53 protein-coding genes (2 of these 53 running past the window's edge) are annotated in these 56,365 nt (G+C 61.1%); 36 read left to right on the top strand and 17 right to left on the bottom strand.

The window, feature by feature from the left end:
- Positions 1–437 carry the 5' end (the start) of a hypothetical protein gene (locus CXF97_RS10265; RefSeq protein WP_101158405.1) on the bottom strand. It extends 1,762 nt beyond the left edge of the window, so 437 of the gene's 2,199 nt are visible here — the first part of the coding sequence; the start codon lies at positions 435–437; the stop codon falls past the left edge of the window.
- A gap of 191 nt (positions 438–628) precedes the next feature.
- Here CXF97_RS10265 and CXF97_RS10270 point away from each other — a divergent pair, with 191 nt between their 5' ends.
- Positions 629–1,525: an NAD(P)-dependent oxidoreductase gene (locus CXF97_RS10270; protein WP_178081174.1), complete on the top strand. Its 897-nt coding sequence runs from the start codon at positions 629–631 to the stop codon at positions 1,523–1,525.
- Here the strand turns inward: CXF97_RS10270 and CXF97_RS10275 are convergent.
- Together CXF97_RS10275 and CXF97_RS10280 are read right to left on the bottom strand one after the other, a co-directional pair.
- Positions 1,416–3,698, bottom strand: a complete 2,283-nt coding sequence (locus CXF97_RS10275; RefSeq protein ID WP_101158406.1) for a bifunctional diguanylate cyclase/phosphodiesterase — start codon at positions 3,696–3,698, stop codon at positions 1,416–1,418. The genes CXF97_RS10270 and CXF97_RS10275 overlap by 110 nt on opposite strands.
- A gap of 150 nt (positions 3,699–3,848) precedes the next feature.
- The gene (locus tag CXF97_RS10280) at positions 3,849–4,217 is read right to left on the bottom strand and encodes a YkgJ family cysteine cluster protein (RefSeq protein WP_101158407.1); all 369 of its coding nucleotides are present in this window, start codon (positions 4,215–4,217) and stop codon (positions 3,849–3,851) included.
- Between the two features lie 300 nt (positions 4,218–4,517).
- On the opposite strand from CXF97_RS10280, the gene CXF97_RS10285 reads away from it, so the two are divergent.
- Positions 4,518–5,867: an MFS transporter gene (locus tag CXF97_RS10285; protein WP_101158408.1), complete on the top strand. Its 1,350-nt coding sequence runs from the start codon at positions 4,518–4,520 to the stop codon at positions 5,865–5,867.
- 153 nt (positions 5,868–6,020) lie between these two features.
- On the opposite strand, the gene rapA is transcribed toward CXF97_RS10285, so the two are convergent.
- Positions 6,021–8,867 carry an RNA polymerase-associated protein RapA gene (gene rapA, locus CXF97_RS10290; RefSeq protein WP_101158409.1) on the bottom strand — a complete coding sequence of 949 codons (2,847 nt, stop codon included), beginning with the start codon at positions 8,865–8,867 and terminating at the stop codon, positions 6,021–6,023.
- 252 nt (positions 8,868–9,119) lie between these two features.
- On the opposite strand from rapA, the gene CXF97_RS10295 reads away from it, so the two are divergent.
- The 3 genes from CXF97_RS10295 (at position 9,120) to ccoM (ending at position 9,975) form a co-directional block, all read left to right on the top strand.
- Positions 9,120–9,461, top strand: coding sequence for a hypothetical protein (locus tag CXF97_RS10295; RefSeq protein WP_024011931.1), 342 nt, complete (start codon positions 9,120–9,122; stop codon positions 9,459–9,461).
- Between the two features lie 94 nt (positions 9,462–9,555).
- Complete coding sequence (locus tag CXF97_RS28215; RefSeq protein WP_178081175.1) at positions 9,556–9,717, top strand: hypothetical protein; 162 nt, start codon at positions 9,556–9,558, stop codon at positions 9,715–9,717.
- Positions 9,718–9,861: 144 nt separating this feature from the next.
- Positions 9,862–9,975, top strand: a complete 114-nt coding sequence (gene ccoM, locus CXF97_RS28640; RefSeq protein ID WP_016771346.1) for a cytochrome c oxidase subunit CcoM — start codon at positions 9,862–9,864, stop codon at positions 9,973–9,975.
- 768 nt (positions 9,976–10,743) lie between these two features.
- Here the strand turns inward: ccoM and CXF97_RS10300 are convergent.
- Entirely contained in the window at positions 10,744–12,219 is a 1,476-nt protein-coding gene (locus CXF97_RS10300; RefSeq protein WP_101158410.1) for an inorganic phosphate transporter, read from the bottom strand.
- A 59-nt stretch (positions 12,220–12,278) separates the two neighbouring features.
- On the opposite strand from CXF97_RS10300, the gene CXF97_RS27965 reads away from it, so the two are divergent.
- Entirely contained in the window at positions 12,279–12,440 is a 162-nt protein-coding gene (locus CXF97_RS27965; protein WP_157830877.1) for a hypothetical protein, read from the top strand.
- Positions 12,441–12,588: 148 nt separating this feature from the next.
- Here CXF97_RS27965 and CXF97_RS10305 read toward each other — a convergent pair whose 3' ends face one another.
- The gene (locus tag CXF97_RS10305; protein WP_008080067.1) at positions 12,589–12,789 is read right to left on the bottom strand and encodes a hypothetical protein; all 201 of its coding nucleotides are present in this window, start codon (positions 12,787–12,789) and stop codon (positions 12,589–12,591) included.
- Between the two features lie 632 nt (positions 12,790–13,421).
- Between CXF97_RS10305 and pcaR the strand changes: the two genes are divergently transcribed.
- The 11 genes from pcaR to pcaC all read left to right on the top strand — a co-directional run bounded on the left by pcaR (position 13,422) and on the right by pcaC (position 24,318).
- The gene (gene pcaR / locus CXF97_RS10310) at positions 13,422–14,264 is read left to right on the top strand and encodes a pca regulon transcriptional regulator PcaR (RefSeq protein ID WP_016771343.1); all 843 of its coding nucleotides are present in this window, start codon (positions 13,422–13,424) and stop codon (positions 14,262–14,264) included.
- Between the two features lie 293 nt (positions 14,265–14,557).
- On the top strand, positions 14,558–15,904 hold the full coding sequence (locus tag CXF97_RS10315) for an MFS transporter (RefSeq protein WP_101158411.1): 1,347 nt from the start codon (positions 14,558–14,560) through the stop codon (positions 15,902–15,904).
- A gap of 197 nt (positions 15,905–16,101) precedes the next feature.
- On the top strand, positions 16,102–16,959 hold the full coding sequence (locus CXF97_RS10320) for a CoA transferase subunit A (protein ID WP_101158412.1): 858 nt from the start codon (positions 16,102–16,104) through the stop codon (positions 16,957–16,959).
- Positions 16,959–17,738 (top strand): CoA-transferase subunit beta, encoded by a 780-nt coding sequence (locus CXF97_RS10325; RefSeq protein WP_101158413.1) that lies wholly within the window; start codon positions 16,959–16,961, stop codon positions 17,736–17,738. The genes CXF97_RS10320 and CXF97_RS10325 overlap by 1 nt, the downstream gene beginning before the upstream one ends.
- Positions 17,735–18,940, top strand: a complete 1,206-nt coding sequence (gene pcaF, locus CXF97_RS10330) for a 3-oxoadipyl-CoA thiolase (RefSeq protein ID WP_178081176.1) — start codon at positions 17,735–17,737, stop codon at positions 18,938–18,940. The genes CXF97_RS10325 and pcaF overlap by 4 nt, the downstream gene beginning before the upstream one ends.
- Before the next feature lie 36 nt (positions 18,941–18,976).
- Positions 18,977–19,681 carry a protocatechuate 3,4-dioxygenase subunit beta gene (gene pcaH, locus CXF97_RS10335; RefSeq protein ID WP_101158415.1) on the top strand — a complete coding sequence of 235 codons (705 nt, stop codon included), beginning with the start codon at positions 18,977–18,979 and terminating at the stop codon, positions 19,679–19,681.
- A 1-nt stretch (position 19,682) separates the two neighbouring features.
- A complete protein-coding gene (pcaG, locus tag CXF97_RS10340; RefSeq protein WP_101158416.1) occupies positions 19,683–20,249 on the top strand; it encodes a protocatechuate 3,4-dioxygenase subunit alpha in 567 nt (188 codons plus the stop codon).
- A 157-nt stretch (positions 20,250–20,406) separates the two neighbouring features.
- Positions 20,407–21,702, top strand: coding sequence for an MFS family transporter (locus tag CXF97_RS10345; protein ID WP_101158417.1), 1,296 nt, complete (start codon positions 20,407–20,409; stop codon positions 21,700–21,702).
- Positions 21,703–21,747: 45 nt separating this feature from the next.
- Positions 21,748–23,112: a 3-carboxy-cis,cis-muconate cycloisomerase gene (locus tag CXF97_RS10350; RefSeq protein WP_101158418.1), complete on the top strand. Its 1,365-nt coding sequence runs from the start codon at positions 21,748–21,750 to the stop codon at positions 23,110–23,112.
- A gap of 11 nt (positions 23,113–23,123) precedes the next feature.
- Entirely contained in the window at positions 23,124–23,912 is a 789-nt protein-coding gene (gene pcaD / locus CXF97_RS10355; protein WP_101158419.1) for a 3-oxoadipate enol-lactonase, read from the top strand.
- A gap of 13 nt (positions 23,913–23,925) precedes the next feature.
- Positions 23,926–24,318 (top strand): 4-carboxymuconolactone decarboxylase, encoded by a 393-nt coding sequence (gene pcaC, locus CXF97_RS10360; protein WP_007917093.1) that lies wholly within the window; start codon positions 23,926–23,928, stop codon positions 24,316–24,318.
- A gap of 157 nt (positions 24,319–24,475) precedes the next feature.
- Here the strand turns inward: pcaC and CXF97_RS10365 are convergent, their stop codons facing one another.
- From CXF97_RS10365 to emhA, 4 genes are all read right to left on the bottom strand, one after another.
- A complete protein-coding gene (locus CXF97_RS10365; protein ID WP_101158420.1) occupies positions 24,476–25,735 on the bottom strand; it encodes an OprD family porin in 1,260 nt (419 codons plus the stop codon).
- Between the two features lie 382 nt (positions 25,736–26,117).
- Entirely contained in the window at positions 26,118–27,578 is a 1,461-nt protein-coding gene (emhC, locus tag CXF97_RS10370; protein ID WP_101158421.1) for an efflux RND transporter outer membrane subunit EmhC, read from the bottom strand.
- A complete protein-coding gene (gene emhB, locus CXF97_RS10375) occupies positions 27,575–30,739 on the bottom strand; it encodes an efflux RND transporter permease subunit EmhB (protein WP_101158422.1) in 3,165 nt (1,054 codons plus the stop codon). Before emhB ends, emhC begins: the two co-directional genes overlap by 4 nt.
- A gap of 3 nt (positions 30,740–30,742) precedes the next feature.
- Entirely contained in the window at positions 30,743–31,900 is a 1,158-nt protein-coding gene (emhA, locus tag CXF97_RS10380) for an efflux RND transporter periplasmic adaptor subunit EmhA (RefSeq protein ID WP_024011947.1), read from the bottom strand.
- A gap of 266 nt (positions 31,901–32,166) precedes the next feature.
- Here emhA and emhR point away from each other — a divergent pair, with 266 nt between their 5' ends.
- Positions 32,167–32,799 (top strand): efflux system transcriptional repressor EmhR, encoded by a 633-nt coding sequence (gene emhR, locus CXF97_RS10385; protein WP_016771330.1) that lies wholly within the window; start codon positions 32,167–32,169, stop codon positions 32,797–32,799.
- A 207-nt stretch (positions 32,800–33,006) separates the two neighbouring features.
- On the opposite strand, the gene CXF97_RS10390 is transcribed toward emhR, so the two are convergent.
- The 3 genes from CXF97_RS10390 to CXF97_RS10400 are packed head-to-tail and all read right to left on the bottom strand — an operon-like array spanning position 33,007 to position 35,599.
- Complete coding sequence (locus tag CXF97_RS10390; RefSeq protein WP_101158423.1) at positions 33,007–34,056, bottom strand: alkene reductase; 1,050 nt, start codon at positions 34,054–34,056, stop codon at positions 33,007–33,009.
- Between the two features lie 33 nt (positions 34,057–34,089).
- Positions 34,090–35,256, bottom strand: coding sequence for an MFS transporter (locus tag CXF97_RS10395; protein ID WP_101158424.1), 1,167 nt, complete (start codon positions 35,254–35,256; stop codon positions 34,090–34,092).
- A 34-nt stretch (positions 35,257–35,290) separates the two neighbouring features.
- On the bottom strand, positions 35,291–35,599 hold the full coding sequence (locus tag CXF97_RS10400) for a helix-turn-helix transcriptional regulator (RefSeq protein ID WP_101158425.1): 309 nt from the start codon (positions 35,597–35,599) through the stop codon (positions 35,291–35,293).
- Positions 35,600–35,767: 168 nt separating this feature from the next.
- On the opposite strand from CXF97_RS10400, the gene CXF97_RS10405 reads away from it, so the two are divergent.
- Entirely contained in the window at positions 35,768–36,352 is a 585-nt protein-coding gene (locus CXF97_RS10405; protein WP_101158426.1) for an ACP phosphodiesterase, read from the top strand.
- 102 nt (positions 36,353–36,454) lie between these two features.
- Here the strand turns inward: CXF97_RS10405 and CXF97_RS10410 are convergent, their stop codons facing one another.
- A complete protein-coding gene (locus tag CXF97_RS10410) occupies positions 36,455–37,246 on the bottom strand; it encodes a 1-acyl-sn-glycerol-3-phosphate acyltransferase (RefSeq protein WP_101158427.1) in 792 nt (263 codons plus the stop codon).
- Positions 37,246–38,001: an L-ornithine N(alpha)-acyltransferase gene (gene olsB / locus CXF97_RS10415; RefSeq protein WP_101158428.1), complete on the bottom strand. Its 756-nt coding sequence runs from the start codon at positions 37,999–38,001 to the stop codon at positions 37,246–37,248. Before olsB ends, CXF97_RS10410 begins: the two co-directional genes overlap by 1 nt.
- Positions 38,002–38,154: 153 nt before the next feature.
- On the opposite strand from olsB, the gene CXF97_RS10420 reads away from it, so the two are divergent.
- From CXF97_RS10420 to CXF97_RS10440, 5 genes are all read left to right on the top strand, one after another.
- On the top strand, positions 38,155–39,033 hold the full coding sequence (locus CXF97_RS10420) for an acyl-CoA dehydrogenase family protein (RefSeq protein ID WP_101158429.1): 879 nt from the start codon (positions 38,155–38,157) through the stop codon (positions 39,031–39,033).
- A 166-nt stretch (positions 39,034–39,199) separates the two neighbouring features.
- Positions 39,200–40,279 (top strand): serine hydrolase, encoded by a 1,080-nt coding sequence (locus tag CXF97_RS10425; protein ID WP_101158430.1) that lies wholly within the window; start codon positions 39,200–39,202, stop codon positions 40,277–40,279.
- On the top strand, positions 40,276–40,572 hold the full coding sequence (locus tag CXF97_RS10430) for an amidase (protein WP_101158431.1): 297 nt from the start codon (positions 40,276–40,278) through the stop codon (positions 40,570–40,572). Before CXF97_RS10425 ends, CXF97_RS10430 begins: the two co-directional genes overlap by 4 nt.
- A 144-nt stretch (positions 40,573–40,716) precedes the next feature.
- A complete protein-coding gene (locus tag CXF97_RS10435; RefSeq protein WP_101158432.1) occupies positions 40,717–41,307 on the top strand; it encodes a YceI family protein in 591 nt (196 codons plus the stop codon).
- Between the two features lies 1 nt (position 41,308).
- Entirely contained in the window at positions 41,309–42,466 is a 1,158-nt protein-coding gene (locus CXF97_RS10440) for a phosphatidylserine/phosphatidylglycerophosphate/cardiolipin synthase family protein (RefSeq protein WP_101158433.1), read from the top strand.
- Positions 42,467–42,564: 98 nt separating this feature from the next.
- Here CXF97_RS10440 and bglX read toward each other — a convergent pair whose 3' ends face one another.
- Positions 42,565–44,856, bottom strand: a complete 2,292-nt coding sequence (gene bglX, locus CXF97_RS10445) for a beta-glucosidase BglX (protein ID WP_101158434.1) — start codon at positions 44,854–44,856, stop codon at positions 42,565–42,567.
- A gap of 257 nt (positions 44,857–45,113) precedes the next feature.
- Between bglX and CXF97_RS10450 the strand changes: the two genes are divergently transcribed.
- The 8 genes from CXF97_RS10450 (at position 45,114) to CXF97_RS10485 (ending at position 50,988) form a co-directional block, all read left to right on the top strand.
- On the top strand, positions 45,114–45,722 hold the full coding sequence (locus CXF97_RS10450; protein WP_024011957.1) for a LemA family protein: 609 nt from the start codon (positions 45,114–45,116) through the stop codon (positions 45,720–45,722).
- Positions 45,723–45,735: 13 nt separating this feature from the next.
- Positions 45,736–46,488, top strand: coding sequence for a YgcG family protein (locus tag CXF97_RS10455; RefSeq protein ID WP_016771316.1), 753 nt, complete (start codon positions 45,736–45,738; stop codon positions 46,486–46,488).
- A gap of 33 nt (positions 46,489–46,521) precedes the next feature.
- Positions 46,522–47,139, top strand: a complete 618-nt coding sequence (locus CXF97_RS10460; RefSeq protein WP_101158435.1) for a TPM domain-containing protein — start codon at positions 46,522–46,524, stop codon at positions 47,137–47,139.
- 101 nt (positions 47,140–47,240) lie between these two features.
- Positions 47,241–48,467, top strand: coding sequence for an SAM-dependent methyltransferase (locus CXF97_RS10465; RefSeq protein ID WP_101158436.1), 1,227 nt, complete (start codon positions 47,241–47,243; stop codon positions 48,465–48,467).
- Positions 48,468–48,667: 200 nt separating this feature from the next.
- A complete protein-coding gene (locus CXF97_RS10470) occupies positions 48,668–49,249 on the top strand; it encodes a DJ-1/PfpI family protein (RefSeq protein ID WP_101158437.1) in 582 nt (193 codons plus the stop codon).
- 75 nt (positions 49,250–49,324) lie between these two features.
- Positions 49,325–49,669 (top strand): YegP family protein, encoded by a 345-nt coding sequence (locus CXF97_RS10475; RefSeq protein WP_101158438.1) that lies wholly within the window; start codon positions 49,325–49,327, stop codon positions 49,667–49,669.
- A 156-nt stretch (positions 49,670–49,825) separates the two neighbouring features.
- Positions 49,826–50,467: a hypothetical protein gene (locus CXF97_RS10480; protein WP_101158736.1), complete on the top strand. Its 642-nt coding sequence runs from the start codon at positions 49,826–49,828 to the stop codon at positions 50,465–50,467.
- Complete coding sequence (locus CXF97_RS10485) at positions 50,467–50,988, top strand: hypothetical protein (protein ID WP_101158439.1); 522 nt, start codon at positions 50,467–50,469, stop codon at positions 50,986–50,988. The genes CXF97_RS10480 and CXF97_RS10485 overlap by 1 nt, the downstream gene beginning before the upstream one ends.
- Before the next feature lie 123 nt (positions 50,989–51,111).
- Here CXF97_RS10485 and CXF97_RS10490 read toward each other — a convergent pair whose 3' ends face one another.
- Positions 51,112–52,131, bottom strand: a complete 1,020-nt coding sequence (locus tag CXF97_RS10490) for a DUF4917 family protein (RefSeq protein ID WP_101158440.1) — start codon at positions 52,129–52,131, stop codon at positions 51,112–51,114.
- Between the two features lie 153 nt (positions 52,132–52,284).
- Between CXF97_RS10490 and yiaY the strand changes: the two genes are divergently transcribed.
- The 4 genes from yiaY to CXF97_RS10510 all read left to right on the top strand — a co-directional run.
- A complete protein-coding gene (yiaY, locus tag CXF97_RS10495) occupies positions 52,285–53,433 on the top strand; it encodes an L-threonine dehydrogenase (protein WP_101158441.1) in 1,149 nt (382 codons plus the stop codon).
- Between the two features lie 68 nt (positions 53,434–53,501).
- On the top strand, positions 53,502–54,413 hold the full coding sequence (locus tag CXF97_RS10500) for a LysR family transcriptional regulator (protein WP_101158442.1): 912 nt from the start codon (positions 53,502–53,504) through the stop codon (positions 54,411–54,413).
- A gap of 249 nt (positions 54,414–54,662) precedes the next feature.
- Complete coding sequence (locus CXF97_RS10505) at positions 54,663–55,856, top strand: CaiB/BaiF CoA-transferase family protein (protein WP_101158443.1); 1,194 nt, start codon at positions 54,663–54,665, stop codon at positions 55,854–55,856.
- Positions 55,853–56,365, top strand: the 5' portion of a protein-coding gene (locus tag CXF97_RS10510; RefSeq protein ID WP_101158444.1) for a hydroxymethylglutaryl-CoA lyase. The gene runs 414 nt beyond the window's last position; the window shows 513 of its 927 coding nt (coding positions 1–513); its start codon is at positions 55,853–55,855; the stop codon falls past the right edge of the window. Before CXF97_RS10505 ends, CXF97_RS10510 begins: the two co-directional genes overlap by 4 nt.

Raw genomic sequence — 56,365 nt, forward strand, 5'->3', positions numbered from 1 at the left:
CCGGTGCCGATGCGCAGGTTGTTCTTGATCCACTGCGCCGGGCTGTAGCCCTTGTCGGCCAGACGTCGATCGGCCGGGCGGTCTTCGTTGTTGAATTCGTTGAGGTAGAACTTGCGCGCGTTGTACACCAGCTCCGCCACGTCGAGGGCGATATTGGAGCCGCAGCGACCGAGGCCGATCAGGCACACCGAAGGGAATTCCTGGTCGTTGTGCTGCTCGTTGTCGCCTTCCTGATGCGCCGGGCGCGGGAACACCGAATCGCGCAGGCCGTCGAGGTTATCGAGGATACGGTCGGTGTTGGTTTCGGTGAAATACAGGTATTGCTGGGTCGACAGCGGGCGCGAAGGCTGCGCAGCTCGTGCTAGTGACGCGCTGTTCGCGGCGGGGCTGAGGGTCAGATCGGCTGTAGCACTGGCGGAATTGTTTTTGGAGGTCATGGTGCGCCATTTGGACTGGGTTGGCCCGCCGAGCAACGCCGGCGAACCTCACGGAATAAGATCTCGCGTCTTGTGTGCGCGAATACGGCCCGGGCGTCGTGGTGCTGGCTGTGTGATCGCCGGGCGGAATCCTTTCCTGATCGTTGATGAATCGGCCATGATTCGGTGATCTTTAATTGAAAAGAGGCAAAATGATGTCAACGCTACCTTCGTTGGGGTTTGCCGGAATCGGCTTGATGGGCCTGCCCATGTGCCAGCGTTTGCTGGCTGCGGGTTACCCGTTGACGGTGTGGAACCGCAACCCGGACAAGTGCGCGCCGCTGGTTGCGGCGGGCGCCCGGCCAGTGGCGAGCCCCGCCGAACTCTGCGCACATGCCGACATTGTCATGCTGTGCCTGGCCGATACCGCTGTGGTGCGTGAAGTGGTGTTTGGCGCTGACGGCGTCGCCGAAGGTGGGAAAAACGGCCAGTTACTGGTGGATTTCTCCAGTCTTGAACCGACCGCCACTCGCGAGATGGCCGCAGCGCTGGCCGATAAAACCGGTATGGCCTGGCTCGACTCCCCGGTGTCCGGCGGCGTGGTCGGAGCTGAAGCCGGCAGTCTGGCAATCATGGTCGGCGGTGCGGCGGCGGATCTTGAGCGCGTGCGCCCGGTGCTGCTCAATCTGGGGCAGCGCGTCACGCACATGGGCGGCATCGGCGCAGGGCAAGTGACCAAGGCCTGCAACCAGATGATCGTCGCCTGCAATGCGTTGGTGATCGCCGAAGTGGTGGCGTTGGCCGAGCAGGCGGGGGTCGATGCTCGTCTGATCGCTGAGGCGCTGGCCGGTGGTTTTGCCGATTCCAGACCGTTGCAGATCCTCGCCCCACAAATGGCCGAGAGCCGTTTCGAACCGATCAAGTGGCATGTGCGCACGCTGCTCAAGGATCTCGACACGGCGGTGAAATTTTCCCGCGAACAGGGTTCGGCGACGCCGATCAGCGGATTGGCCGCACAATTGATGCGCCTGCATGGGGCGCAAGGCTTTTTAGCGCAGGATCCAGCGACACTGGTGCAAATGTATCGCGCGCCAGACTCAACGGATTGACGCCGAGGACGGGTTTGCGCTGATTGATTTCATCCAGCACCGCGCGTAATTCGTCCAGTGGCACCGGGCGGCTGAGCAGATAACCCTGAATGAAATCGCAGCCCGAACGCTCGAGAAACTCATACTGCTCCAGGCTCTCGACGCCCTCGGTGACCACCTGCAAATGCAGGGTGTGAGCCATGACGATGATCGCCTGGACGATTTCCATGTCCGCCGTGGCGGTGGGGATGTCGAGGATGAACGAGCGATCGATCTTCAGGGTGTTCAGCGGCAGACGCTTGAGGTAGGCCAGCGACGAATAGCCAGTGCCGAAATCGTCGATCGACAACGACACGCCGAGGGCGCGGATCTGCCGCAGCAGCACCAGGGTGTTGGCGATATTGCCCATCAAAGCGTTTTCGGTGACCTCCAGTTCCAGGCGTTCCGGCGCGACACCGGCGGTGCGCAACGCGCGCTCGATCTCCTCGGCCAGTTCTTCGCGAGCCAGGTTCAGCGGCGAGCAGTTCCAGGCGATTTTCACTTCGGCACAACCGTGGTGCGACAGCTCGCCGAGATCCTTGCAGGCGCGGCGCAGCACCCAGTTGTCCAGCTCGGCGATCAAGCCGTTGTTCTCGGCAATACCGATAAAGCGGTCAGGAGTCAGCAAGCCGTGAACCGGATGCTGCCAGCGAATCAGCGCTTCGAGCTTGGTCACGCGTCCGGTTTTCAGTTCGAAAATCGGCTGGTAGTACAGCATCAACGCGTTGTCTTCCCGTAGCGCACTGCGCAGTTCTTCTTCCAGTTGCAGCTCGAAACTGGCGCGGGTTTTCAGGCTGGAATTGAAGAAATGCAAGCCGTTGCGCCCGGCGCCCTTGGATTGGTACAGGGCCAGGTCGGCGTGCTTGAGCAGCTCTTCGCAGGTGCTACCGTCTTCGGGAAACAGACTGATGCCGATGCTGGTGGTCATCACCATGCGTCGGCCGGCCAGTTCGATCGGCTCTTTCATCTTGTGCATGATGCGCTGCGCCATGCCGCGCGCCTCTTCGCGGTCGCGCAGGCTGATGAGGATGCAGAATTCGTCCCCGCCAAATCGTGCGACCACGTCTTCGTGGCTGCGTACCGAGCTTTTGATGTGCTGGGCGATGACTTTGAGCAGCGCGTCACCGGCGTCATGTCCGAGGCTGTCATTGATGCGCTTGAAGTGGTCGATGTCGAGAAACATCACCGCGAGCATGCCGCCCTCGCTGGTTTTCTGGCTGAGCTTCTCGGCGAACATCTGGTTGAAGCCTCGGCGGTTGATCAGGTTTGTCAGTGCGTCGTAATTGGCCGCTTGTTGCAAAGACATGCGCGCCTGATCGAGCTGACTGAGCAGGGCATTGACCCGGCGCAGATCGTTGTCCTTGTTCTGCAGTTTCTTGTCGGCGAGGGCGGCGCTGATCGCACTGCCGAGAACGAGCAGGATTATCAGCGCCACGGTCAAGCCCAGTTGCAAATGCCCGGCTTCGCCGCCGCTCGCTGCCAGGGCACCCTCGGGAAGCACCAGATCCAGCGCAGCCATGCCGGTGAAGTGCATGCTGATGATGCCGGCGCCGAGAATCAGCGCAGCGCTGTATTTGAGCAATTGATGCGCCACGCCGCTGCCTTCGCTGAGATAACGGGCCACCCACAGCGCGGCGAAACTGGCGCCGATGGCAATGAAAACCGAGAGCGCGAACAGCCCTGGCTGATAGTAGGCGGTGGCGCTCGATTTCATGGCCGCCATGCCGACGTAATGCATGCCGGCGATACCCAGGCCAATGACAAGCGCAGTTTTCAGGCAACGCAACGCGCTGGGCTGCACCTCGCTCAGGGTGTGCATGGCCAGCCAGGAAGCGAGCAGGGCGATCAGCAAGGAAAAAAGGGTGACGCCGAGGTCGTACTGAATATCGATGGGGGTCTGGAAAGCCAGCATGCCGATGAAGTGCATGGCCCAGATGCCGCCGGCCAGGCAGGTCGCGCCGATCCAGCGCCAGATCCGCCGCGACCCCGGGTCTTCGGCATGCACCAGGCGCTCTGCCATATCCAGGGTGGCGAAGCTCGCCGCGCAGGCGACCAGATAGGCCACCATCACCAGCAAAGGGTTGTGGCTGCAATCGAGGAGAATCTGCCCGCTCGCCGGCAGCTCGGCAACAAACTGCAAACCAAGCCACTCCATAGCATGCCCCGTCTCGGATTCATCTGGCCCGTGCGTCAATCAACGCAGGCGAATGAAAGCAGTATAGAGGCGGTTTTCCGGCTGCAAGCCGTAGTGGCATATTGGTGGTAATGATTTTGCCATTAGCCTCATAGCGATTCGCGCTAAGGCTCAGGCAATGCGCTCCAGCGGCAGGTCGTTCCAGTGTGGCGGCAAGGGTGGCAGGCCATGCGCGGCGCGGGCCTTGTCGCAGTCGGGATTGTGCTCGCCGTTCTCCCATGACGCCTCGAACTCGCGGCAGGTGCTCGAACGTTGGTCATAGATTGTGCAGGCCACCGCGCTGCCGACCTCACCCGCCAGAGACGTGCAGCGCGTCGGCTTGCGGTCGGTACCGATCATGGCTACCCGGCTCGGAGTGATCTGCGCGACCAGTTCATCGGGCACCGTCCCGCCAGCGGATGAGCACTCACCCCAGAAAAAAGACACGCGAAAATGGGAACAGCAGGCACCGCAATTCAGACACGGACTGGCTTCGGACATAGGCGGGGGTATCAAAGGGATTGATCGGAAGATCCGGACGGATCCGGCGGCCATTCTAGGCTTTGCCATGGCGTTGGGAAGGGGGGCGCGAAACTATTTTTTTGTCGCCGTATTTCGCAGCGAAAGCCCCGTATGCCGGGGGATTCCTGACTTATCAAGGGCTTACGTTTCGTTACAGTGCGATGGGCCGATATCAGGCTGGCGAATGATGACAGACAGCCCCCGCGCGGCTGACTAGATTGCAGGTTCCGGGCTCGACGCGCTGGCAGTGAAGCCCCATAACAAGAAAGAGACGGACCCATGCAGAACTCGACCCAAGCGGCGAATGCCTGGCGCATTCTGTTCCTGCTGTTCCTCGCCAACCTGTTCAATTTCTTCGATCGCACCATCCCGGCGATCATCATCGAACCGATCCGCATGGAATGGCACCTCAGCGACTTTCAGCTGGGCATCATCGGCACTGCGTTCACCATCGTTTACGCGATTGCCGGCCTGCCGCTGGGGCGCATGGCCGACACCGGGTCACGCAGCAAACTGATGGGCTGGGGCCTGGCGACCTGGAGCGCGCTGACTGCAGTCAACGGTATGGTCGGCAGTTTCTGGAGTTTCCTCATCGTGCGCATGGGCATCGGCATCGGCGAAGCCAGTTACGCACCAGCGGCCAACTCGCTGATCGGCGACCTGTTTCCCGCGCACCGTCGGGCGCGCGCAATGGGCATCTTCATGCTCGGCCTGCCGCTGGGGCTGCTGCTGGCGTTCTTCACCATCGGCGCGATGGTCAAGGCCTTCGACAGTTGGCGCGCGCCGTTCTTCATCGCCGCCGTGCCGGGATTGATCCTGGCGATTTTCATGTTCTTCATCAAAGAGCCAAAACGCGGCGCGGCAGAAGCGGTGCAGGTCTCGCAAGAGAAGGTCGACAAACCGATCCGCCGCGTCCTCGCCGTGCCGACCTTCCTCTGGCTGGTAATGGCCGGGCTGTGCTTCAACTTCGCGACCTATGCCTGCAACTCGTTTCTGGTGCCGATGCTGCAGCGCTATTTCCTCATGCCGTTGCAGGAAGCGGCGGTAGCTACGGGGATTATCGTCGGCGTGACCGGGCTGGTCGGGCTGACGTTGGGCGGCTGGATCGCTGACAAGATTCACCAGCGTTTCGCCAGCGGGCGGTTGTTGTTTGCCGCGTTCAGTCTGATCATCTCGACCCTGTGCACGGCGTGGGCGCTGCATGCCGGGCGCATCGAGATCGGCGTGTTCGTCGCGGTGTTCAGCGTCGGCTGGCTGTTCGCGTACAACTTCTATACCTGCGTGTACACGGCGATTCAGGATGTCGTCGAACCACGCCTGCGGGCGACCGCGATGGCGTTGTTTTTCGCCGGTCTGTATCTGCTCGGTGGCGGATTGGGGCCGGTGGTGGTGGGGGGGCTTTCGGATCACTTCGCGCACACGGCGATGCTGTCGGCGGGGGCGGAGCAAATGACCGAAGCGTTCAAGGCTGTCGGCCTGCACGACGCGATGTACCTGATTCCGGTGGCGCTGTTTCTGACCATGGTGTTTCTGTTTCTGGCTTCGCGGTGTTTTGTGCGGGACGCGCAGCGGATGAAGGAGGGGTTGGTGGCGGTGGTTGAGCCTGAGGTTACAGCGGCGACTGCTTAAGAACAAAAGATCGCAGCCTTCGGCAGCTCCTACATGGGAATGCGTTCCCCCTGTAGGAGCTGCCGAAGGCTGCGATCTTGTGCTTTTGCTTCTGAAAACCAAGAGGCCCGCATCACTGCGGGCCTCTTGGTTTCCAGCGGTGGAGCGGGGCGGTTAGCCCGCTACCAGCACCCGAATCGCTTCCAGACGCAACGCCGCCTTGTCCAGCATCGCCAGACCCTGCTCACGTTGAGTGCGCAACGCGTCCAGTTCGCTGTCGCGCACGGTCGGGTTGACTGCTTGCAACGCGGTCAGGCGCGCCAGTTCTTCGTCGGTGTCGGCGGCCAGGCGGCGGCGCGCTTCGGCCACACGCTCGGCGTGACGCGGGGCGATCTTTTCTTCGCCGGCGTTGATCCGTGGTGTCAGCTGATCGCGCTGGGCCTGGATGAACTTGTTGGCGCTGGCGCGCGGCACGCTTTCCAGCTGATCGTTGAGGGTTTCGAACGACACCCGTGGCGACAGGTCATTGCCATTGGCATCGAGCAGGCAGCGCAGCGCCGCCGGTGGTAGGTATCGGCCCAGTTGCAGCGAGCGCGGTGCGACCACTTCGCTGACGTAGAGCAATTCGAGCAACACGGTGCCCGGCTTCAGAGCCTTGTTCTTGATCAGCGCGACGGCGGTGTTACCCATCGAACCGGACAGCACCAGATCCATGCCACCCTGCACCATCGGGTGTTCCCAGGTGATGAACTGCATGTCTTCGCGCGACAGCGCCTGGTTACGGTCGTAGGTGATGGTCACGCCTTCGTCGTCGCCCAGCGGGAAACTGGCGTCGAGCATCTTCTCGCTCGGTTTGAGGATCAGGGCGTTTTCCGAATGGTCTTCGCTGTCGATGCCGAACGCGTCGAACAGGGTTTCCATGTAGATCGGCAGGGCGAATTGGTCGTCCTGCTCGAGAATCGCCTCGACCAGCGCTTCACCTTCGCCAGCGCCGCCGGAATTCAATTCCAGCAGACGGTCGCGACCGGTGTGCAACTCGGCTTCCAGACGTTCACGCTCGGCGCGTGCTTCGTCGATCAGCGCTTGCCACTCGCCGTCGTCGGCTTCATCGAGCAGCGGCAGCAGGCGCGGGCCGAACTGATGCTGCAAAGCGTTGCCGGTCGGGCAGGTGTTGAGGAATGCGTTCAGCGCTTCGTGGTACCACTGGAACAGGCGCTCTTGCGGGCTGGTTTCCAGGTACGGCACGTGCAATTCGATGATGTGCTTCTGGCCGATCCGGTCGAGACGACCGATGCGCTGCTCGAGCAGGTCCGGGTGCGACGGCAGATCGAACAGCACCAGATGGTGAGCGAACTGGAAGTTGCGACCTTCACTGCCGATTTCCGAGCAGATCAGCACCTGCGCGCCAAACTCTTCATCGGCGAAGTAGGCGGCGGCGCGGTCACGCTCGAGGATGTTCATGCCTTCGTGGAACACCGTGGCCGGGATGCCGGAGCGCACGCGCAGGGCGTCCTCCAGGTCCATCGCGGTTTCGGCGTGGGCGCAGATCACCAGCACTTTGGTGCGCTTGAGCATTTTCAGCTGATCGATCAGCCACTCGACACGCGGGTCGAATTTCCACCAGCGCTCTTCTTCGCTGGCCTCCGGCTGCGCCTGGAAGCTGACTTCCGGGTACAGCTCGGCGTGTTCCCCCAGCGGCAGTTCGAGGTATTCGTCCGGGCATGGCAGCGCATACGGGTGCAGCTTGCGCTCCGGGAAACCCTGCACGGCGGCGCGGGTATTACGGAACAACACGCGGCCGGTGCCGTGGCGATCAAGCAGCTCACGGACGAGGCGGGCGCTGGCTTCGGTATCGCCATCGTTGACTGCCGTCAGCAGGGCTTCGCCTTCGTTGCCGAGGAAACCGTGAATGGTCTTGTGTGCCTCGGCCGAGAGACGGCCCTTGTCGAGCAGTTCCTGCACGGCTTCGGCCACCGGGCGATAGTTGTCGCTCTCGGCGCGGAAAGCGGCCAGGTCGTGGAAACGGTTCGGGTCGAGCAGGCGCAGACGGGCGAAGTGGCTGTCCTGACCGAGTTGTTCCGGCGTGGCGGTGAGTAGCAGCACGCCGGGGATGACCTCAGCCAGTTGCTCGACCAGCGAATATTCCGGGCTGGCTTTTTCTTCGTGCCAGACCAGGTGGTGGGCTTCGTCGACCACCAGCAGATCCCAACCGGCGGCGAACAGTGCGTCCTGTGCCTTTTCGTCGTCCACCAGCCATTCCAGCGCGACCAGCGCCAGTTGCGTGTCTTCGAACGGGTTGGTGGCATCGCTTTCGATGAAGCGTTCTTCGTCGAACAGCGCGACCTGCAGGTTGAAACGGCGGCGCATCTCCACCAGCCACTGATGCTGGAGGTTTTCCGGGACCAGAATCAGCACGCGGTTGGCGCGGCCGGACAACAGTTGGCGATGGATGACCAGACCGGCCTCGATGGTTTTACCCAGACCCACTTCGTCTGCCAGCAGTACGCGGGGGGCGATACGGTCGGCGACTTCACGGGCGATGTGCAACTGGTGCGCGATCGGTTGTGCACGAACACCGCCCAGGCCCCAGAGCGAGGACTGCAACTGGCGGCTGGTGTGTTCCAGGGTGTTGTAGCGCAGGGAGAACCACGGCAGCGGATCGATCTGGCCGGCGAACAGGCGGTCGCTGGCCAGGCGGAACTGAATGAAGTTCGACAGCTGGGTTTCCGGCAGCGTGACGACCTCGTTCTGCCCGTTGAGGCCGTGATAGACCATCAGCCCGTCGACGTCGTCGACCTGCTGCACGGTCATCTTCCAGCCTTCAAAATGGGTGATGGAGTCGCCGGGCGAGAATCGCACGCGGGTCAGGGGCGCATTCCGTAGCGCGTACTGGCGGGTTTCGCCAGTGGCCGGGTAAAGCACGGTCAACAAGCGGCCGTCCTGTGCCAGAACGGTGCCTAAACCAAGCTCTGCTTCGCTGTCACTGATCCAGCGTTGCCCCGGTTGATACTGCTGCGCCATGCTGCCTGACTCCCACCTTGAAAAAGCGGGCTATCTTAACGGAATGCGGGCTTCAGGCCAAAGAAATACTGGGGTAGGAGCTGCCGAAGGCTGCGATCTTTTGATCTGTGGGAACACTTGGGTTTTGCGTTGTCCCATGAAAGATCGCAGCCTGCGGCAGCTCCTGCGGGTGCGAGGTGCATCACACAATTGCGACAGGCGGCTCAAGGCGCCTGCACCCCAGCCGATAGCCTGCAGACAGGAGACCTTTATATGTTGCCACCGATGCTCCCCTTGAGCGCTGTGCCGATCACTTCCCAGCAGGATCCGATCCGCCAGCGGCCGGACATCCCGCCGGTGGTGCCGGTGCAGGAGAGCTCCAACGAAAGCACGATCGATCTGCAAAAGCGCGATCCCGAAGAGGATCGGCTGCTGGCGCGCGAAGAACAACGTCGCCAGCAGGAACGTGATCGTCGGCGTCGCGAGGCGGATGAAGATCCCGAAGAGCATCTGGCCGTGCCAGGCACTGAGCTCAATGCCGACAACACCGTGCCGGTAGTGCCGCTGATAGACGATCAGCCGCGTCAGGGGTTGTGGGTCGACATCGAGATTTGAGTGGTGACTGGTCAGCGCCTGCGCCACGCGGCATGATTGGCGCAATCTTGCCGGTGACGGCAGCTGTGATCTCTTTTGCGATGTGCCGGACGCCATGAGCCAAGACGACAAACTGATCGACCTCAGCACCGAACGCGCCAAGCGCGTGCATGACCTCAACGAGAAACGCTTGAACGAAGTGCGCAACGCCTTCGAGCAAGCCATGCCGTTGGGAAAAACCAGGAAAAAGTCGAAGAACAAGCCGAAAAAGCGTTGATCTCCCCCTGCATCCGTTGATGCAGGTCAGTTATTTCCCCTCCTTTGATTCCCTTCTTTGCGAATATTGATCCCGGTCAATAGGTGCGCCTGTGTGTTTGTTAATTTGAATCCATCGCAGCAAAGCAGGGCCAGGAGGCCAGTCATGTTTTTCGATAACGTGGTGTTTGCCGGGGTTCTCACGGTGGGGCTCATGGTGCTGTTTTTTGCAGGGTTTGGATTTTTTATCTGGAAGGATGCGCATAAGCGGCGCAAGTGAGTTCTTCTGGATTTGATGGGCACGCAAGGCATTTTGGGGCGACTTCGGTTGCCCCTTTTTTTTTGGCCGTGGCGGCCTTTGGGCCGACCAGGCTCTGGTTGTTTCGGGTGTATATCCGTTGCTTCGGGTGTGGCTTATGGTGGTTTCGCCCTTACGGCGAGGCACTTTTTCCAGACGCCGAAAAAGTACCCAAAAAGGCCTGCTCCTACGTCCGGCCCCTCGCAAGCTCGGGGTCCCTTCGCTCCGGGATCGATCCAGGCGCAGCGGCTACGGTTTGCTTCGCTGCACCTCCTTGCGCTGTGTCTGGCTGCGCCAGACGGTCGCTGCGCTCCCACGCCCGGATCGATCCCTCCACTCAGCCTTCCGATGTCGCTAGTCAGGCAAGATCAAGATCAAGAGCACTCGAGCTGGCGCTCATTGTGTAGGAGCTGCCGAAGGCTGCGATCTTTTGATCTGGCTTTTGCGTGGGAGCGAGCCTGCTCGCGAATGCGGCCTGACAGCCGACCTGTTTCTTGAGGTTGTACCCGATCCATCTGTAGGAGCTGCCGAAGGCTGCAATCTTTTGATCTGGCTTTTGCGTTGGCTTTTGATCTTTTTGCCCCTTCGGCAGGCTTCGTTACGGGATCGGTCGACGTCTTGAAGAGTGAAACGCTGTAAAAGCGAAAGCATAAGCAGCCGTTACGGTAGCAATGGATATGCCCCCATTCCCCAATAACAAAAAAGGCGTGATCCTCACGAATCACGCCTTTTCCAATCAACAGCTAACGATCAACTACCCAAAGCCTTCGAAGCCAACCAGAACAACCCGGCCGACAGCGCCACAGTCGCTGGCAAGGTCAACACCCAAGCCAGCAAGATGGTCTTGACCGTGCCACCCTGCAGGCCGCTTTTGTTGGCAACCATGGTTCCGGCCACACCCGAAGACAACACGTGAGTGGTCGACACCGGCAGGCTGAAAATGTTGGCCATGCCGATCAGACTCGCGGTGGTGATCTGCGCCGACATGCCCTGCGAATAGGTCATGCCCTGCTTGCCGATCTTCTCGCCAATGGTCAGCACCACGCGTTTCCAGCCAACCATGGTGCCCAGGCCCAGTGCCAGGGCGACCGCCAGAATCACCCAGAACGGGGCGTATTCAGTGGTGGTGGTCAGGTCTTTGCGCAGCTTGTCCAGGTCGGCCTTTTCACGGGCTTCCAGACCAGGCAGCTTGCCGACCTTCTTCGCTGTGTCGTCCAGGCAGAGCAGGTAGCGACGCACTTCGATGCGGCTGTCCGACGACAGCGAATGATAGTCCGCCACACCTTTAAGCGTGTGCAGCAGGGCGCTGATGGTCGGTTCGGTCTGCTGCGGGTTGCAGCGGAATTTCTCCGGCAGGTCGCCTTCCACGCTTTTGCCCAGCGCCAGGAACTCACCCAGCGAATCGGCGTTGCGCTGGTAGAACTGGCTCAGGTGCAAGGTGGCGTCGCGGGTGCGTTCGATCTGGTAGGTGGTGCTGTTCAGATCGAGTACGAACTGCGCCGGCACGATACCGATCAGCACCAGCATGATCAGGCCGATGCCTTTCTGGCCATCGTTGGAGCCGTGCACGAAGCTCACGGCCATGGCCGAGATCACCAGAACCAGGCGGTTCCAGAACGGAGGATGCTTTTTATCGTCGATCTTGCGGCGCTGTTCCGGCGTCTTGTGCATCTTCGACAGCGGGCGCCACCATTTCAGGCCGATCAGCACCAGCGCGGCGATGAGGAAACCGGCCATCGGCGAGAACACCAGCGAGGCGCCGATATCGATCGCTTTCTGCCAGTTCACGCCATCTCTCAACGGGATGTCGTTGATCAGTGCGTTGGCCAGGCCGACACCGAGGATCGAGCCGATCAGGGTGTGCGAGCTGGAAGCCGGGATACCGAAGTACCAAGTGCCCAGGTTCCAGGCGATTGCCGCGGCGAGCAACGAGAACACCATCGCCAAGCCATGGCCGGTGTTCACATTGATCAGCAGCTCAACCGGCAGCAGATGGACAATGGCATACGCCACACCCACGCCGCCCAGCAGCACGCCGAGGAAATTGAACACACCGGAAAAGAACACCGCCAGGTGCGGCGGCATGGCTTTGGTGTAGATAACAGTGGCTACCGCGTTAGCGGTGTCATGAAATCCATTGATGAACTCGAAGGCGAGGACAAACGTCAGGGCGAGCAAGAGGCTCACAAGCACCCAAGCATCCAGTCCGCTGAATAAATCGATCATGAAGGTTTTCTGACCCGGTCGTAAGGGGGCGCGATTATGCCAGAAAAGACAGGAAATCGATGCCCCGTCTGCTCACTGGTCACACCCTTGTTGGATTTAATTTGTTGCAGGGCGTGAAAACCTGGCGCTACGAGGGGGTTTACAACTATTTGATTTTATTAGGTAAATCAGATTTTCAAGACGGTTTTGCCGGCGCTGAGAAGCCTCAAACGTTTGTCTGAAATATCTCTGAAACCTGTGGGACGCTCGTTCATAAGCCGCAGAACAGCAATGCAGCCGCTGCCCGCGGGTAGCGAGCGCGCGAGGTGTCGTCTTCCACCGCGCAGTCACTCAGGCGAACGGCGACTTCGAATATTCAGCAGCCGTGGCTCATGGCTCTTCGGCTTTGAGTTCCTTTTCGATCTTTTCGATTTCCTGCTTGAACACCTGATCCTGAACGGTAGGGCGCTTGCGCCATGCCTTGCGTTCCGGTTCCGGCTGAGCGGCGTAGGTGGTGACTTCCCCGCCGTAAACTTCCTTGTAACGTTGTTCCTGGCGCTCTAGTTCCGCGCGCAGTTCGTCTTTCGTCACGGTGCTACCTGTATGAGTTGAATTGAATATCCGGTGAAACACACTGCAACGAGTCAATTGAGCGAGCCCGCCAGTCATCCACAGCCCGATAGGGCGCGGAGACATTGCAGAGGCGATCAAGACTTCCGTGTTACAGGCGGCTACGGCACCGGATAAAAACTGACGCAGCATCAGTTTCCTGTTTCAGCGAGCGCTGGCGTTGCATGTGTAATGGGCGCCGGACGCTGGCCGGAGCTGAGACGAAGGGCCTCGTGTCAGCAGATCGCGGGCCTTTGATTAAAGCGCCGCGAACAGGGTGCATTATAGCGGTCGATTCGGGAATGACTATCTTTGCCAAGTTAAAAAGGGTTCTGAATGTGTGATGGTTTTGTGGCTGGCAACTTTTCCCGGTAGTTAAGTGTAACGACAGCGTTATAGAACAGGCGTTCTGTTTTTGGCGCCATTAACTGGAACAACTAAGTTGCGAGCGCAATCGCTGAAGTCGAGCCAACTCAAGAGGAGGAGGGTACTGTGCTCGATTGCGATTATCGGTCGCCGGTTCGATAATCGCCCAATGTTGGCGCCCCGGTGCTTTTGCATCGCGCGGCGAGCCGTTTGACTAGGCATCGATGCGTGCCGGACAAGGACAAGAAATGAACGATCAAATGCGCAACTCCTTCACATCGGTGGCGCCGCCTATCGTCGCCTCGCCGGCCAAGCGCATTCAGGCGCTGACGGGTGATCCGGATTTCATGACCTCGCTGGCCCGTGGTCTGGCGGTGGTGCAGGCGTTTCAGGAACGCAAACGCCACCTCACCATCGCGCAGATAAGTCATCGCACGGAAATCCCTCGCGCCGCCGTGCGCCGTTGCCTGCATACGCTGATCAAGCTCGGCTACGCCACCACCGACGGACGCACCTATTCGTTGCTGCCCAAAGTGCTGACCCTCGGCCATGCCTATCTGTCCTCGACGCCGCTGGCGGTTTCCGCCCAGCCCTATCTCGACCGCATGAGCGAGCAACTGCACGAAGCCTGCAACATGGCGACGCTGGAGGGCGATGACATTCTTTATATCGCTCGTTCGGCGACCACCCAGCGATTAATCTCGGTTGACCTTTCGGTCGGCGGGCGGCTACCGGCGTATTGCACGTCGATGGGGCGCATTCTGTTGGCGGCGCTGGACGACACATCCCTGGGCGAATACCTCGACCACGCCGAACTGGTGGCCAAGACCAGCCGCACCATTCATACCCCCGACGCTTTGCTCGAATGCTTGCAGCAGGTGCGTCAGCAGGGCTGGTGCATCGTCGATCAGGAACTGGAACAGGGCCTGCGCTCGATCGCCGTGCCGGTGTACGACGCCTCCGGGCAAGTGGTCGCGGCGCTGAATGTCAGCACCCACGCCGGGCGGGTCAGTCGCGCCGAGCTGGAGCAGCGCTTTCTGCCGGGCCTGCTCAGCGCCAGTCGTGACCTCAGTGCGCAGTTGTTCGCCTGATGAACCTGTTCGATAAACGCACAGTGTTGCGTTTATCGAATTGACGCTAAAACCCCCGGATCATTAATGTCGCGGCAGCGTCATCCGGGGCTGATGTGAATGAGCCCGCCGGACTGTCGACCTCGATAATAATGACAAGAGGCAACTCACCATGCGCCCGATCCTCAGCTGTCCTGATTTCACCCGTTGTTGCCGGGTTCTGCGCAACGCCTGATTACAACCTTCTATTGTTGTGACCGTGCCTTGCTTTGGCCGGCCGCCGTTCGACTGCGTTTTTGCGTGGAATAAAAATAATGAACCAGCCTCAGTCCGCTGTGGGTAACTGCCTCGACGTGCAGACCTTCATCAACGCCCAACCGATCTCGCGCTATCAGTGGCGGGTGGTGATCCTGTGTTTCCTGATCGTATTTCTCGACGGCCTCGACACCGCCGCCATGGGCTTCATTGCCCCGGCGCTGTCGCAAGACTGGGGCATCGACCGCGCCAGCCTCGGCCCGGTGATGAGTGCTGCGCTGATCGGCATGGTCTTCGGTGCACTCGGCTCAGGCCCTTTGGCTGACCGCTTTGGGCGAAAAGTCGTACTCGTCGGTGCGGTAATTCTGTTCGGCGGTTTCAGCCTGGCCTCGGCGTACAGCACCAACGTCGAACAACTGCTGGTGTTGCGCTTCCTCACAGGCCTGGGTCTCGGCGCAGGCATGCCCAACGCCACGACGCTGCTCTCGGAATACACCCCCGAGCGCAAGAAATCGCTGCTGGTGACCAGCATGTTCTGCGGCTTCAACCTCGGCATGGCCGGCGGCGGTTTCATCTCGGCAAAACTGATCCCGGCGTTCGGCTGGCATGCGCTGCTGATGATCGGCGGCATCCTGCCGTTGATTCTCGCGGTGGTGCTGCTGTTCTGGCTGCCGGAATCGGCGCGCTATCTGGTGGTGCGCAACCGTGGCACCGACAAAGTGCGTAAAACTCTCGCACCCATCGACCCGGTTACCGTTGCCCAGGCTGCGAGCTTCAGCGTGCCGGAACAGAAAACCGTCAAGGCACGCAATGTCTTTGCGGTGATCTTCTCCGGCACCTACAGCACCGGCACGCTGTTGTTGTGGCTGACCTACTTCATGGGTCTGGTGATCGTGTATCTGCTGACCAGTTGGCTGCCGACGCTGATGCGTGACAGTGGCGCGAGCATGGAACAGGCCGCATTCATCGGAGCGCTGTTCCAGTTTGGCGGGGTGCTGAGCGCAGTCGCGGTGGGCTGGGCGATGGACCGCTTCAATCCGCACAAGGTCATCGGCATCTTCTACCTGCTGGCCGGGGTGTTTGCCTACGCGGTAGGGCAGAGCCTGGGCAATATCACCCTGCTGGCGACACTGGTGCTGGTGGCAGGCATGTGCGTGAACGGTGCGCAATCGGCGATGCCGTCGCTGGCGGCCCGCTTCTACCCGACTCAGGGCCGCGCGACCGGGGTGTCGTGGATGCTCGGCATCGGCCGCTTCGGCGCGATTCTTGGCGCGTGGATGGGCGCGACCTTGCTGGGCCTCGGCTGGAATTTCGAGCAGGTGCTGACCGCACTGGTGATCCCTGCCGCTCTGGCGACCGCGGCAGTGTTGATCAAGGGCATGGTCAGTCATGCGGATGCGACCTGAGGCAGACCCACGATCGTTCCCACGCTCCGCGTGGGAATGATCATTAGGGAAGCAACAATTCGTTCGATAAACGAACACTCAGTCGATTATCGGATTGTTTGGCGATTTTCCCAGGCTTACCCTTCAGTGACTCCGGCGCTGAACCTCGCGCCTTTTTATCACTGGCGATTCCTTACAAGACAACAGGAGCCCGCTCCATGGCTGAGATCCTTTCGCTGCACGACGCGGTGAAGCAATTCGTCAACGACGGCGATACCGTCGCCCTCGAAGGCTTCACTCACTTGATCCCTACGGCAGCGGGTCATGAAATCATTCGTCAGGGCAAGAAAGATCTGACGCTGGTGCGGATGACGCCTGACCTGATCTACGACCAACTGATCGGCGCCGGTTGCGCGCGCAAACTGATTTTCTCTTGGGGCGGTAACCCGGGTGTGGGCTCGCTGCACCGTCTGCGTGACGCGGTCGAAAAACAGTGGCCGCACGCGCTGGAAATCGAAGAGCACAGCCACGCCGACCTTGCCAACGCTTACGTCGCTGGCGCGTCCGGCCTGCCGTTCGCGGTGCTGCGTGCCTACGCCGGCTCCGACCTGCCGAAGGTCAATCCGCTGATCAAAACCGTGACGTGCCCGTTCACCGGCGAAGTGCTGGCGGCAGTGCCATCGGTGCGCCCGGACGTCACCGTGATTCACGCGCAGAAAGCCGACCGCAAAGGCAACGTGTTGCTCTGGGGCATTCTCGGTGTGCAGAAAGAAGCCGCGCTGGCGGCCAAGCGTTGCATCGTCACCGTTGAAGAAATCGTCGACGACCTCAAGGCACCGATGAACGCTTGCGTGCTGCCGACCTGGGCCTTGAGCGCGGTCTGCCATGTGCCGGGCGGCGCGCATCCGTCCTACGCCCACGGTTACACCGAGCGGGACAATCGTTTCTATCAGGCGTGGGACCCGATCGCTCGCGACCGTGAGACGTTTACCGCGTGGATCAATGAATACATCCATGGCTGCGCTGATTTCAGCGAATTCCAGGCCAAATTGGCCGCTGCTTCGGAGGCCAAGTAATGACTTACACCACCAATGAAATGATGACCGTCGCGGCGGCCCGTCGTCTGAAGAACGGCTCGGTGTGCTTCGTCGGCATCGGCCTGCCGTCGAAAGCTGCCAACCTTGCGCGCCTGACTTCATCGCCGGACGTGGTGCTGATCTACGAATCGGGCCCGATCGGCGCCAAACCGAGCGTACTGCCTCTGTCGATCGGTGACGGCGAGCTGGCCGAGACCGCCGACACCGTGGTCCCGACCGGTGAGATTTTTCGCTACTGGCTACAGGGCGGGCGCATCGATGTAGGCTTTCTCGGCGCCGCGCAGGTTGACCGTTTCGGCAACATCAACACCACCGTGGTCGGCGACTACCACGCGCCGAAAGTGCGTCTGCCGGGTGCCGGTGGCGCGCCGGAGATCGCCGGTTCGGCGAAAAGCGTGTTGATCATCCTTAAACAGTCGGCGCGTTCGTTTGTCGACAAGCTCGATTTCATCACCTCGGTCGGCCACGGCGAGGGCGGCGATTCGCGCAAGCGTCTGGGCCTGCCGGGCGCCGGGCCGGTGGGGATCATCACCGACCTGTGCATCATGGAACCGGAGGAGGGCACGCATGAATTCGTGGTCACTGCGCTGCATCCAGGCGTGAGTCGCGAGCAAGTGGTCGCCGCCACCGGTTGGGCGATCCGTTTTGCCGACGCCGTTGAAACCACCGCTGAGCCGACCGAAGTCGAGCTGACGGCGCTGCGTGATCTGGAAGCGCGCACCGCCGCCGCCCACGGTCAGGCACCGGGAGAAGCATGATGCGTGACGTGTATATCTGCGACGCAATTCGCACCCCCATCGGCCGTTTCGGCGGTGGCTTGTCCGCCGTGCGCGCCGACGATCTGGCCGCCGTGCCGATCAAGGCCCTGATGGAGCGCAACCCCTCAGTCGACTGGAATGCGGTCGACGAAGTGTTCCTCGGCTGCGCCAACCAGGCCGGCGAAGACAACCGCAACGTCGCGCGCATGGCACTGTTGCTCGCCGGTCTGCCGGACAGCGTGCCGGGTGTGACCCTCAATCGTCTCTGTGCTTCGGGCATGGACGCGATCGGCACTGCATTCCGGGCGATTGCCAGCGGCGAGATGGAGCTGGCGATTGCCGGCGGTGTCGAGTCGATGTCTCGCGCGCCGTTCGTGATGGGCAAGGCCGACGCGGCGTTTTCGCGCAACATGAAACTGGAAGACACGACCATCGGCTGGCGTTTCATCAACCCGTTGATGAAAGCGCAATATGGCGTCGACGCGATGCCGCAAACCGCTGACAACGTCGCCGACGACCATAAAGTTTCGCGCGAAGATCAGGACGCATTCGCCCTGCGCAGTCAGCAACGTACCGCCGCCGCTCAGGCCGCCGGTTACTTCGCCGAAGAAATTGTCGAAGTACGGATTGCCCACAAGAAAGGCGAAACCGTGGTCAGCCAGGACGAACATCCGCGCGCCGACACCACGATTGAAGCGCTGGCCAAACTGAAACCGGTCAATGGCGCGGACAAAACCGTCACCGCCGGCAATGCCTCCGGGGTCAACGATGGGGCTGCTGCACTGATTCTGGCGTCTGCCGAAGCGGTGAAAAAACACGGCCTGACCGCCCGCGCAAAAGTGCTCGGCATGGCCAGCGCTGGCGTCGCGCCACGGGTGATGGGCATCGGCCCGGTGCCGGCGGTGCGCAAACTCACCGAGCGCCTCGGCGTGGCGGTCAGCGATTTCGACGTGATCGAACTCAACGAAGCGTTTGCCAGCCAGGGTCTGGCGGTGTTGCGTGGACTGGGCCTGGCGGATGACGCGGCGCAGGTCAACCCGAACGGCGGCGCAATTGCCCTCGGCCACCCGTTGGGCATGAGCGGTGCGCGGCTGGTGTTGACCGCGCTGCATCATCTGGAAAAGACCGGTGGCAAGAAGGGTCTGGCGACCATGTGCGTCGGTGTGGGCCAAGGTCTGGCCCTGGCCATCGAACGCGTCTGACGCGTTGCGGCATCTATAAGAACTGAGGAAAGCGAAATGACTGACAAGCCTGGTTACCGTCGCCCACAGGCAGGCACTCAGCCTGACTACCTGCACCCGACCTACCAATCCACCAACCTGCGCTCGCCATCCAAGCCGTTGGTGCACCTGCCGCACTCGCTGTCGGAAATCACCGGGCCGACCATTGGCGCCGAGCGCCTGGTGGAAAATGACCACGATCTGACCGCCCAGCATGAAGGCGAGCCGTTGGGCGAGCGCATCATCATTCACGGCCGCGTGCTCGACGAGGACGGTCTGCCGGTACCGGGGATTCTGGTGGAGATCTGGCAGGCCAACGCCGCCGGCCGCTATAACCATGCCCGCGACCTGCACGACGCACCGCTGGACCCGAACTTCACCGGCACCGGCCGCACCGTCACCGATGCCGATGGCTGGTACCAGTTCCAGACCATCAAGCCCGGCGCCTATCCATGGGGCAACCACCACAACGCCTGGCGTCCGGCGCACATCCACTTTTCCCTGTTCGGGCCGAGCATTCTTACGCGTCTGGTCACGCAGATGTACTTCCCCGGTGACCCGCTGCTGGCGTACGACCCGATCTACAACTGCGTGCCGGACACCTCGGCCAAGGAACGCCTGATCGCTGCTTTCGATCTGGAAAAAACCATTCCGTCCTACGCCCTCGCTTACCGTTGGGACATCGTGCTGCGCGGGCGTGAAGCCACGCCGATGGAGAAATAAGATGACGCTCAATGCGACCACGTCCCACACCGTCGGGCCGTATTACCACATTGGCCTGACCTGGCTGAACCGCGAAAACCTCGCCGTCGAGCAGACCCTCGGCGAGCGCGTAGCGATCACCGGGCAAGTGCTGGACGGCAATGGCGATGTCGTCAACGACGCCATGCTCGAAGTCTGGCAGGCCAACGCCGCCGGCAAGTACGACCATCCGGAAGATCATCAGGACAAACCGCTCGATCCGAATTTCGAAGGTTTTGGCCGAGTGCCAGTTGATGCCGAAGGGCGCTTCCGTTTTACCACGATCAAGCCCGGCACCGTGCCCGGCCTGAAAGGTTCGACCCAGGCGCCGCATCTGGTGGTGCTGGTGTTTGCCCGTGGTCTGGTCAAGCATTTGCTGACGCGGATTTATTTCGAAGGTGAACCGGCGAACGTCGATGATCCGTTGCTGGAGTGTGTGCCGGCGGAGCGTCGCCAGACGTTGCTGGCCAAAGCGGATGCGTCGGGGGTGTACCAGTGGAACGTGATTCTGCAGGGCACCGAGGCCGAGACGGTGTTTTTCGATTATTAAGATCAAAAGATCGCAGCCTCCGGCAGCTCCTACAGGGTGTACTCCATCCCCATGTAGGAGCTGCCGAAGGCTGCGATCTTTTGATGTTTCGCCTTGTGGAACGGGACTGTTGCAAAGTGTGTCTAGACTGTGACTGTCCCTATCGAGTGAAAAAACAATGACAACGCCCACCTCCCATTACACCGGTGAAGAGCGCAGCAAGCGCATCTTCGCCATCGTCGGCGCTTCGTCCGGCAACCTCGTCGAATGGTTCGACTTCTACGTCTACGCCTTCTGCGCGATCTATTTCGCCCCGGCGTTCTTCCCGTCCGACAACCCCACCGTGCAACTGGTCAACACCGCTGGCGTATTTGCCGCCGGGTTCCTGATGCGGCCGATTGGTGGCTGGATTTTTGGCCGGGTTGCCGACAAGCATGGGCGCAAGAACTCGATGCTCATCTCGATTCTGATGATGTGCTTCGGCTCGTTGCTGATCGCCTGCTTGCCGACCTACAAGGACATCGGCGTCTGGGCGCCAGTGCTGTTGCTGTTCGCGCGTTTGCTGCAAGGTCTGTCGGTGGGCGGCGAATACGGCACAACAGCGACCTACATGAGCGAAGTCGCGCTCAAGGGCCAGCGCGGTTTCTTCGCCTCGTTCCAGTACGTGACGCTGATTGGTGGACAACTGCTGGCGGTGTCGCTGGTGGTGGTGCTGCAACAGGTCCTCACTGAAGAAGATTTGCGTGCCTACGGCTGGCGGATCCCGTTCGTGGTCGGTGCGGTGGCGGCGCTGATTTCGCTGTTCCTGCGTCGTTCGCTGAAGGAAACCACCAATGAGGAAACCCGCGCCCACAAGGACGCCGGTAGCATCACTGCGCTGTTCCGCGATCACAAAGCGGCGTTCATCACCGTGCTCGGCTACACCGCTGGCGGCTCGCTGATTTTCTACACCTTCACCACCTACATGCAGAAATACCTGGTGAACACCGCCGGCATGCACGCCAAGACCGCCAGCTACATCATGACCGGCGCGCTGTTCCTGTATATGTGCATGCAGCCGCTGTTCGGCATGCTTGCCGACAAGATCGGCCGACGCAATTCGATGCTCTGGTTCGGCGCCCTCGGTACGTTGTTCACCGTGCCGATTCTGCTCAGCCTGAAAAGCATCAGCAGCCCGTTCCTCGCCTTCGTGCTGATCACCCTGGCGCTGGCGATCGTGAGTTTTTACACCTCGATCAGCGGTCTGGTGAAAGCCGAGATGTTCCCGCCGGAAGTGCGCGCTCTCGGTGTCGGTCTGGCCTACGCGGTGGCCAACGCGATCTTCGGTGGCTCGGCGGAATTCGTTGCCCTGAGCCTGAAGGCCGGCGGCATGGAAAACGCCTTCTACTGGTACGTCACGGCGATGATGGCGGTGGCTTTCCTGTTCAGCCTGCGTTTGCCCAAGCAGGCGAAGTATCTGCACCACGATCTGTAAACCCATGTGCGCGGGCTGCAAGGCCCGCGCCGGCAAGGACTGTTTATGACTCAGCGACCGGGCAATCAATTGTTCGATGCCTACTTCACGGCCCGCGATATGCGCGAGGTGTTCTGCGATCAGGGCCGGGTGCAGGCGATGCTCGATTTCGAAGCGGCGCTGGCCCGGGCCGAGGCGCGGGTCGGGCTGGTTCCGGCGTCAGCCGTGGCACCGATTATGGCGGCGTGCGACGCGGGCCTGTATGACTTCGCAGCGCTGGGCGAGGCGATTGCCACGGCCGGCAATTCGGCGATTCCGCTGGTCAAGGCGTTGGGCAAGCTGATCGCCTCAAGCGATGCCGAAGCCGAACGTTATGTGCATTTGGGGGCGACCAGTCAGGATGTGATGGATTCCGGGCTGGTGCTGCAACTGCGCCAGGCGCTGCTGCTGATCGAAAACGAACTGGCGCAACTGGCCGATTCGCTCGCCGTTCAGGCCCAACGGTTTGCCACGACACCGCTCGCCGGGCGCACCTGGCTGCAGCACGCGACGCCGGTGACCCTCGGCATGAAAATCGCCGGTTGGCTCGGCGCGGTGACGCGCAGTCGTCAACGGCTGCAAGAATTGAAACCGCGCTTGCTGGTCCTGCAGTTTGGCGGTGCGTCAGGCACGCTGGCGGCGCTGGGGCAACACGCTCTGCCAATCGCCGAAGCCTTGGCCGAAGAGCTGCAACTGAGCCTGCCCGAGCAACCATGGCACACCCAGCGTGACCGCATCGTTGAGTTCGGCGCCGTGCTTGGCCTGATCGCCGGCAGCCTCGGCAAATTGGGCCGCGACATCAGCCTGTTGATGCAGACCGAAGCGGCGGAAGTGTTCGAGCCCGCCGCACCGGGCAAGGGCGGTTCCTCGACCATGCCGCACAAACGCAACCCGGTTGGCGCGGCGGTGTTGATCGGCGCGGCGACGCGGGTGCCGGGTCTGGTGTCGACGCTGTTCAGCGCCATGCCCCAGGAGCACGAACGCAGTCTCGGTTTGTGGCACGCCGAATGGGAAACCCTGCCGGAAATCTGCTGCCTGGTGTCCGGTTCGCTGCAACAGGCGCGCTTGCTGGCCGATGGTCTGGAAGTCGATGCAGCACGCATGTCCCGTAACCTCGAATTGACCCAAGGCCTGGTGCTGGCTGAGGCGGTGAGCATCGTCCTCGCCCAGCGCGTCGGCCGCGATACCGCGCATCACTTGCTCGAACAATGCTGCAAACGCGCAGTGGCCGAGCAACGTCATTTGCGCGCCGTGCTCGGTGACGAGCCGCAAGTCACCGCCGAGCTGAGCGACGCTGAACTCGATGATCTTCTGAACCCCGCGCATTATCTCGGCCAGGCCCACGTCTGGGTCGAGCGCGCGGTGGCTGAACACAACGCTTTGACTGTCTGAAGGAGAGGGCTGTGGCTTTCGTTCAACTCGCCGATGGCGAACTGCACTATCAAATGGAAGGCCCTGAGGATGCGCCGGTGCTGGTGCTGTCCAACTCCCTGGGCACCGACCTGCACATGTGGGATGCGCAAATGCAGGCGTTCACCGAGCATTTCCGCGTGCTGCGTTTCGACACGCGCGGCCATGGGCAATCGCTGGTCACCGAAGGGCCGTACAGCATCGAACAACTCGGTCGCGACGTGCTCGGTCTGCTCGATGCGCTGCATATCGAGCGCGCGCATTTCTGCGGGCTGTCGATGGGCGGGCTGATCGGTCAGTGGCTGGGGATCAACGCAGGCCATCGTTTGCACAAACTGATCGTGTGCAACACGGCGGCGAAAATCGGCGATCCGTCGGTATGGAATCCACGCATCGAGACCGTACTGCGCGACGGTCCGGCGGCGATGGTCGCACTTCGCGATGCGTCGATTGCGCGCTGGTTCACGCCTGACTTTTCGGCGGCGCATCCCGAGGCGGCGAAGAAGATTACCGACATGCTCGCCGCGACCCATCCACAAGGCTATGCGGCCAACTGCGCGGCCGTGCGCGATGCCGATTTCCGCGAGCAGCTGGCTTCGATCAACGTGCCGTTGCTGGTGATCGCCGGCAGCGAAGATGCGGTGACGCCGCCGTCCGGCGGGCATTTCATCAGCGACCATGTGCGCGGCGCGGAGTACGCCGAGTTCTATGCGGCGCACCTGTCCAACGTGCAGGCTGGTGCTGATTTCAGTGATCGTGTTCTGGCGTTTCTGAACGCTTGATAAGGGGATTTTCGTGGACGAGAAACAACGTTACGACGAAGGCATGCAGGTCCGCCGCGCGGTGTTGGGCGATGCCCACGTCGATCGCAGCCTGACCACCCTGACCGAGTTCAACTCGGAATTTCAGGAGATGATCACCCGCCACGCCTGGGGCGACATCTGGACCCGCCCGGGCTTGCCCCGGCACACCCGCAGCCTGATCACCATCGCCATGCTGATCGGCATGAACCGCGAGGGCGAGCTGAAACTGCACCTGCGCGCGGCGGCCAACAATGGCGTGAGCCGTGGCGAGATCAAGGAAGTGATCATGCAGAGCGCGATCTACTGCGGAATTCCGGCGGCGAATGCGACCTTTCATCTGGCTGAATCGGTTTGGGATGAACTCGGGGTTGAATCCCGCGAGTGATGTTGCCTGAGCTGACGTCATCGCTGGCAAGCCAGCTCCCACATTAGAATGCATACCCGTGTAGGAGCTGCCGAAGGCTGCGATCTTTTGATCTTGATTGTTAAAAACAAGATCAAAAGATCGCAGCCTTCGGCAGCTCCTACAGGGGATTCGGTGTTTACAGCAGGCTGATCGGGTAGCTGACGATCAACCGGTTCTCATCAAACTCGTTATTGCTGAAATCCCGGCGCATGGTCGAGTTGCGCCATCTGACGTTCAAATCCTTCAGCGTGCCGCTCTGCACCGTGTAACCCAGTTCCGATTCACGACCCCATTCCTTGCCGTTGGTGATTGCCCCGGTGTGCACATTGTCGCCGCTGATGTAGCGGTTCATCAGGGTCAGGCCAGGGATGCCCATAGCGGCGAAGTTGTAGTCGTGACGCAGCTGCCAGGAGCGTTCCTGAGCATTGTCATAACTGGCGTTATAGCTGTCGTTGGCCAGCGTCCCGCCGCTGGTGCCGTTGACCCGCATCCAGGCGCTGTCGCCGGTGAGTTTCTGCAGGCCGACATAGAACGTGTTGCCGCCGTATTTGGCCGAAAACATCCCGTACCAGGTTTTGTTATCCAGATCACCGGCGCGGGCGCTGCCATCTTCCTTGCCGTAGAAAAAGCCGAGGTTGGCGCCGAGCGTCCAGGCGCCGAGCGGCTGGCTGTGCAGCACGTTGAGGTACTGCTGGCTGTAGATATCCTTGAGCTGCGCGTTCCATAAGCCGATCTGTGTGCGCTTGTCGTTGAACAGGTATTCGCCGCCCTGGAAGTTGAAACGATCAGAAGTGAACGCCGCTTTGCCGGTCATCGACATGTCGCTCATGCTGCTGTCGTCGCGCGGGCTGTTGGCGCGGAACTGGCCGCCATACAGGGTCAGGCCGGCGATTTCCTTTGAGGTGATCTGGCCGCCACGGAAGGTTTGCGGCAGGGATCGGCCGTCGTCTGAACGCAGAATTGGCAGCACCGGCATCCATTCACCGACCTTGACTTCGGTCTGGGAAAACTTCGCTTTGAACGCAACGTTGGTGCGGCCAAAGTTGTCCGCCGGGCGACCGTCATGGTCCAGCGGTAACAACTGCGTGCCGCCCGTGCCTTTACCGCCATCGAGCTTGACCGAATACAACCCGAGCACGTCCATGCCGAAGCCGACGGTGCCTTGGGTGAAGCCGGATTTCGCGTCCAGAATGAAACTCTGCGTCCACTCTTCCGCTTTGCCCTGGGTCTTGGTCGGGTTGGTGAAGTTGCGGTTGATGTAGAAGTTGCGCAGGTTGAGGTTGACCTTGGCGCCTTCAACGAAGCCGCCTTCTTCGGCGCTTGCCGGCAGGGCCACACCGGCGATGGCCAGGGCGATCACAGCGGGCAATGTGTAGGGCACAGGGAAAACTGTCATGGACTTGGGTCTCTCTTGTTTTTTTGGGGCGAACGGCTGCGCTGTCGCGGCGGGTACGGCGCAGGCAACGTAATGAAGGTCTGAGATGGAACGGTGGCGGTCAGCCGGGCGGGGCAGTGCGCTGGAGCATGGTGTCGAACCTTGTTGTTATTGGTTTTCTGGTTCGAATGGTGAAGGGCCTGGAGGTTCGGGTTCAATTGCTGAAAGCGGGTTTTGGGCGGTTATCGAACAGCAAAAGATCGTCCGATCGCGGCCCGAGCCTTCGGCAGCTCCGGCAGGGGGATTGCATTCCAAATGTAGGAGCTGCCGAAGGCTGCGATCTTTTGATCTTCAAAAACAAAAAGCCCACCGATAGGGTGGGCTTGATGTATTCAGCCGATGATCAGAACAGCTTCATCTTCGGCGCTTCTTCTTTCAGCGGTTCGTTCTGCGCGGTCTGCGCATTCCAGCCGCCGCCCAAGGCCTTGTATAGGTTGACCGCACTGGTCAGCTGCGCGAGGCGGTCGGTGATCAGCGCTTGTTGCGCACTGAACAGCTGACGCTGGGCATCGAGGAAGGTCAGGTTGCTGTCGACGCCGATGCGGTAGCGACGTTCGGCCAGGCGGTAGTAATCCTGGTTGGCCTGCACGAAGTCACGCTGCGCTTGCAACTGCTCGGTGTAGGTCTGGCGAGCGGCGAGGCCGTCGGCGACTTCCTGGAAGGCCGTTTGAATGGACTTCTCGTAGTTCGCCACGCCAATGTCTTTCTGGATCTTGGCGTAGTCGAGGCTGGCGCGCAGGCTGCCGGCGTTGAAGATCGGCAGGTTGATCTGCGGCTGGAACAGCCACGTCCCCGAGCCACCCTTGAACAGACCGGACAGATCCGGGCTCAGGCTGCCCGCGTTGGCGGTCAGGCTGATGCTAGGGAAGAACGCTGCACGCGCCGCGCCGATGTTGGCGTTGGCTGCTTTCAGGTTGTACTCGGCCTGGAGGATGTCCGGTCGACGTTGCAGCAGATCCGAAGGCAGACCGGCCGGCACGTCGCTGAGCAGGTCATCGGACAGCGGCTTGGCCGTTTGCAGGTTGGCCGGAATACCGGTGCCGAGCAGCAGGGTCAGGCTGTTTTCGTCCTGCGCGACCTGGCGGGTGTAACGCGCCAGTTGTGCCCGGGCGTTTTCAACCGAGGTGCGCGACTGCGCCAGATCCAGCGCCGAAGCCACACCGACTTCGTTGCTGCGGCTGGTCAGCTTGTAGCTTTCTTCAAAGGCACCGAGGGTGTCCTGAGTCAGCTTGAGCAGTTCCTTGTCCGCTTGCCAGGTCAGATAAGCATTGGCAACGTTGGCTACCAGACTGATCTGCGTGCTGCGGCGTGCTTCTTCGGTGGCGAAGTATTGTTGCAACGCTTGCTCGCTCAGGCTGCGAACCCGGCCGAACAGGTCGAGTTCGTAGGCGCTGACGCCGACGGTGGCGGAATACGAACTGCTGATCATCGACTCGCCGGTCTGCGAGGCACGGGCCGGCAGACGCTGACGGCTGCCGGCGGCATTGGCCGACACCGCCGGGAACAGGTCGGCGCGCTGGATGCGGTACTGCGCCGCGTAAGCGTCGATGTTCAGCGCCGCGACACGCAGGTCGCGGTTGTTTTCCAGGGCGACCTGGATCAGCTGTTGCAGGGCAGGGTCATGGAAAAACTGCTTCCAGCCCTGTTCGGCAGCGGCTTGCGCCGGAGCCTGGGCCGGCGAGTACGCCGGCCCCTGCGGGTACTGGCCTGCGACCGGAGCCTCAGGCTGCTGATAATCAGGTATCAGCGAGCAACCGCTCAGCACGAAGGCGGCGACTGCGAGGGAGAGTAGCGACTTGCTCATTGGCCAGCCTCTTTAGGAGTTTCAGTAGTCTCATCCGCGTCGGCATTTTTGCGCTTGCCGATGGACGACACAGTAACGAAGAACAGTGGGACCCAGAAGATCGCCAGGATCGTGGCCGTGAGCATACCGCCAATCACGCCGGTACCGATCGCATGTTGACTGCCCGAACCGGCGCCCGTGGAGATCGCCAGCGGTACTACACCGAGGACGAAGGCCAGCGAGGTCATGATGATCGGGCGCAGACGCATGCGGCAGGCTTCGATTGCCGCGTCACGCAGGCTGCGTCCCTGTTCGTGCAGTTCCTTGGCGAATTCAACGATCAGAATGGCGTTTTTAGCCGCCAGACCGATGGTCGTCAACAAGCCCACCTGGAAGTACACGTCGTTGGACAGACCGCGCAGGCTGGTCGCCATCAGTGCACCGATGATCCCCAGCGGCACCACGAGCATGACCGCGATCGGAATCGACCAGCTTTCATACAGCGCCGCCAGACACAGGAACACCATCAGCAGCGACAGGGCGTAGAGCGCTGGCGCTTGCGAGCCGGACAGACGTTCCTCATAGGACAGACCGGTCCAGGAAATACCGACACCGGACGGCAGCTTCTTGGCAATCGCTTCGACTTCAGCCATCGCTTCACCGGTGGAGTAGCCAGGCGCCGGAGCTCCGAGGATTTCGACCGCTTCCACACCGTTGTAGCGCGCCAGTTTCGGCGAACCGTAGACCCACTCGCCCTTGGCAAATGCCGAGAACGGAACCATGGTGCCTTCGGCGTTGCGCACATACCACTTCTTCAGGTCTTCCGGGCTCATGCGTGAGTCCGGCTGGCCCTGCACGTACACTTTCTTCACCCGACCACGGTCGATGAAGTCGTTGACGTAGCTACTGCCCAGCGCGATCGACAGGGTATTGTTGATGTCGCTGATGGTGATGCCGAGGGCACTGGCCTTCTCGTCATCGATTTCCAGCTGGAACTGCGGCTCATCGTTCAGGCCGTTCGGACGCACCTGGGTCAGCACCTTGCTTTGTGCCGCCATGCCGAGGAACTGGTTGCGCGCCTCCATCAGTTTTTCGTGGCCGATGCCGGCGCGGTCCTGCAGGAACACGTCGAAACCGGTCGCGTTACCCAATTCCAGAACCGCTGGCGGGGCGAAGGCAAACACCATCGCGTCGCGGAAGCTGAAGAAATGCTGCTGGGCACGCGCAGCGAGATTGAACACGCTGTTATCGGCGTTACGTTCGCCCCATGGCTTGAGCATGATGAACGCCATACCCGAGCTCTGACCACGGCCGGCGAAGTTGAAGCCGGTCACGGTGAACACCGAAGCCACCGCGTCCGCTTCACCGCCGTCCTTGTTCGGACGCAACAGGTACTCACGCATTTCATCCACGACCACCTGCGTGCGCTCGGCACTGGAACCGGCCGGGGTCTGCACCTGAGCGAACAGTACGCCCTGGTCTTCTTCGGGCAGGAACGCGGTCGGGATGCGGGTGAACAGCCAGATCATGCCTACGACGATCAGCAGGTACGCCAGCAGATACGGCGCCTTGCGGGTCAGCATGTTGCCGACGCCACGCTCGTAGCTCTGCACGCCACGGTCGAAGTTACGGTTGAACCAGCCGAAGAAACCCTTCTTCGGCGTACCGTGCTCGCCTTTCGGAATCGGCTTGAGCATGGTGGCGCACAACGCCGGGGTGAAGATCAGGGCAACCAGTACCGACAGGGCCATGGCCGAAACGATCGTGATCGAGAACTGCTTGTAGATCACACCGGTGGAGCCACTGAAGAACGCCATCGGCAGCAGTACCGCCGAGAGCACGAGGGCGATACCGACCAGTGCGCCCTGAATCTGGCCCATGGATTTCTTCGTCGCTTCCTTAGGTGACAAGCCTTCTTCGCTCATCACACGCTCGACGTTTTCCACCACGACGATGGCATCGTCCACCAACAGACCGATGGCCAGCACCATGCCGAACATCGTCAGGGTGTTGATGCTGAAACCGGCGGCGGCGAGGATGCCGAACGTACCGAGCAATACCACCGGCACGGTCATCGTGGTGATGACAGTGGCGCGGAAGTTCTGCAGGAACAGGAACATCACCAGGAACACCAGCGCGATCGCTTCGACCAGGGTGTGCACCACGCCTTTGATCGACTCGGTCACTACCGGGGTAGTGTCGTACGGGAACACCACTTCCATGCCTTGCGGGAAGAACGGCTTGAGGCTGTCGATGGTGGTGCGCAGCGCTTTGGCCGTATCGAGGGCGTTGGCACCGTTGGCCAGTTTCACCGCCAGACCGGAAGCCGGGCTGCCGTTGAACTGGGCGCTGATCGCGTAGTTCTCACCGCCGAGGCCGACTTCAGCCACGTCTTTGAGGCGAACCTGCGAACCGTCCTTGTTGACCTTGAGCAGGATTTCCTTGAACTGCTCGGCGGTCTGCAGACGGGTCTTGCCGATGATCGTCGCGTTCAGCTGCTGGCCCTGCACGGCAGGCAAGCCACCGAGCTGACCGGAGGAAACCTGAACGTTCTGCGCGGCAATGGCGTTTTTCACGTCAACCGGGGTCAGGTTGAAGTTGTTCAACTTGGCCGGGTCGAGCCAGATGCGCATCGCGTACTGCGCACCGAAGACCTGGAAGTCACCGACACCGGCGGTTCGCGAGATCGGGTCCTGCATGTTCGACACGATGTAGTTGGACAGGTCGTCCTTGGTCATGCTGCCGTCACGCGACACCACGCCGATCACCAGCAGGAAGTTCTTCACTGCCTTGGTCACGCGGATACCCTGTTGCTGCACTTCCTGCGGCAGCAGCGGGGTGGCCAGGTTCAGCTTGTTCTGGACCTGAACCTGCGCGGTGTCGGAGTTGGTGCCTTGCTCGAAGGTCGCGGTAATGGTCATGCTGCCGTCGGAGTTACTTTCCGACGACACATAACGCAGGTTGTCGATACCGTTGAGCTGTTGCTCGATGACCTGCACCACGGTGTCCTGCACGGTTTGTGCGGACGCGCCCGGGTAGGTCACCTGGATCGCAATGGCCGGTGGCGCAATGCTCGGGTATTGGTTGATCGGCAATTTCAGGATCGAAAGTGCCCCGACCAGCATGATCACCAGGGCAATTACCCAGGCGAAAATCGGACGGTCGATGAAGAATTTTGACATGGGTTACTCCCCTTTGCCGCCGGCGGCTTTGTCAGCTGCCTGTGCGGGGGCCGGGTTCTTGGTGCCGACGTTAGTCGCCTCGGTCGCTTTGACCTCGACGCCCGGTTTGACGTACTGCAGCCCTTCGGTGATCAGACGATCGCCGGCTTTGAGGCCGTCTTCGATCAGCCACTGGCTGCCGACGGTGCGGCTGGCCTTGAGCTGACGCAGTTCGACCTTGTTGTCGGCGCCGACGACCAGTGCGGTCGGGGTGCCTTTGAGGTCGCGGGTCACGCCTTGCTGCGGTGCGAGGATCGCTGCGCTGTTGACGCCGGCCTGCAGCTGGGCGTGGACGAACATGCCCGGCAGCAGGGTGTGATCCGGGTTCGGGAACACTGCGCGCAGGGTCACCGAGCCGGTGGTCTGGTCAACCGAGACTTCGGAGAATTCCAGCTTGCCGTCGAGCTTGTACTGGCTGCCGTCTTCCAGGGTCAGCTTGACCGCAGCGGCGTTGTCGCCAGCCTTCTGCAGACGGCCGCTTTCCAGTTCGCGGCGCAGTTCCAGCAATTCAACCGACGACTGGGTGACGTCGACGTAGATCGGATCGAGCTGCTGAATCACTGCCATCGCATCGGCCTGGCCATTGCTGACCAGTGCGCCTTCGGTCACCGAAGAACGGCCGATACGGCCAGAAATCGGCGCGTAGACCTTGGTGTAACGCACGTTGATCTGCGCAGTCTGAAGCGATGCTTCCGATTGCAGGCGGTTGGCCAGAGCGGTGTCGTATTCCTGGCGGCTTACAGCTTGTTCATCGACCAGTTGCTTGTAGCGGTCTGAGATCGACTTGGTCGATCGCAGCTCGGCTTCGGCGCTTTTCAGCGTAGCTTCATAGACCGACGGATCGATCTGATACAGCTGCTGGCCGGCTTTGACGTCGGCGCCTTCCTTGAACAGACGCTTGAGAATGATGCCGTTGACCTGCGGGCGGACTTCAGCGATGCGGAACGCACTGGTGCGGCCCGGCAGTTCCGAGGTCAGGGTAAAGGCTTGTGGTTGGAGGGTGACGACGCCGACCTGAGGAGGCGGAGCGGCCGGGGCCGCTTCTTCCTTTTTACATCCGCTGAGCAGCGATGCCAGGGCGACGGCAGTGACCAGAGCGGTAACAGCTGGCTTGAATTGCATGAAGATCCTCGGGTCAGGCGCGCAAGAAGCGCACAAGAAGTGTGAAAGAGTAAAAATCGGGCACCGGGTGGATAAGTAGCTTGCTAAGTAATATACTTACGTTCATGGTTGTTTGTAAATACCTGCGCCGCGTACCCACCCTGATACAAAAGTCGTCGCAAGGTTTGAAATTGTAGGCCGGGGAGTCGATTCACGAGAGATCGCCCCCTCTTTATTCAGCGGATATTCAGCCATCCCTGAAACATCCTGTTTGAGGTTTTACTGCCATGGTCCGTCGTACCAAAGAGGAAGCTCAGGAAACCCGCAGCCAGATTCTGGAAGCGGCCGAGAAAGCCTTCTATGAAAGGGGGGTCGCCCGCACCACCCTGGCGGACATTGCGACCCTCGCTGGCGTAACGCGTGGCGCCATCTACTGGCATTTCAGCAACAAAGCCGATCTGGTCCAGGCGATGCTCGACAGCCTGCACGAACCGCTGGATGAACTGGCCAAGGCCAGCGAAAGCGAGGACGAACCGGATCCGCTGGGCTGCATGCGGCAATTGCTGATTCATTTGTTTCATCAAGTTGCACTGGACCCGAAAACCCGGCGCATCAACGAAATTCTGTTTCATAAGTGCGAGTTCACCGATGAAATGTGCGATCTGCGCCAGCAGCGCCGGACAGCCAGTCTCGATTGCAACCTGCGCATCGGCCTGACCCTGCGTAATGCGGTCAATCGCGGCCAATTGCCGGAAGACCTCGATACCGCCCGTGCGGCCATCAGCATTCATGCTTATATCGACGGCTTGCTTTACGGCTGGCTGCTGGCTCCGGACAGCTTCGAACTGCACGCCGAGGCTGAACGCTGGGTCGACACCGGGCTGGACATGCTGCGCCTGAGCCCGAGCCTGCGCAAATGAATTAAAATGCGCAACAGCCTGGGGAGATGTCAATCAGCCGCCATGGCTGATCATCGCGGCGGGAGTTTAAACGTAGCGAGTCCCGCATTTTGTAGGGAAATTGTGTCGCTGTTGTGAAACGCTGTTCGCTGGCGCTTATTCCGCACCAATAGCAAAAAGCCCCTGACTCTCACAAGTCAGGGGCTTTTTCATTTCTGCGCTACGTGATTACAAGGTCGGATAGTCGATATAACCGACCGGACCTTTACCGTAGAAAGTCTCCGGATGCGGCGCGTTCAACGGCGCATCGGCCTGCAAACGTGCCGGCAGATCCGGGTTGGCAATGAACGGCACGCCGAACGCGACCGCGTCTGCCTTACCGCTGGCCAGCCACTCGTTGGCGCTTTCCTTGGTGAATTTTTCGTTGGCAATGTATGGGCCACCGAAGGCTTCTTTCAGTTGCGGGCCGAGGCTGTCGGCGCCTTCTTTTTCGCGCGAGCAGATGAACGCGATGCCACGTTTGCCCAGTTCACGGGCGACGTAGGTGAAGGTCTCGGCAAGGTTGTCATCGCCCATGTCGTGGGAATCGGCACGCGGTGCCAGGTGCACACCAACGCGGCCGGCGCCCCAGACTTCGATCGCGGCGTCGGTCACTTCCAGCAGCAGGCGCGCACGGTTTTCCAGCGAGCCGCCGTACTGGTCAGTGCGCTGATTGGTGCTGCTTTGCAGGAACTGGTCGAGCAGGTAGCCGTTGGCGCCGTGGATTTCCACGCCGTCGAAACCGGCGGCCTTGGCGTTCTCGGCGCCTGTGCGGTAGGCGTCGACGATGTCGGCGATTTCAGCGGTTTCCAGGGCGCGCGGGGTTGGGTAGTCGGCCAGTGGGCGCACCAGGCTGACATGACCCTTTGGCTGAATGGCGCTTGGGGCCACCGGTGCTTCACCGTTCAGGTACGAAGGGTGAGAAATGCGGCCAACGTGCCACAGTTGCAGGAAGATCTTGCCGCCGGCGCCGTGAATCGCCTTGGTCACGTTGGCCCAGCCACGCACCTGATCGTTGGACCAGATGCCCGGGGTGTCCGGGTAGCCGACGCCCATCGGCGTTACCGAAGTGGCTTCACTGAGGATCAGGCCGGCCGAGGCGCGTTGTACGTAGTATTCGGCCATCAGCGCGTTCGGCACACGGCCTTCGTCGGCGCGGCAGCGAGTCAGCGGGGCCATGATGATGCGGTTGTTCAGCTCGATATCGCCGAGTTTGATCGGGTCAAAAATAGTCGCCATGTCTAAAAGCCTCTCTTTAATTAAGGAAGTTGATCAGTTGGAAGCAGGCGCCAGCTCGGCATTGCCGTTCTGGCGGAAAGTAATCAGGGTCACCAGCAGCGCAAGCACGGCCAGCGCCGCAGCGGCCAGTGGCACGCTGGTCAGGCCGTAGCCGTGGGCGATGACGCTGCCACCGACCCAGGCGCCGAGGGCGTTGCCAACGTTGAAGGCGCCGATGTTCAGGGTGGAAACCAGGTTCGGTGCAGCCTTGCCGAAGGTCACCACGTTGACCTGCAGCGCCGGCACAGCGGCGAAACACGCAGTGGCCCAGAGGAACAGGGTGATCTCGGTTGGAATCAGCGCGACGCTGGTCCAGCTCAGCACGGTGGAAACCACGGCCATGCTGATGAACACACCGATCAGCGTGGCGGCCATGCCCTTGTCGGCGAGTTTGCCGCCGATGATGTTGCCGACCGTCAGACCCAGACCGATCAGCATTAGCGTCCAGGTCACGCCACGCGGCGACACGCCGGTGACTTCGCCAAGCAGCGGGGCGACGTAGGTGAACAGGGTGAACACCGACGCGGCGAACAGCGCGGTCATGCTCAGCGACAGCCAGATGCCGGCGCCTTTGAGTGCGGCGAGTTCGGCGCGCATGTCGAGTTTTTCTTCGTCGCGCCTGGCCGGCAGAAAACGGATCAGGCCGATCAGCGCGATCACACCAATAACGGTCACCGCCCAGAAGGTCGAACGCCAGCCGGCCTCCTGACCCAATGCAGTGCCCAGCGGTACGCCGAGCACGTTGGCCAGGGTCAGACCGGTGAACATCAACGCCACCGCCGAGGCACGTTTGTTTGGCGCGACCAGATTGGCCGCCACCACCGAACCGATGCCGAAGAACGCGCCGTGACACAGCGCCGTGACCACCCGGGCAAACATCAGCACGTTGTAATCGCTAGCGATGGCGCAGAGCAGGTTGCCGACAATAAAGATGCCCATCAACGTCACCAGCGCGGCCTTGCGCGGCAGCTTCGCGGTGGCCAGTGCCATGAACGGTGCACCGATGGCCACGCCCAGCGCGTACCCGGTGACCAGCCAGCCGGCGCCGGGAATCGACACACCGAGGTCCGCCGCCACGTCGGGCAGCAGGCCCATGATGACGAACTCGGTGGTGCCGATGGCGAAGGCGCTCAAGGCGAGAATGAGGAGCGAAAGGGGCATGCAGGTTTCCTTGTCGGCTGGCTGACGTTAAGGGTCAGAGCTCTTTACTGAGGGTGCTGAGAAACGCCTGGATGACGTCCTCGTTACGTTTGAAAAAATGCCACTGCCCAGCCTTCTGGCTGCTGATCAGCCCGGCTCGTTGCAGGGTCGCAAGGTGTGCCGACACGGTCGATTGCGACAGGCCGCAACGCTGATCGATCTGCCCGGCACAGATGCCGTATTCATGGTTGTGCAACTGCTCGGGGAATTCGCCTTTCGGGTCTTTCAGCCAGTTGAGGATGTCTCGCCGTACTGGGTGCGCCAGGGCTTTTATTATTTCGTCGAGGTCGAGGTCGAGGTTCATGGCGTGGGCTCGTGGTGGCAGTGGCGATATATCGCGATGGAGCGAACTTTAAATCGTTGGATCGCGATATACCAATATGAAATCGGTCTGAGGAACGCATAAATCGCTATATCGGGTTATAACGATACAAGGGTGCTGGATGACTGAACGCGGTGCTAAGCTGCGCCCATGAACTATCTCGCGCATTTGCATCTCGGTGGCCAGCGCCCCGGTCAGTTACTCGGCAGCCTGTATGGCGACTTCGTCAAGGGTCGGCTGCAAGGCCAGTTCGACCCGGAAGTGGAGGCGGCGATCGCCCTGCATCGGCGCATCGACGTGTTCACCGATCGCCATCCACTGGTCGACATTGCTTTGGGGCGTTTTACCGAGACGCGGCGGCGCTATGCCGGAATCGTCCTCGATGTGTTTTTCGATCATTGCCTGGCGCGGGACTGGATGCTGTATGCCGACCGACCGCTGGAGCAGTTCACCGCAGACGTCTACCAGGTGCTGTCCCGCGAACGGCAATTGCCGGAACGGCTGGCGAAGATCGCCCCGCACATGGTTGCCAATGACTGGCTCGGCTCGTATCGCGAATTTGAAGTGCTGGAGCAGGTGTTGCGCGGGATCTCGCGACGCCTGACCAAGCCTGAGGAATTGGCGGGTGCGATGCAGGAGTTGCGGCGCTTGTATGAACCGTTGAGTGAGGACTTCAGCCTGTTCTACCCGCAACTGCAGGACTTTGCCCAAGCCCCGCCAACAACACAAAGCTGATGTGGGAGCGGGCTTGCTCGCGAAAACGGGTTGTCAGGCAACCTGTTCATTGGCTCAAACGCCGCCTTCGCGAGCAAGCCCGCTCCCACAAGGGATTGTGTTTCAGGCAGCGATTGCCGGGCGCATCGGCGCCTGTCGGCTTTGCGGAATCGATCCAAACAACACCTTCTGCACCGCCTGCTGCGCTTCGAACGCCAGCGCCGCGCGCTCGCGGCCCTGACAGGCGATCGGCTTGAGCAGATGCACCTCGACATCGCCGCAGTCATGGCTGAACAGGCGCATCAAGTGCGAAAGCAGGTCATCGTCACCAATGAACGGCGCCAGCGTGTCGATTTCGCCGTTGCGCAGATAACGGATCGCCACCGGTTGCAGCATCACTTCGGAATCGATCGCCGCTGACAGCAGGCGACCATGAAAAGTGCGCAGCGAACGGCCATCGGTGGTGGTGCCTTCGGGGAACATCAGCAGCGCGTGTTCGGTTTGCAAATGGCGAGTCATCTGCTTGCGGATCAGCTGGCTGTCGCCCGAACCACGGCGGATGAACAGGCTGCCAGCCTTGGCCGCGAGCCAGCCGGCCACCGGCCAGGTGCGCACTTCGGCTTTGGACAGGAAGGACAGCGGGGTGAGCATGCCCAGCAGTGGGATGTCCGTCCATGACACGTGATTGCTGATCCACAGCATCGGCTGTTTCGGCAGCTCACCGTGCACCCTCACGCGAAAGGGCAGGGCGTTGCTCAGGCGCGCCATGAAAAAGCGCGACCAGCGCTGGCGCCGTTCCATCGAATGCGCCAGACCGATGCGTTCGAAGACGCCGAAGACGCTGGCCATGGTCAGCCCCAGCGTCACCACGAGCAGCACTCGCGCGATTCGCGCGTACACCCGCCACCGGCTCATCAGACCGCCGCCTTGAAGTGCTTGGCGTAGCGCGGGCAGAGTTCGTCGCGCTTGAGCAGGATGAACACGTCGGCGACCTGGAAGTCCTCGTCCCAGCACGGCTCGCCGCAGATCTTCGCACCGAGGCGCATGTAGGCCTTGAGCAGCGGCGGCATTTCGGCGATGACGTTGGACGGAATATCCAGCGTCGGCAGCGGATTTTTCGGCTCGGCGCGCAAGTGTTCAGTGCACAGATACCGTTCGCGCAAACGTTGCATGATCGCGTGGGCCTGAATGCCGCCGTCCTGCATCGGAATGCTCGCGCAACCCATCAGGTAGCTGTAGCCGCCCTGATTGAGCACTTCGGCCAATTCGCCCCAGAGCACGGCGATGGTCCCGCCGTTGCGGTAGGCCGGGTCGACGCAGGTGCGGCCGATTTCCAGAATCGGGCCTTGCAGATGCGCCAGGCCATGCAGGCTGAATTCTTCTTCGCTGTAAAATTTGCCCAAGCTGCTGGCGGCGGTGTGATCGAGCAAACGGGTGGTTGCCACCAGGCGACCGGTGTTCAGGTCACGCACGCCAATGTGGCTGCAGTGAACATCATAATCATCCATGTCCAGACCCAGTTCCGCGCCTTTGAGTTTGGCGTTGAACTCGCCGCTGAAGACGGCGAAGCGCAGGGCCTGGGCTTGCTGCAAGGCTTGTGCGCCGATCAGGCGTTCGGCTTGCAGGCGGCGTTCATTGCCGGTGTCGCTGATGCGGGCGATTTGCGTCATGTGAATCTCCGTACGGGCCTTTAACCCGTCGTGGGTTGCAGCCGATCGACTTTCTTTATGCAGCCGTGTTGTGCAAAGTCAGGCTATGTAGCCCCGGTGTCATCGCCATGAACGTTCGGTGATGCTTATATGACAGCCCACGAGGAGGCGCCCATGCCCTGGCCAGATCTGCTGCACCGCCGTGAACGCTTGCCCGCCGTCGCCGATTTGGCCGAGGGCTTTGCGACGTTGTTGCAGGCGCTGGGCAACGTCACGCCGTTCGAGTTGGCGGTGGCTGGGGGACGGCGGATGGCCACGCCGGGGCTGGCGTTCCTGCTCGGTTATCAGGCGGCGCTGCGCATGTTGTGGCCGAGCGCGCCGCTGAGCCTCGGCGCGTTGTGCGCGACCGAACAGCGCAGCCTGCGGCCGGCCGACTTGCAGACGCGACTGAGCAATTTACGCCTGAGCGGGCGCAAGGATTTCGTCACCGCAGGCGATGCCGCCGACTGGCTGCTGGTGGCGGCACGCTGTGAAGAACCCGGCGAAACGCCGCGCCTGAGTCTGGCCGTGGTGTATCCCGGCGAGCCGGGCGTGAAGGTGGAAAAACTGCCGGCGTTGCCATTGATGCCGGACATCAGCCACGGTCGCTTGCACCTCGACGGCGCCCTGTGCGAATTGCTCGCCGGCGATGGCTGGGACGCGTACGTCAAACCGTTCCGGACCCTTGAAGATGTCTATGTCTTGAGTGCGATGACCGCGTGGCTGTATGGCGTCGGCCAAGACAGTGGCTGGCCGCAGAACCTGCAACTGCGTTTGCTGGCGCTGTTGGGCGGTTGCGCCGAGGCCAGCCGGCAAGCGCCGAACAATCCGGCCGGGCATGTGCTGTTGGGTGGGTTGTTTGCGCAGTTCGAAGCGCTGGCGGGGGAGGTTGATGAGGCGCTGGGCAACGGCCCGGCGGAGTGGGCGCAGATGTGGCAGCGGGACAAGGGCGTGATGCAATTGGCCGCGGGGGCCCGGGCCAAGCGGTTGGCCAAGGCTTTTGCGGCAATCTGACGCGCCTCTTTGCGAGCAAGCCCGCTCCCACAGTTTGATCGCATTGCAACAGGATGAACTCAATCAACTGTGGGAGCGGGCTTGCTCGCGAAAGCGACTTGAACAGCACCACACATCTGTCATCAACCGCACCTAATCTCAGCAGACCCATCCCAGAGCCTCCACCATGTTCAAAGGCCTGTCCCTGTTCCTGCTGCTGATCAGTCTCACCGTTCACGCCGAACAGTGGCCCGGTGAGCAATGGCCAATCGGCGCGCCAATCGCCGGTCCGGCTGTTGAAGCGCTGGAAACCTACGCCTTCGCGCCGCGCAACGATGCCACTCGCGAAGGCATCCGCACCGACGCCTTGCTGATCATCCGCGACGGCCAGATCGTCTACGAACGCTACGCCGTTCCAACCACTGAACAGACTCCGCACCTGACCTGGTCGATCAGCAAAAGCCTGATGGCCACGGTGCTGGGTGTGGCCTACGGCGAAGGCCGGTTCAAGCTCGACGACCCCGCGCTGAAGTTCTACCCGGCGCTGGAAAAACACCCGGCGATCACCCTCGGCCATCTGCTGAACTGGGCCTCCGGTCTCGATTGGCAGGAAGACTACGAATACGCGCCGCTGAAATCTTCGGTGGTGGCGATGCTCTACACGCGGGGCCATCGCGACATGTCCGTATTCACTGCGGATCACGACGGCTACGCCGCACCGGGTCAGGCATTCCGTTATTCCAGCGGCGACAGCAACCTGCTCGCCGCCGCGTTGAAAAGCATGGTCGGCGCAGAGCGTTATGCCGATTATCCGTGGACAGCCTTGTTCGAGCCGTTAGGCATTCGCCACGCCGTGTGGGAGACCGATGCCAACGGCACATTTGTCGCCTCGTCCTATGCCTATCTCACCGCGCGGGATCTGGCGCGGGTCGGTCTGCTGATGGCGCGCGGCGGGCGCTGGAACGGTCGGCAGTTGCTGCCCGAGGACTGGCTCGCGTTCAACCTGAAACCCTTTGCCGGCTACCAGGCGCAGCAGGACGAAGCCGTGCCCGGCGGTCATTGGTGGCTCAATCGCCCGGCCGATGGCGCAACATTGCCGTGGCCCGACGCTCCCCCCGATACCTTCGCCGCACTCGGCCACTGGGGCCAGGCGCTGTATGTAATGCCCAGCGAGAAACTGATAATCGTGCGCTACGGCGATGATCGCGACGGCAGCTATAAGCACAACGAATTGCTCAAACGCGTGTTGCAGGCGGTGCGACGATGAAGCGCTTTTTGATCTTGCTACTGGTCGTGCTGCTCGGTTGGGGTTGGTATGAGCGCGAGAATCTCTGGGCTTTCCCGGACATCATCAGCGCCTACACCGCCAAGGAATATTGCTCGTGTCGTTATGTGATGAACAATGACGCCGAGTATTGCCGTGGCTATGTCAAACAATGGCTGCCCATCAGTGGCTTTAACGATGACGCCTCGAGCAAAACCATCACCGTCAGCGGCATGGGCCGCAGTAACAGTGCGCAATGGCTGAGCGACCGCCAGGGCTGTCGCTTACAGCCTTGAAAGATCGCAGCCTTCGGCAGCTCCTACTTTGGAATGCGTTCCCCTGTAGGAGCTGCCGAAGGCTGCGATCTTTTGATCTTGATGTTGCAATAAACCCATGGGCGGTTAAGGTTCGTGCAGGTTAATCGCGCCCACGAGTGTTCAATGTTCAACCGCTCCCTCTCTACAGTTTTCGCCAGCCTGCTGTTGACCGCCGCTGCACTGCCGGCCCAGGCCAATTGGTATCTGGACGGCGAGTCGTCGCGGCTATCGTTTGTCAGCACCAAAAATGCCAGCGTTTCGGAAGTGCAGCGCTTTCTGGTTCTGCACGGCAAAGTCGATCCCAACGGTCGTGCCGAAGTTGAAGTCGAGCTCGAATCGATCAACAGCGGCATTCCGCTGCGTGATGAGCGCATGCGCAAGGAGCTGTTCCAGATCGAGCAATTCCCTGCAGCGACCATCACCACCCAGATCGACTTGCGCCCGATCAACGATCTGGCGCCCGGCGCGCAGTTGGAATTGCGCCTGCCGCTGACCGTCAGCCTGCACGGCAAGCAGCACGAATACCCGGCCGAGTTGCTCGCCACGCGTCTGGATGATCGGCGCTTTCAAGTGGTCACGCTGGAACCGCTGGTGATCAATGCCGAGGATTTCGATCTGGCACCGGGTCTGGAAAGCCTGCGCAAACTCGCCGACCTGTCGGCGATCAGTCTGTCGGTGCCGGTGGGTGCGGTGCTGATTTTCACGGCGCGCTGACATGCGCGGTGCGGTGTTCCCCTGGCGTGACGGCAACCGTTTCGAACTGTTGATCGACGGCCCGCAGTTCTTTCCGCGCATGCTCGAGCACATTGCCGGGGCAAAAGAGCAAATCGAACTGGAGCTGTATCTGGTCGAGGCCGGCGCCTGCGCCGAAGCCATCGTGCAGGCACTGGTTGCAGCGGCGGAGCGCGGGGTGCGCGTGCGTTGCCTGTTCGATGATTACGGCAGTCTCGCTTTTACGATGACACTGCGTCAGCGCCTCACCCAGGCCGGGGTCGAGCTGCGTTTCTACAATCGCCTCAGTTGGCGGCGCTGGGTCGGCAATTTCTATCGTGATCACCGCAAGTTGCTGCTGGTCGACCAATGCCTGGCAGTGGTCGGCGGCACCGGCGTAACCGATGAATTCTGGACGCCGGGCTTTGATGTCAGCGAGTGGCACGAGGTGATGGTCGAGATCAGCGGCCCGTTGGTGATCGACTGGCAATTGCTGTTTGATCGGCAGTGGATCGCCAACCGTTACCGCCGCGCCTGGCGCCCGGCCGCGCATTTCGGCTTGCCGCGTTTGCCGCGCGTGCCGGACAAGGGCGAGGGCATGGGCCGTGTGGCTTATGCCGATGCGCGTCAGCACCGTGACATTTTGCAGTCGCTGTTTCGCGCCCTGAACAGCGGCCAGCAACGCATCTGGATGGCCACGCCGTACTTTCTGCCAACCTGGCAAATCCGCCGTTCCCTGCGCAAAGCCGCCGCACGCGGCGTCGATGTGCGGCTGCTGCTGACCGGGCCGCGCACCGATCACCCCTCAGTGCGCTACGCCGGCCATCGCTATTACCCGCGCCTGCTCAAGGCCGGCGTGCAGATCTTCGAATACCAGCCGTGCTTCCTGCACCTGAAAATGGTTTTGGTCGACGACTGGGTGAGCATTGGTTCGTGCAACTTCGATCACTGGAATCTGCGTTTCAATCTGGAGGCAAATCTGGAGGCGCTGGATCCGGCGTTGACGGCAGCGGTGGAGGCGAGTTTTGTGAAGGACTTCGGCTTGAGTCAGCTGGTGAGTCTGGAGCAATGGCAGCGCCGGCCGTTATGGCGGCGGGTCAAGCAGCGTGTGTGGGGCTGGGTGGATCGGTTGGTGGTGAATATTCTCGACCGTCGCGGGTAGAGCAAGATCAAAAGATCGCAGCCTTCGGCAGCTCCTACAATGGGATGGTGTACACCCTGTAGGAGCTGCCGAAGGCTGCGATCTTTTGCTTTTAAGGGTTACAGCAGTTCAAAACTCTGCTGCGTCACCGCCTGCGAGTCCAGGCCGATCTGTACGTTGAACTTGCCAGGCTCGGCTGCGTATTTGAGCTGGGCGTTGTAGAACTTCAGGTCTTGCTCGGTGATGGTGAAGTGCACGACTTTCTGTTCGCCGGCCTTGAGCATGATCTTCTGGAAGTTCTTCAGTTCTTTCACCGGGCGGATCATCGAACCGGTGACGTCCTGGATGTACAACTGCACCACGGTTTCACCGTCACGCTTGCCGGTGTTCTTGACCATGACACTGGCGTCGAGTTTGCCGGTGGCGTTCAGCGTGGTCGATGACAGCGCCATATCGCTCAGGGCGAAGGTGGTGTAGCTCAGGCCATAACCGAACGGAAACAGCGGGCCGGTGGTGTCATCGAAATACTGCGAGGTGTAGTTGCCAGGTTTGCCCGGCGTGAACGGCCGGCCAATGCTCAGGTGGTTGTAGTAGGTCGGGATCTGGCCCACGGAACGCGGGAAGGTCACCGGCAGTTTGCCCGACGGGTTGTAGTCGCCGAACAGCACGTCGGCGATGGCGTTGCCGCCCTCGGTGCCGCTGAACCAGGTTTCCAGGATCGCATCGGCCGACTGGTTCTCTTCGAGAATCGTCAGCGGGCGGCCGTTCATCAACACCAGCACCAGCGGTTTGCCAGTGGCTTTCAGCGCGCGGATCAATTCGCGCTGGGTTTCGGGGATGTTCAGGTCAGTGCGACTGGAGGATTCGTGGGACATGCCACGGGACTCGCCGACAGCCGCGACGATCACGTCAGCATCCTTCGCCGCTTTCACCGCTTCGTCGATCAGCACGTTGGCCGGGCGCGGGTCATCGACCACTTCCGGGGCATCGAAGTTGAGGAAGTTCAGGTAGTCGAGGACCTTCTTGTCGCCCGTGATGTTGGCGCCACGGGCGTAGATCAGGTTGGCCTTGTCGCCGATCACCGCACTCATGCCATCGAACAAAGTGACCGATTGCGCCGGACGCCCGGCGGCGGCCCAACTGCCCATCATGTCGATTGGCGCTTTGGCCAGCGGGCCGACCAGCGCGACTTTCGCGTTTTTCTTCAGCGGCAGGGTTTCGTTGTGGTTCTTCAGCAACACCAGGCTGCGCCGCGCCACTTCGCGGGCCTCGGCGCGGTGCAGGCGGCTTTCGGCGTAGGTGTCGGCCGGGTCATCCTCAGCCTTGCCGATGCGCAGGTACGGGTCTTTGAACAGGCCCATGTCGTACTTGGCGGCGAGCACTTCGCGCACGGCATTGTCGATGTCTTTCTGTTCGATCTCGCCGGACTTGAGCAACCCCGGCAGCTCCTTGCCGTAAAGGGTGTCGTTCATGCTCATGTCGATGCCGGCCTTGATCGCCAGCTTCGCCGCTTCGCGACCGTCGCGGGCGACGCCGTGCTTGATCAGTTCGAAAATCGCACCGTGATCGCTGACCGCCAGGCCCTTGAAGCCCCAGTCCTTGCGCAGCAGGTCGTTCATCAGCCAGGTATTGGCCGTGGCCGGAATACCATTGATCGAGTTCAACGCCACCATCACGCCACCGGCGCCGGCATCGATCGCGGCGCGGTAGGGCGGCAGGTAATCCTGGTACATCTTCACCGGGCTCATGTCGACGGTGTTGTAGTCGCGACCGCCCTCGACCGCGCCGTACAGGGCGAAATGCTTGACGCTGGCCATGATGCTGTCGGCGGCGCTCGGGGTTGCTCCCTGATAAGCGCGGACCATGACTCCGGCAATGCGCGAGGTCAGGTAGGTGTCTTCACCGAAGCCTTCGGAGCTACGGCCCCAGCGTGGGTCGCGGGAGATATCCACCATCGGCGCGAAGGTGATGTCGAGGCTGTCGGCAGCGGCTTCTTTCGCCGCAACGCGACCGGACTGGCCGATGGCATCCATGTCCCAGCTCGACGCGAGGGCCAGCGGAATCGGGAAAATCGTACGGTGACCGTGGATGACGTCGTAGGCGAAAAACATCGGAATCTTCAGGCGGCTGCGCATGGCAGCGTCCTGCATCGGACGGTTTTCCGCGCGGGTGATCGAATTGAACGTGCCGCCGATGTTGCCGCCGGCGATTTCCTTGCGGATCAGCTCGCGCGGCATTTCCGGGCCGATGCTGATCAGGCGCAACTGGCCGATCTTTTCGTCGAGGGTCATTTGTTTCATCAGGTTACTGATGAAAGCGTCCTTGTTCTCCAAAGGTACCGGGGTCGTGGCGGCCAGTACCTGATGACTGGCCAGGCTGACGAACAGACCCAGCAAACACAGCTTCTTCATGAATTTTTTCTCAAGGGCCCAAACGGTGATGCAACACCGGCCAGCCAAAATGTAGGGAGCGACTATTGTTGTTCGGGTGCCAGCTCAAAACCTGAGCCGGGAAACCCCAGCCGACCGCGGCAATGTGAACGCGAAGGGCACTTTTTAGCCGATTAACCCGTCGCATGCCAGTGGCGGCGCCGATTATGCCCCAACCGCTGGCCGGGAATGCCCAGCGCTCGGTTTTTAAATCAAATGTGTCATGGAGCATCACTGCAATGAATATCAGCTCGACTTCCCGTTCACGGCTACAGATCGCCACGTTGCTGGTGTTCGCCACGCTATTGACTGCGTGCGGCATCAACAATATCCCGACCCTCGACGAACAGGCGAAAGCCGCGTGGGGCCAGGTACAGAACCAGTATCAGCGCCGCGCCGACCTGATCCCCAATCTGGTGGAAACGGTCAAGGGCTACGCTGCCCACGAACAGGAAACCCTGACCGCTGTGATTGAAGCGCGAGCCAAGGCCACCTCGATTCAGGTCGATGCCAGCACCCTCGACAATCCCGAGAAGCTCAAACAGTTCCAGCAGGCGCAGGATCAGCTGACCGGCGCGTTGAGCCGTTTGATGGTGGTCTCCGAGCGGTATCCGGATCTGAAGGCCAACCAGAACTTCCTGGCGTTGCAATCGCAACTCGAAGGCACGGAAAACCGCATTGCCGTGGCGCGTCGCGATTTCATCCTGGCGGTGCAGAAGTACAACACCGAGATCCGCACCTTCCCCGGTCGCCTGTGGCACAGCGTGATGTACAGCGATCTGCCGATGCGCGAAACCTTCGAAGCCACCACGCCCGGCGCGGAAAAGGCCCCGGAAGTGAAATTCTGACTCGAGGTCGCCCATGCGTGTGTTGAAACTGGGCCTGGTGCTGATGCTGTGGCTGTTTGCCGTCAGCGCCCGGGCCGAACTGACGTTTCCGCCGCTGAGCGGGCGCGTGGTCGATCAGGCGCAGATGCTCGAGCCATCGATTCGCGCGCAACTGAGCCAGCAATTGCAGGCGCACGAGCAAGCCACCGGCGAGCAATTGGTGGTGGTCACGCTGCCCGATCTGCAGGGCACCACCATTGAGGATTTCGGCGTTCAGCTCGGCCGGCACTGGGGCATCGGCCAGAAGGACAAGAACAACGGCGCCTTGCTGATCGTCGCCCGTGACGAGCGCAAACTGCGCATCGAAGTCGGCTATGGCCTGGAGGATCGCCTGACCGATGCGCAGTCGTCGGTGATCATTCATCAGGTCATTACGCCGGCGTTCAAGGCGGGCAATTTCAGCAAGGGCATCAGCGATGGCGTTGCGGCGATGCTGGTGGTGCTCGGTGGCAATCCATTGGACGAGCCGTCCACCGTGTACGAATCAAGCGGCGACCCGGCCGATGACTTCATCTCGCGGCACCCGGCGCTGTTCATGTTTCTGGTGATGTTGTTCATCCTGACGGTGTTTGTCTGCCAGATGCTCGGTATCCTGCCTGCCGGCCGGGGCGGCTCCGGAGGAGGGGGCGGCTTCGGCGGTGGCGGCGGATTCGGTGGCGGCGGAGGCGGTGGCTTCAGCGGTGGCGGGGGCAGTTTCGGCGGCGGCGGTTCGTCCGGCGGCTGGTGAGATCAAAAGAACAATGAGCAGGCACTTTTCGACATGGCATTACTGACTGAACACGAACAACGCAAAGTCGCCGAGGCCATCGCCCGGGTCGAACGCGACACCGACGCCGAACTGGTCACGGTGCTCGCTGCCCGCGCCGACGACTACGCGTACATCCCGCTGCTCTGGGCCAGCCTGCTGGCGCTGGTGTTGCCGGGCATCGTCCACTACCTCACGGGCTGGCTGACCCTGCGCAGCCTCCTGCTGGTGCAATGGGGCATGTTCATCGTCCTGTGCCTGCTGTTCCGCTTGCCGAAAATCACCACGCATCTGGTGCCGCGCCGCGTCCGTCACTGGCGCGCCTCCAACCTGGCGCGGCGGCAGTTTCTCGAACAGAACCTGCACCACACCGTGGGCAGCACCGGCATGCTGATCTTTGTCTGCGAGGCTGAGCGCTATGTGGAGATTCTGGTGGATGAAGGGATTTCCAAACGGCTGGAGAACAGTAACTGGGACGCGATTGTCGCGGCGTTTACCGAACAGGTCAGGCAGGGCCGCACGCTGGAAGGGTTTGTCACGTGCGTGGAGGCGTGTGGCGAGTTGTTGAAAGTGCATGTGCCGGTGACGCAGGTGAGGAATGAATTGCCGAATCGGTTGGTGGTGCTGGGGTGAGGGGCTTGTGAACCGTTGGGTAAATAAGTGGGTGTTCCCAACCCTCATCCCCCCTAAAATACCCGCCATTCCCGATTCCGCCCGTCCGAGGCCGTTTGTCCATGTCTGTTTCCGCTTCTTCCGCGCCGTCCGCCAAACCGGCGCCCGACCACCACGCCCAGTTCATCGAGCTGCTGCAAACCAGCCTCACCGGCAACGGCTTCATCAAACTGGTGCTGGCCAAGTATGTCGGTGACGAGGCGGATCTGCAGCGGATCATCGTCAAACCAGTAACGGTCAAGGCGCAGCCGTGTCTGTCTTTCGTTTATCGCTACAAGACCCGCGACATCACCAAGAACCTGCCACTGAGCGAAGGCGTGGCGCTGATCGCCGGGCTGTTGCCAACCTCGTTCAAAAATGCGCACTTGCTGGCGCTGACCGACGAAGCGCAGCTGGAATACAGCAAAAAGGACAAGAGTTCGCTGTTCAAGAGTAAACCCCAGCAATTGCGCGAAGCACCGTCCGCCGAGCACAACCGCGAGAAAAACCGCTTCCTCGAATTGAGCCGACCGTTCCTCAAGGACCTCGGCGTGACGAACGCACAACATGAACTGATCCCGGCGATGTCACGCAAGTGGAAGCAGATCAACAAGTTCATCGAAGTGTTCAGCCATGCCCTGACCTCGTCGCCGCTGGCGCTGGACAAACCGGTGCGGGTCGCCGATTTCGGTTCGGGCAAGGGCTACCTGACGTTCGCCATTCACGATTACCTGCGCAACACTTTGAAGGCCGAGGGCGAAGTCACTGGCGTCGAGCTGCGCGAAGAAATGGTCAACCTGTGCAATGCCGCGGCGGCGAAGCTCGAACACCCGGGGCTGGTGTTCAAATGTGGTGATGTGCGCACGGTGGCGCCCAGCGAGCTGGACGTGATGATCGCCCTGCATGCTTGCGACATCGCTACCGATTACGCGATCCACACCGGCATCCGCTCGGGCGCATCGATCATCATGTGCTCGCCGTGCTGCCACAAACAGATCCGCCTGCAGATCCAGAGCCCGGCGTTGCTCAAGCCAATGCTGCAATACGGTCTGCACCTCGGCCAACAGGCGGAAATGGTCACTGACAGCTTGCGTGCGTTGTTCCTCGAGGCCTGTGGTTACGAGACCAAGGTCTTCGAATTCATCTCGCTGGAACACACCAACAAGAACAAGATGATTCTCGCGGTGAAACGCGCCGAGCCGATTGATCCAACGCCGTTGTTGGCGAAGATCGCAGAGCTCAAGGCGTTCTACCACATCAGCGAACACTGCCTGGAAACCCTGCTGCGCGCCGACAGTTTCCTCGCCTGATAGCCAGAAATACACCCCTGTAGGAGCTGCCGAAGGCTGCGATCTTTTGATCCTGGTTCTTTAAATGCAAGATCAAAAGATCGCAGCCTTCGGCGGCTCCTACATTTATCGCGATCGAGCGTAGTAAGCCTGGAATTACCGCAACCCTTGGATACGGTCTACCTTGAATACTCCCAGACCTTTCCCCGAGGAGTTTCCCCATGGCCGCGAAAAAGATTTTGATGCTGGTCGGTGATTACGTCGAAGACTACGAAGTGATGGTGCCGTTCCAGGCCTTGCAAATGGTTGGTCACACGGTCCATGCCGTGTGCCCGGACAAGTCTGCCGGCAGCACTGTGCGCACTGCGATTCATGATTTCGAAGGCGATCAGACCTACAGCGAAAAGCCCGGCCACTTGTTCGCCCTCAATTTCGACTTCGCCAAGGCCAGCGAAGCCGATTACGACGCCCTGCTGATTCCCGGTGGTCGTGCCCCGGAATACCTGCGTTTGAACGAAAAAGTCCTCGAGCTGGTGCGCGCCTTCGACAACGCCGGCAAGCCCATCGCCGCGGTGTGCCATGGCGCGCAGTTGCTCGCGGCGGCGGGTGTGCTCGAAGGGCGCGAGTGCAGCGCGTATCCGGCCTGCGCCCCGGAAGTGCGCTTGGCCGGCGGCACGTTCATCGATATTCCGGTGACCGAGGGTCACGTTCAGGGAAATTTCGCCACCGCTCCGGCATGGCCCGCGCATCCAAGCTGGTTGGCCGGCTTCCTCGGTCTGCTCGGCACCAAAATCACCCTGTAGTCGCAGGCGACAGACCGCGGAGGCTAGTCTTTACTCTGAAGCGCGAGATCTCTCAATCGCCCAGGAGAAACAGGCATGTCCGGATGGTACGAAGTGAGCAAAAGCAGCAACGGCCAGTTCAGGTTCGTGTTGAAAGCGGCGAACGCCGAAACGATTCTGACCAGTGAGCTGTATAGCACCCGCGCCGGTGCCGACGGTGGTATCGCATCGGTTCAGACCAACAGCCCGCTGGCTGAGCGTTACGAAAAAAAATCGACGAAGGATGGTCACCCGTATTTCAACCTGAAGGCAGCCAATCACCAGATCATCGGCAGCAGCGAGTCGTATTCTTCCGATGGCGCCTGTGACAAGGGCATTGCCAGTGTGAAGGTCAACGGTTCGACCAAGACCATCAAGGACAAGACGCTGCCGGTGCTCTGAAACCAGGCCTGAGTTCGCTCGCCAAAGGATTGGCGTCCGAATTCTGGCAATGTGCCATCATTTTGCGTATCCTTCGCGCCAAGCCATGGAAGGGCGCAAATCGACACTCTTTCATGCGTTGCAGATTGCTGGCCGTGAGAGAGCTTACCTTTGAAGATGCGTTTTTTGGCTGCCCTGACCGTGCTGCTCAGCCTGAGCGGCTGCTACAGCATGTCCCCAACCCACATTGACGACGCGCTAAGTCCCAGCGCCGGATCTGGCGTGGCGTATGTCGTGGGCGTAGTGGGTATCTGGCCCCAGGCCAGGTACGGCGCACAGGAACAAATGATCATGATCCGCAAGCGCGGCAGCGACGATTTCGCCACCGCGCGTTTGCACAACGAATTCTATGCCCGCACGGCGCGCGATCTGCGTGAGACAGGGCGCGGCATCGGCACGCTGTTCGTCATGCCGCTCAAACCCGGTCGGTACGAAATCTACAACGTGCGCTTCGATCAGGGCCGGTCGCTGTCATGGAGCCGTGAAGACTTCACCATCGGCATGGAACTCGAGGCGGGCAAGGCCTACTACCTCGGCGATTTCCGCGCCGGTTGCCTGATCGGGCGCAGCATGCCGTGCCTGTTCCTGCACAGCGATCACCTCGAGCGCGACGCCGCGCTGGTCCGAGCCAGGTACCCGCAAGTGCCAGGTCTGCAACGTCTGGACATGCCGAACCTGTACACCGCCACGCCATTCATCCGCGAAGAAAACGGCGCCAGCGCCTCCATCTACAAAGCCATGCTGTCAGGAAAACTCTAATGCGCATCAACGTCATGTTTCTGGGATTGCTCTTGCTGCTGAGCGGCTGCCAGACCACCCACAGCCTGAAAACCCCTGAAGTCGATTACAGCGAGCGCCTGCCGGCGATCAACGTCAATGTGATTGGCTTGCCGAGCTGGATGCTGCGCGATGAATTGCGCCATCGCGGCACCTTCGAGGAGGTCAGGGTCGGCCGCAGCGACGACGGCTATAACGTGCTGGTGGTTGCCAACAGCAACGTCGGCGGCATCCAGCCACAGATGTTCCTCAGCGCATTTACCCTGTTTCTCGTGCCGGTGCCGGTCAGTTGGGACAGCACCGTGGTGTTCAGCCTCAGCCATGGCAAGAAAGTGCTGGGCATCTATACCGTGCAGAACCATTCCAGCGCCTGGCGCGGATTGGTCAACCCGTCCGGCGGCCAGTTCGAACATGTACGCCTGATCAGTGACGAGTTCATCGCCAAGGTTTTGAAAGACCAGCCGTTCAACCGCGAGGCGATGCAGCGCGCTGCCAGCCTTTAGCAGAACGATCACCTTCAGGCATTCGCGGCTGACAATTTTCGCGAGCAGGCTCGCTCCCACAGGTTGAACGCATTTCAAAAGGTGCGAGCGAGCCTCGTCGCGAGGGCGTCAGCCCGGCCAATATCAAACCTCAACCGGTACCGACAGCTGCGGATTGCCCAGTGCATGGCTCTTGGCATCGAAGAACCGCAACTCAACGCCAGTGCCTTCAAACACCCTGGCGTAGTGACGCTTCTGATGCTGGATGAACGCGGCACTGCGCGGGTAAATCGAGATCGCCACGGTCGCGGGTCTGGCCAGGCGCAGTGCCCGTACCAGGTGCGCATCCTGTTCGCCCAGGGCATGGCCGAAAATGCACAGGCTGTCGCCATGCGCCAATAACTGCTCGTAGCAGAACGACAGGTAATCCGAACTGCGGATGGTTTTGAGCTTGTCGGCGCTGGGTCCCTCGGTGACGAACAGTGGCACGTCATCCAGCGTCTTGATCGTGTTATTGATCGCGAAACTGCCAAGCAGGGTGCCCTCGGTCGAGGTCAGTTTGCGCGCGGTGCCATCCTGATTTCGCACCAGATGCAGACCACCGTGCAGGTACAGCAGACGCGGTTTGTCCGTGGCGCTTTGGCTCAAGTCGAAACTCGCGTCCGGGCCGTTGAACAGGTCATCAATGGCCTCGCCCGGGTGTTGCAGCGCCCAGTAATTGAGCAGGTCGTAGTTGGTCGTGAACACGCTGCGATAGCGCGCCAGTTCCGCATTCAGCACCGCCAGTGTCGAGGGCTGCACCAGCCGCCACGGGATGTGCACCGCATGCACGGTGTTGATCAGCGCTTCCTTGATCGCGTAATAGCGATTACGCGGCGCCGCCGAACTGACCGCCAGCGCCTTGTTGACCCGGCTGGTGGTTTTCAGGGCACCCAGCACTTGCTCGAAGCTGCGCGTTTGCAGCGCATCGAACACTGCCAGTTCCGAGGGGCTCAGCGGTTTCTCTTCGACTGTACGGGCATTTTCGAACAGCGAGTCGTAGCCGAAGTCATCCCACACCGCACGGCTGGCGCCATTGCCCACCAGCAAACCGCTGAAAGCAGTCGCAGCGCGCAGGGCATTCCAGTCTTCGAGGGTGGCGTCGACATTGAGAAAATCGGTCATTGCGTGGGCGGTCTCAAACGAAGGGCAGATGGACGGCGACTTTATCACGAGCGGACATTGAGCCAGATCAACATTGCTCGTGACCGATCGGTCGATCCTGTGTGTATCCGCCGAATCGAGGCAGTCGATCCGGCTCCAGTCAGGAGACACACGATGAGCAGCACCTTCTTCATTCCCGCCGTCAACATCATGGGCAGCGGCTGCCTCGACGAAGCCATGCTCGCGATTCGCAATTATGGCTTTCGCAAGGCGCTGATCGTCACCGACAGCGGACTGGCCAAGGCGGGCGTGGCGGCGATGATCGCCGAGAAACTGGCAATGCAGGACATTGATTCGGTGATCTTCGACGGCGCCAAACCCAACCCGAGCACGGCCAACGTCGAGGCGGGTCTGGGGCTGTTGAAGGAGAGCAACTGCGATTTCGTGGTGTCACTGGGCGGCGGCTCGCCGCACGATTGCGCCAAGGGCATTGCGCTCTGCGCGACCAACGGCGGGCAGATCGGCGATTACGAAGGCGTCGACCGCTCCAGCCAGCCGCAATTGCCGCTGATCGCCATCAACACCACCGCCGGCACCGCCAGCGAAATGACCCGGTTCTGCATCATCACCGACGAATCGCGCCACGTGAAAATGGCCATCGTCGACCGCAACGTCACGCCGCTGTTGTCGGTCAACGATCCGCAGTTGATGGTCGCGATGCCCAAAGGCCTGACCGCCGCCACCGGCATGGATGCACTGACCCACGCCATCGAAGCCTACGTCTCGACCGCCGCTAATCCGATCACCGATGCCTGTGCCTTGAAGGCCATGAGCCTGATCAGCAGCAACTTGCGTCTGGCCGTGCGCGACGGCAACGACCTGGCGGCGCGGGAGAACATGGCTTACGCGCAGTTCCTCGCCGGTATGGCGTTCAATAACGCCTCGCTGGGTTTTGTACATGCGATGGCGCATCAACTGGGCGGTTACTACGACTTGCCCCACGGCGTCTGCAACGCCGTGTTGCTGCCGCATGTGCAGAGTTTCAATGCGCAAGTGTGTGCTGATCGACTCAGGGACGTTGCCCACGCCATGGGTGCGGACATTCGTGGTCTCGGTGCCGAAGAGGGCGCGCAAGCGGCGATCAACGCCATTCGCAGCCTGGCTAAAGATGTCGAGATCCCCGGCGGACTGCGTGAGCTGGGCGCGAAACTCAGCGATATTCCGGTGCTCGCCGCCAATGCCTTGAAGGATGCCTGTGGGTTGACCAATCCAAGGGCGGCCGATCAGCGCCAGATCGAAGAGATTTTTCGTAACGCGTTTTAAGACCGGCACAGCGCGAACGATCGGCGTTATCCTCGCCGCTCGTTCGCGCCACTTCCGCCGAGTCCTCCATGCTGCAAAAAAGCCTGATTCGCCGCCTCGACCTGATCACTCTGCAACTGTTCGTCGCCGTGCACGAAGAGGGCACGCTGACCCGTGCGGCTGCGCGCGAAGCCATCGCGGTGTCGGCGGCCAGCAAGCGGCTGATGGAATTGGAGGAGGCGTTGGGCATCGCTCTGTTCGTGCGTCAGGCCAAAGGCATGACGCTCACCCCGGCCGGTGAAACCCTGCTGCACCACGCACGACAGATGCTTTTCAACCTCGAGAAGATGGGCCTGGAGCTGGGCGAGCACAGCCACGGTGTGCGGGGTTACGTGCGCATGCTGGCCAATCTTTCGGCGATCATTCAGTTTCTGCCCGAAGACTTGCGTGACTTCTCGGCGCAGCATCCGCAGGTCAAGACCGACCTTGAAGAACGGCCCAGCGCCGGGGTGATTCAGGGCGTGCTCGATGGCGTCGCGGACCTCGGCATCTGCTCTGACGACAGCGACACCCAAGGCCTGCACAGCGTGTTGTACCGCCAGGACAAACTGGTGGTGGTGATGTTGCCGGAGCATCCGCTGGCTACGCGCAAATCAGTGGCCTTCAATGAAACCCTGGACAGCGACTACGTCGGATTGCACGCGGCCAGTTCGATCAACATGCGCACCCATGCGGCGGCGCGACAGGCCGGCAAAGTCCTGCGCGTGCGCATTCACGTGCCGGGGTTTGACGCGGTCTGCCGGATGGTCCAGGCGAACATGGGCATTGGCATTCTGCCGCAGCGTGCCTACGCGTTATTTGGTCAGTCGCTGGGGTTGCGGGCCGTGCCGCTGAGCGATGCCTGGTCGGATCGCACGTTGATTGTGGTGGTGCGTGATGAAGCGCGGCTGTCGCCGGTGAGCCGAATGTTGTTCGAGCATTTGCGAGCGCAGGGCGCCTGAATCTCTACTGAATGAGCCGCCCTCTTCGCGAGCAAGCCCGCTCCCACAGTTGCCAGCGTGGATGCAAATTGTGCGGCTGACTTGGAACCCTGTGGGAGCGGGCTTGCCCGCGAAAGCGGCTTCGAATTCACCACAGCACTCTGATGCGTTCGCATTTCGCGAATGCTCATTGCCGAGAGACGGCTGGATTCGCCAATGATCGTTCCTCTAGCCTTGGCCGCATATTCCAAGAACAAGAGGTACCCCGCGATGACTGCCCCTTTGAGTGCGATCAAAGTGATCGAGATCGGCACCCTGATCGCCGCGCCGTTTGCCGCGCGCATGCTTGCCGAGTTCGGCGCCGAGGTGATCAAGATCGAAGCCATGGGTCAGGGCGACCCGCTGCGCAAGTGGCGCAAGCTGCACGAAGGCACATCGCTGTGGTGGTACCTGCAATCGCGCAACAAGAAATCCCTGGCACTCAATCTCAAATCCGCTGAAGGCATCGAACTGGTCAAGCAACTGGCCGGCGACGCCGACGTGATCATCGAGAACTTGCGCCCCGGTGCGCTGGAAAAACTCGGTCTGGGCTGGGACGTGCTGCATGCCTTGAATCCTGACCTGACCCTGGTGCGTATCTCCGGCTACGGCCAGACCGGCCCGTACCGCGACCGTCCCGGTTTCGGCGCAATTGGCGAGGCCATGGGCGGCATTCGCTACACCACCGGCAATCCCGATTCGCCACCGGCGCGGGTGGGCGTCAGCCTCGGCGATTCGCTGGCCTCGTTGCACGCGGTGATCGGCGCGCTGATGTCGCTGTTGCGGGTCAAGACCGGGCAGGGCGGCGGGCAGATTGTCGACGTTTCGCTGGCCGAAAGCGTGTTCAACGTCATGGAAAGTCTGGTGCCGGAATACGACATGCTTGGCCATGTCCGCGAACGCAGCGGCGGCGCCTTGCCGGGCATTGCGCCCTCCAATACTTACCTCACCGCCGACGGCGCTTATGTGGTGATTGCCGGCAACAGCGACCCGATCTACAAGCGCCTGATGCACGTCATCGGCCGCGCTGATCTGGCCGACGCAGAAGAGTTCGCCCACAACGACGGCCGCGCGGCGCAGAGCCGATTGCTCGATGCGGCCATCACGCACTGGACCAGCAGCCTGCCGATCGACGAGGTACTGGCCGCCCTCGAAGCCGCTGAAGTGCCGGCCGGGCGCATCTACTCGGTGGCTGACATCGTCGCCGATCCGCACTATCAGGCGCGGGACATGCTGCTCGATGCCGAGTTGCCCGGCGGCGCAACGGTGAAGATGCCCGGCATCGTCCCCAAACTCTCGGAGACCCCCGGCGGGGTGAACTGGTCCGGGCCGAAACTGGGCCAGCACACTGACGCTATTCTCGCCGAACTGGGCCTGACTGAACTCGACATCGAACGCCTGAAAAGCCAAGGGGTGGTGCAATGATCACTGACTATTCGCAAACTCTGATCGTCCAGGAAGTCTCGCCGCGCGATGGCTTGCAGATCGAGCCGACATGGGTGGAAACCGCTGACAAGATCGCCCTGATCAATCAATTGTCACAGGCTGGATTCAGCCGTATCGAAGCCGGCTCGTTCGTCTCACCCAAAGCCATCCCGGCCCTGCGTGACGGCGAGCAGGTGTTCAACGGTATTGAGCGCCAGCCAGGGGTGATTTACGTGGCGTTGATTCCCAACCTCAAAGGTGCGCAACGGGCTCTGGCGGCGAATGCCGATGAGTTGAACCTGGTGATGTCTGCCAGCCAGACGCACAACCTGGCCAACATGCGCATGCGTTGCGAGGAGTCGCTGGCCGCGTTCGCTGACATCGTCGCGTTTGCCAGCGGCTCGGGTGTGCGCCTCAACGGCAGCATCGCCACCACGTTCGGTTGCCCGTTCGAAGGCAAGATTGACGAGGATCGCGTGCTGCAAATTGTCGACGCCTATCAGGAGCTA

The organism is Pseudomonas sp. Choline-02u-1, from assembly GCF_002836515.1.
GTDB lineage: Bacteria > Pseudomonadota > Gammaproteobacteria > Pseudomonadales > Pseudomonadaceae > Aquipseudomonas.

Excerpts from the sequence above, each read along its gene's own strand:
- CXF97_RS10270 (WP_178081174.1), top strand. The coding sequence starts at position 629 with ATGATGTCAACGCTACCTTCGTTGGGGTTTGCCGGAATCGGCTTGATG.
- CXF97_RS10275 (WP_101158406.1), bottom strand. The coding sequence starts at position 3,698 with ATGGAGTGGCTTGGTTTGCAGTTTGTTGCCGAGCTGCCGGCGAGCGGG.
- CXF97_RS10280 (WP_101158407.1), bottom strand. The coding sequence starts at position 4,217 with ATGTCCGAAGCCAGTCCGTGTCTGAATTGCGGTGCCTGCTGTTCCCAT.
- CXF97_RS10285 (WP_101158408.1), top strand. The coding sequence starts at position 4,518 with ATGCAGAACTCGACCCAAGCGGCGAATGCCTGGCGCATTCTGTTCCTG.
- rapA (WP_101158409.1), bottom strand. The coding sequence starts at position 8,867 with ATGGCGCAGCAGTATCAACCGGGGCAACGCTGGATCAGTGACAGCGAA.
- CXF97_RS10295 (WP_024011931.1), top strand. The coding sequence starts at position 9,120 with ATGTTGCCACCGATGCTCCCCTTGAGCGCTGTGCCGATCACTTCCCAG.
- CXF97_RS28215 (WP_178081175.1), top strand. The coding sequence starts at position 9,556 with ATGAGCCAAGACGACAAACTGATCGACCTCAGCACCGAACGCGCCAAG.
- ccoM (WP_016771346.1), top strand. The coding sequence starts at position 9,862 with ATGTTTTTCGATAACGTGGTGTTTGCCGGGGTTCTCACGGTGGGGCTC.
- CXF97_RS10300 (WP_101158410.1), bottom strand. The coding sequence starts at position 12,219 with ATGATCGATTTATTCAGCGGACTGGATGCTTGGGTGCTTGTGAGCCTC.
- CXF97_RS27965 (WP_157830877.1), top strand. The coding sequence starts at position 12,279 with ATGCCCCGTCTGCTCACTGGTCACACCCTTGTTGGATTTAATTTGTTG.
- pcaR (WP_016771343.1), top strand. The coding sequence starts at position 13,422 with ATGAACGATCAAATGCGCAACTCCTTCACATCGGTGGCGCCGCCTATC.
- CXF97_RS10315 (WP_101158411.1), top strand. The coding sequence starts at position 14,558 with ATGAACCAGCCTCAGTCCGCTGTGGGTAACTGCCTCGACGTGCAGACC.
- CXF97_RS10320 (WP_101158412.1), top strand. The coding sequence starts at position 16,102 with ATGGCTGAGATCCTTTCGCTGCACGACGCGGTGAAGCAATTCGTCAAC.
- CXF97_RS10325 (WP_101158413.1), top strand. The coding sequence starts at position 16,959 with ATGACTTACACCACCAATGAAATGATGACCGTCGCGGCGGCCCGTCGT.
- pcaF (WP_178081176.1), top strand. The coding sequence starts at position 17,735 with ATGATGCGTGACGTGTATATCTGCGACGCAATTCGCACCCCCATCGGC.
- pcaH (WP_101158415.1), top strand. The coding sequence starts at position 18,977 with ATGACTGACAAGCCTGGTTACCGTCGCCCACAGGCAGGCACTCAGCCT.
- pcaG (WP_101158416.1), top strand. The coding sequence starts at position 19,683 with ATGACGCTCAATGCGACCACGTCCCACACCGTCGGGCCGTATTACCAC.
- CXF97_RS10345 (WP_101158417.1), top strand. The coding sequence starts at position 20,407 with ATGACAACGCCCACCTCCCATTACACCGGTGAAGAGCGCAGCAAGCGC.
- CXF97_RS10350 (WP_101158418.1), top strand. The coding sequence starts at position 21,748 with ATGACTCAGCGACCGGGCAATCAATTGTTCGATGCCTACTTCACGGCC.
- CXF97_RS10365 (WP_101158420.1), bottom strand. The coding sequence starts at position 25,735 with ATGACAGTTTTCCCTGTGCCCTACACATTGCCCGCTGTGATCGCCCTG.
- emhC (WP_101158421.1), bottom strand. The coding sequence starts at position 27,578 with ATGAGCAAGTCGCTACTCTCCCTCGCAGTCGCCGCCTTCGTGCTGAGC.
- emhB (WP_101158422.1), bottom strand. The coding sequence starts at position 30,739 with ATGTCAAAATTCTTCATCGACCGTCCGATTTTCGCCTGGGTAATTGCC.
- emhA (WP_024011947.1), bottom strand. The coding sequence starts at position 31,900 with ATGCAATTCAAGCCAGCTGTTACCGCTCTGGTCACTGCCGTCGCCCTG.
- emhR (WP_016771330.1), top strand. The coding sequence starts at position 32,167 with ATGGTCCGTCGTACCAAAGAGGAAGCTCAGGAAACCCGCAGCCAGATT.
- CXF97_RS10390 (WP_101158423.1), bottom strand. The coding sequence starts at position 34,056 with ATGGCGACTATTTTTGACCCGATCAAACTCGGCGATATCGAGCTGAAC.
- CXF97_RS10395 (WP_101158424.1), bottom strand. The coding sequence starts at position 35,256 with ATGCCCCTTTCGCTCCTCATTCTCGCCTTGAGCGCCTTCGCCATCGGC.
- CXF97_RS10400 (WP_101158425.1), bottom strand. The coding sequence starts at position 35,599 with ATGAACCTCGACCTCGACCTCGACGAAATAATAAAAGCCCTGGCGCAC.
- CXF97_RS10405 (WP_101158426.1), top strand. The coding sequence starts at position 35,768 with ATGAACTATCTCGCGCATTTGCATCTCGGTGGCCAGCGCCCCGGTCAG.
- CXF97_RS10410 (WP_101158427.1), bottom strand. The coding sequence starts at position 37,246 with ATGAGCCGGTGGCGGGTGTACGCGCGAATCGCGCGAGTGCTGCTCGTG.
- olsB (WP_101158428.1), bottom strand. The coding sequence starts at position 38,001 with ATGACGCAAATCGCCCGCATCAGCGACACCGGCAATGAACGCCGCCTG.
- CXF97_RS10420 (WP_101158429.1), top strand. The coding sequence starts at position 38,155 with ATGCCCTGGCCAGATCTGCTGCACCGCCGTGAACGCTTGCCCGCCGTC.
- CXF97_RS10425 (WP_101158430.1), top strand. The coding sequence starts at position 39,200 with ATGTTCAAAGGCCTGTCCCTGTTCCTGCTGCTGATCAGTCTCACCGTT.
- CXF97_RS10430 (WP_101158431.1), top strand. The coding sequence starts at position 40,276 with ATGAAGCGCTTTTTGATCTTGCTACTGGTCGTGCTGCTCGGTTGGGGT.
- CXF97_RS10435 (WP_101158432.1), top strand. The coding sequence starts at position 40,717 with ATGTTCAACCGCTCCCTCTCTACAGTTTTCGCCAGCCTGCTGTTGACC.
- CXF97_RS10440 (WP_101158433.1), top strand. The coding sequence starts at position 41,309 with ATGCGCGGTGCGGTGTTCCCCTGGCGTGACGGCAACCGTTTCGAACTG.
- bglX (WP_101158434.1), bottom strand. The coding sequence starts at position 44,856 with ATGAAGAAGCTGTGTTTGCTGGGTCTGTTCGTCAGCCTGGCCAGTCAT.
- CXF97_RS10450 (WP_024011957.1), top strand. The coding sequence starts at position 45,114 with ATGAATATCAGCTCGACTTCCCGTTCACGGCTACAGATCGCCACGTTG.
- CXF97_RS10455 (WP_016771316.1), top strand. The coding sequence starts at position 45,736 with ATGCGTGTGTTGAAACTGGGCCTGGTGCTGATGCTGTGGCTGTTTGCC.
- CXF97_RS10460 (WP_101158435.1), top strand. The coding sequence starts at position 46,522 with ATGGCATTACTGACTGAACACGAACAACGCAAAGTCGCCGAGGCCATC.
- CXF97_RS10465 (WP_101158436.1), top strand. The coding sequence starts at position 47,241 with ATGTCTGTTTCCGCTTCTTCCGCGCCGTCCGCCAAACCGGCGCCCGAC.
- CXF97_RS10470 (WP_101158437.1), top strand. The coding sequence starts at position 48,668 with ATGGCCGCGAAAAAGATTTTGATGCTGGTCGGTGATTACGTCGAAGAC.
- CXF97_RS10475 (WP_101158438.1), top strand. The coding sequence starts at position 49,325 with ATGTCCGGATGGTACGAAGTGAGCAAAAGCAGCAACGGCCAGTTCAGG.
- CXF97_RS10480 (WP_101158736.1), top strand. The coding sequence starts at position 49,826 with ATGCGTTTTTTGGCTGCCCTGACCGTGCTGCTCAGCCTGAGCGGCTGC.
- CXF97_RS10485 (WP_101158439.1), top strand. The coding sequence starts at position 50,467 with ATGCGCATCAACGTCATGTTTCTGGGATTGCTCTTGCTGCTGAGCGGC.
- CXF97_RS10490 (WP_101158440.1), bottom strand. The coding sequence starts at position 52,131 with ATGACCGATTTTCTCAATGTCGACGCCACCCTCGAAGACTGGAATGCC.
- yiaY (WP_101158441.1), top strand. The coding sequence starts at position 52,285 with ATGAGCAGCACCTTCTTCATTCCCGCCGTCAACATCATGGGCAGCGGC.
- CXF97_RS10500 (WP_101158442.1), top strand. The coding sequence starts at position 53,502 with ATGCTGCAAAAAAGCCTGATTCGCCGCCTCGACCTGATCACTCTGCAA.
- CXF97_RS10505 (WP_101158443.1), top strand. The coding sequence starts at position 54,663 with ATGACTGCCCCTTTGAGTGCGATCAAAGTGATCGAGATCGGCACCCTG.